Here is a 57,671-nt window from a genome sequence, read left to right as displayed (position 1 = left end):
GGAATTTCTCCCTTGGATGAGGATACCTCACGCATAGCTTCTGCGAAGGTTGTCATATCTGTCAAGATTACGAGAATGTGCATATCTTTCTCATAGGCAAGATATTCTGCAACTGTGAGGGCAACCTTTGGAGTAATCAGACGCTCTACAACAGGGTCATTTGCCATATTAAGGAACATTACAGTATGTTCCAATGCTCCTGATTCTTCAAATGATTTTTTGAAAAAATCGGCAACATCATTTTTAACACCCATCGCTGCAAAAACAATAGCAAACTTTTCATCACTGTCACCGAGAGACGATTGGTTTACTAACTGTGCGGCAAGTTGGTCATGAGGAAGTCCATTTCCTGAAAAAATAGGGAGCTTTTGTCCTCGAATCAGAGTAGTAAGTCCGTCAATGGCAGAGATACCTGTTCTGATATAGTTGCGGGGATATTCACGGCTGACCGGATTGAGCGGCATACCATTGACATCACGTTTTTCTCCGTTAATAGGAGCAAGACCATCTATCGGTTGACCGATACCATTAAATGTTCTTCCCAGTATATCCGGTGAGAGTGAAATTTCCATTGCATGCCCTGTAAGTTTTGTGTGGGTGTTGGTGAGAGACATTCCCTCAGACCCCTCAAAAACCTGTATAATTGCTTTATCCTCATATATTTCAATAATACGTCCGAGGCGTTTTTCTTCTCCATCGTTAAGTGAAAATTCTACGATTTCATCAAAAGCCGCATCTTTTACACCTTCTAATGCAATAAGCGGTCCATTGATTTCACTTAATCCTAAATATTCAATAGCCATATGGCACCTCCTTATGCATTCTCAGCCATAATTTCTGCATAGAAATTATCAATGGCAACTTTATAGTCATCAAACATACTTAATTTATTATTTGGAATATCATATTTAATAGAAATTATTTTTTCAAAAATATTGTTTTCCTTTAACACAGACATTGGCAGTCCCATGGCAATGAGTTTTGATGCTTTTTCATATAGATAAAGTATCGTTTTCATCATTAAAAGTTGTTTTTTTAATGGGACACATGTATCCTGGTCATGAAAAGCATTTTGCTGTAAAAATCCTAATCGTATGACTCTGGCAATTTCAAGTGTTAATTTTTGGTCGTCCGGCAGGACGTCGCTTCCAATCAATTTGACTATTTCCATCAATGAACTTTCCTGATTTAAAAGTGCTAAAATCTTAGCCCTGCATGACACGAAATCAGGACCAACGTTTGTATTATACCAGTTTGCCAATTCATCAACATATTCACTATAGCTTGTAAGCCAATGTATTGCAGGGAAATGTCTTGCATATGCCAGTGATTTATCAAGTCCCCAGAAACAGCGTACAAAACGTTTCGTGTTTTGAGTTACCGGCTCAGAAAAGTCACCGCCCTGTGGGGAGACAGCTCCGATAATAGAAATGGAGCCTTCGGTTCCGTTCAGATTTTCCATATACCCTGCTCTCTCATAAAACGCAGATAGTCTGCTGGCAAGATATGCAGGGAAGCCTTCTTCTGCAGGCATTTCTTCAAGACGTCCGGATAATTCGCGAAGAGCCTCGGCCCATCTCGAAGTAGAGTCGGCCATAATGGCAACATGATATCCCATATCTCTGTAATACTCTGCGAGAGTAATACCTGTATATATGCTTGCCTCACGGGCTGCAACAGGCATATTGCTTGTATTGGCAATGAGTGTTGTTCTATCCATAAGCGGGTTTCCTGATTTTGGGTCAATTAATTCTGAAAATTCTTCTAAAACCTGTGTCATCTCATTACCACGTTCACCACAGCCAATATAAATAATAATATCTGCATCAGCCCACTTTGCTATCTGGTGCTGATTCATTGTCTTTCCGGTACCAAATCCACCGGGAATTGCAGCAGTTCCGCCTTTTGCCAAAGGAAAGAGGGTATCCATAATTCTCTGTCCGGTAACAAGAGGCTGGGTTGTTCCATATCTTTTATTGGTTGGTCGCGGTTGCCTGATAGGCCATTTTTGTGTAAGAGATAGGTCAATAATAGTTCCATCTTCTTTTTTTATGGTTACAATTGTATCATTAATTGTGTATTGTCCATCTTCTGCCACATCAATAACAGTTCCCTCTATGTATGGAGGAACCATAGATTTGTGGATAATGGCACGGGTTTCCTGCGTTTCGGCTATAATCGTACCACCTGAAATATATTCGCCAACAGAGACAGTGACATGTACATCCCATTTTTTTTCGATATCAAGAGAATTAACATTGACACCTCTGGATATAAATGCACCTGATTGTTTTTCTATTTCACTTAAAGGTCTTTCAATACCATCAAAAATATTGTTGATAATGCCAGGTGCTAACGTCACGAAAATAGCGCTGTCAGTACCATAAATTAATTCTCCGGGTTTTAGACCACTCGTCTCTTCATATACTTGAATCGTAGTCATTTCTGAGGTAAGTCCAATTACTTCTCCGACTAACCTTTCAGAACTAACATAGACCATTTCGCCCATTTTAAAGTCTGTTTTTCCTTTAATATAGACGACAGGTCCGTTTATTCCATAAATTTTACCTGTCTTTTCCAATTGGCTGCCTCCTACAATGTGATTGCAAATTTTTCCTGTTCTTCTATCAATCTTGTCTTAAAAGAATGGTCAATAAGTATATTTCTCTCCGGTACAATAGTTCTCGTACCTCCAAGAAAATCTTTATCATAAATCTGGATATCACAATTAAAATATGATTTTAATTCGTCAAGCAATAGTGAATCTTCGGAATCGATATAAATTGTAATATTGTTCTCTTTATATTCATCTAATACGCTCTCAATTTGATGTTTTAAATGTGTGATATATTCAGGGGTTTTTCTATATTCTGCTATTTTTTTGCGCACAATTTCAAAAACCTTTGACTTTATTTCGGATTGTTTCTTTGTCAAATCCTTTTTTATTGCCATCTGTGCAGAAGAGAGCTGTTTTTTTGAATTTGCGCGAACCTGATTGAGCTGGGCACGCTTGGATTCTTCAGCAAGACGTGCAGAATTTTCTTTATGAACTTCCAGCTCATCATCCAATGACTTTTTATAATTGCTTAAAGACTCAGCACTCTGATTATTTGCACTTTCAAGAGAAATACTCCTGAAGTGTTCCATCTTTTCTTCTATCGTCATTTGCCTTACATCCTTTCTAAAGTTTGATTCCAATGGCTTCATTAATATAATTTGTAATGAAGTTCGGTTGTCTTCCTGAGCCGTGTCTATCAGGAATTTCCACTAAAAGAGGGCGTTTCCTGTTTAATTTAATATCGTCGATTAGTTCAGGAATTTCTAAACTTAATTTTTCAGTAAGCAGCAGTATACCAAGATGTTTGTCTTCTAAAATCTTTTCTACGGCCTGTTTTGTTTCTTTGCGTCCATGTACAACTTCGCCTTCGACACCCGCTAGGCGCATGCCTGTCAAAGTATCTACATTGTCGCTGATTAAATACATTTTCATATATGCCTCCAAGGACACGTTTATTTATGCAACGTGAGTTAAGATAAGGAATGCAACGATAAATCCCCAAAGAGCAATACCTTCTGCAAGAGCAACAAAGATAAGGGCTTTACCAAAAACGCTGGAATCTTCACTTAATGCACCAAGTGCAGCACTTGCTGAGCTGGCAACGGCATATCCACTGCCAATACAGGAAAGACCGATTGCAAGGCCGGCAGCAATTAATCCTAAGCCGCTGGATATGGTTGCATCAGCAGCAACGGCAGCATTTGCTGTTTCTGTAAATAAGAAAATTGTTGCAAAGAGAAAAATACCAAAGAAGGCAGCACAGTTTGTGAGAACTGTTCTCTTAAAACGACCTTTACTCTGTTCTCCAATAAAATAAACCAATAAAGGGAGTACAATTGTAAGTACCAAAGCAACTAAAAATAAAACATTAATTAACATAATAAAATCCTCCTAGTATTTAATTTTCTACTTTTTAAATTTTTTTCTGTATGGTATAAATTCACGTCCGCTTCCCTCATAAAAACGTCCGAAAATCTCATAGTATTCAAGACGAAGTACCTGAATGCCAACAACTAACCCTTCCATTGCCAGGACAAGAATATTTCCTATGATTACTACAAGGATATTTGGCGTACCTCCGTTTTCCGCTCCGGCAAGCGTCATAACAACCTGCATCATAGCTGCATGACTGATTGCAAATACTCCGATACGTAGAAATGATAGTGCATTGGAGAGGTAAGTCAGCAAATAGTCAAAGACTTCAAAAAATGCGGTTGCCGCAAAAATTCCGGCGGATTCCTCAATCGGTTTCTTTTTCTTTATAATATTTTTTAATGGTTCTTCAAGGAAAATCAGTATCAGTGGTATCACAAACATTACTATAAGTAAAAGTGTTCCGGGTAACGGATTTCCTGTCATATATAGAAAAATTACACCAATTATGCTTGCATAAAAAATGAAACCGGTAATGGCGTTTGGACCGAACAATGCCTTTCCAAGGTTTTTTTGTTTGATAGCATTTGCAATATTTAAAATCATTGTTGTCAATATTACAAAGGAACCAAAAAGAAAAGCGGCTACCAATACCCAATTTATCTCTCCAAGAAAAGGTAATTTTATCATAGAATGTAATGGGCTGATTAGAGAGTCAAATTCGAAACCGAAAAAACTTCCAAATATAGCGCCAAATATACATGAAAATACACCTGCGGCACATACAATGCCTGCTAAATCCATTTTCTTAACTTTATATAATATGGCTCCGCCAATCATCAGGCATAATCCCTGTCCCAAATCACCAAACATAATACCAAAAATAAAGGCATAAGTAATTGTCAGAAATAGGGTAGGGTCAAATTCATTATATGCAGGGAGCCCGTACATTCTAACAAACATTTCAAAAGGTCTGATTAGTTTAAAGTTTTTTAATTTTGTTGGCGGTTCCGTCTTATGGTCTGTGACATCTTCGCTTACAATACATACAACATTTACATCATTATCGGTTTCTTTCTGTAGTTTTTTAGCTTCTTTCGTTGTCATCCATCCACAGAGAACCTGAAAAGTTACTCCGGAGTCTCTGGTAACTGCCGCTAATTTTCTAACATCAAAATTACTATATGCAGTTTCTATTCTTCTGATAGCTGACACAAGCCGTACTTTGTTTTTTTCAATAATTTCATTAATTTGAGCTTCCAGAGATTTTATCTCTTCTTCAAGCTCAGCTTTTTTCTTTGCAATATTAATACATTCGCTGTTTGGAAAATCTTTGTATTTTTTTGGTATTGCAATATCATCAAAGTGAATATTTCTAAAATCTTTTTCAACTTCATCAAAATATTCCGTAGGTGCAAAGAATACACCATAAACGTATTCTGATTCTATTAAAGTGGATATAAAAATAGCATTCATATCAGGGTCCAGATATGATTCAAATTTGTCAAAATTTGTTCTCGGAATTTTTCCGAAACGATATTTGAAAAATTCCATATCGTAAATGCCTTTTAATGTATAGTTTAAAGTCTTAAAAGGCGCCAGTATGCTATAATCAGTATCCAAAGCCTGTATTTTTTCATTTAGTTCTGAAATATTGTCCCTCACATCAGCCAGTTCATCTTCGATTTTTTCGATAAACTTTTCTGCACTGGGAATCTTAATTTTTTCTATTTGAACCTTTTCAGGATTTTTTATAAGATTCATTAATTCATGACCTTTATTGAGAGAAACTTTAAATGGATTTTCTTCTGTAAAGGTTGTAAATTGTTCCGAAGAACTAAATTCAGTCAGGGCATTTTCTAAATGGATATCATGTTTGCTTAGATAATGAGTAACAAGATAGTCGATTTCTGTTTTTGGTCCTGCCAATGTTACAAAACTCATTTTTTCAATCATTACAATACCCCTTTCTTTTGATTTATATATTGGGTAATAACCTCTGGTGAATATCCATATCGAATACATTCCATAGCGGTTACTACTTTTGCAACTTCTAGATTCTTTAAATGAAAGTATGCATTTATGGAAGCTAAGGAATAAGGCGCATCTTTGAAATCATTCATATATATAGAATTTAGGATACCACCAAATTGAGATTCCATAGATTGTGTGTAATCAAATCCGTAATTTCTACCATAATAACAATTGTTTATTAATTCAAAAAACAAATAATCGTTTTCTGCTTCCACCAGTGCCTTAATATTTGAGCGGTCAAGGTTATAATATATTGGGATTAGAAACGAATAAATTTGTGAATCTGACACCGTGTAATATTTTTTACAACGGTATATCCATAAAATATTTAGTAAATCCACCTGAGCTCCAAATGAATTTTGGAAATATTTCTTTTCGCCCTTTGGTATAAATTTGTCCTGATTATTCCATATATAATTGAAAAAGAAAAGGTCTAATGACATTTCGTAATCAAATAGTATAGGATTTTCAAATTCATAAATCTTTTTAATTACCTTTTCGTAAACGGAACCGGACAAATTTTCAATAAACTCTTCAATGGTTAATGAATTTATAAGTTTGTCTATATTTAATTTTGAATGACGCTTAAAATGCTTATCTACTAAAACCGGTATTGTGTCGTTTCGACTGTCCATAATATTTCTCATGCATGCTTTTAATGTGGCAATTTCATATTTCATAAAATAAAACTCAAGATAACGTTTCTGTGAATTTCCTGCAAAGTGAAATATTTTGGAAAAGTCATAATAAGTAGAAAAAGTCATCTTTCCTTCAACTTCACCACGATGGGCAGAAGCAGCGTCAATATTGGCAAGAACACCTGCATATGAAGGAAACATCTGTAAATAATTAATTAAATCCGAAACGGTAGAAATGTTTGCTATTTCATTATATTGTGCTTCGGATATCAGCCGTTTCTTCATTGCTCTGATTTTGGTTGTCATGCCACTGTAAGTTGTAAGCTTCCCGTTAAGCATAGGCTCACTCCTTTATAATATTATTAAATATATGGTCAGCCCAGTCAGAACCTTTGTCCTTAAAAATAGTTTCAAGCTGTTTTATTTCTTTATTACAATCTGATTTGCATTTTTCAATTTCTAATTTACTTTTTTCATCCATCTGCTTCTGACATTCCAAAATAGCAATATCAATTTCTTTTTGTAATTTTTCATCATACTGTTGTTTTTGTTGATTGATATATTCTGCATATTTTGTTTTCTCGTTTTGAGTTTGTTGCATAATCTTTGCGGAAGCAGAATCAATTTCCGCTAATTGGTTAATGATACTGTTAATATCTTGATTCATGTGCAGCCTCCTTATAATATAGGAAAATACTAGTACCAAATTAGTATCTCAATATAACCATTTATAATACATTATTGAAAAAACGTAAAAATGTTCGTATATAGATAAAAAGCCCCGGTATTCAATCTTACCGAGACAGAAAAGCAAGGGTAAGGTTTAAAGATTTACCCTCTTTGGTACTTCATGTATTACTTTAGCACTTTTTGAAAAAAATACAATAAAAACTTGAAAAAGTTAATAAAAGAAATTAAAATTTTAAAGAACAAATAAGGGCGAAGAATTTAATATACTTATGAGAAGTATATGGCAGAATATTGAAGGAGAAAAGAGAGATATGAGATTGAGAAATGTTCCGGGTTCAAGAGAGGCAATTGCAGAGAGCGGATTGTCAATTAATGAACCACGGCAGTTAAAAGGAAAATGGAATGATGAGTTTGGAAATGATAATCCGATAAGGATAGAGATTGGAATGGGGAAAGGTAAATTTATAACTCAGTTGGCATTAGAAAATCCGAATATCAATTATGTGGGAATAGAAAAATACTCCAGTGTACTTATTCGGGCAATAGAAAAATGTGAAGAATTAGATGTGCCAAATCTTAGGCTTATAAGAATGGAAGCAGAATACATATGTGATGTGTTTGAACGGGAGGAAATCGATAGAATTTATCTTAATTTTTCTGACCCATGGCCAAAGGACAGACATGCAAAACGAAGACTGACGTCAAAACAGTTTTTCGAAAGATATGATAGCATTTTAAAAGAAGATGGAATTGTAGAGTTTAAAACGGATAATGATTTGTTATTTGAATTTTCTCTTGACCAGGTAAAGGAAGCAGGATGGACACTTGTTGCCCAAACATGGGATTTACATAATGATAAAGAACAGATGATTGGGAATGTGATGACTGAATACGAAAGCAAGTTTTCGGCAATGGGAAATCCAATACATAAATTAATCGCCAAGAGATAATAAGAAAGCAGCTACACGGTTTATAAGTGTGGCTGCTTTCTTATAGAGCGCTATTTTGTAGTTTTCTTTTTAAATTTATCTGGAGGAAATTTATATTTTTCTTTCCTGACTTTTTCGTTTTTTATTACAGGCAAATCTATGTTTTTGGCATCTAACTTTTCGTTTACATAATCTTCCATAAGACCGGTAATAACAGCTACACAAGGAACTCCAAGTAACATACCAAAAACACCGGCGAGCCATCCGCCAAGGGTAATTGCAAAAATAATCCATAAAGGTCTAAGACCTGTAGAATCTCCTAAAATTTTTGGACCAATAAGATTTCCGTCAATTTGCTGAAGAACAATTATCAGAATACCAAAAATCAATGCGCTTTTTGGAGAATAAATACATAGTAGTAACACACTAGGGATTCCTCCAAGGAAAGGACCAAAATATGGAATCATATTTGTAACTCCAACAATAATACTAACTAAAAGAGCGCAATCCGAAAATCCGGTTACTCCAAATAGGCTTATAATCATCATGCATATAAAACACAAGATTCCCATGATAAGGGAGTCAATCATTTTACCGTCAAAGAAGTTACTAAATATTTTTAGTGAACGGTTGATAATACTCCAAATTCTTTTGGCACGAGGATATTTGAAAAAAGCGAAAATAACACGCTGAATACCTCTTGCCTGTATTTTTTTATCAATAATAAGATAACATGAAACAATAATGGCTACGATAAAATTAAAAACAAAACGAATAACACTCATACCGGTTATAACAATTGTAGTAGTGATTTTTTTAATAAAATCACTGAGTGTATTCTGTAATGTAGAATCCGCATTGGTTACAGAATCTTGAATATATTTAAAATCAATATCCGGATATTTTTTTGCAAGATTATTTATGAAATCCATGATGGAATTTCCCCAATCAGGCATTTTCTCGAGTAGTTGATTGAGACTATCTATAATTTCAGGTATCAGATACATTAGCCCTACTGTTAAAATAGTGATGACTAATAAATATGAAAAGAAGATAGCAAGTATTTTATTGAGTGCATCATTTTTTATATGAAGCCATTTTTTAAAGAAAGTTTTACGCATCCATGAAACTAAAGGATTAATAAGGAATGCGATAAGGATTCCAATTAAAAATGGCGACATGGTTGAAAAAAAAGTGCTTAATGTGGCAGAAGTAGATTCCCAGAAGAAAACTGCTTTTACAATTACCGCCATAATGAAAACAGATACAATACTGTAAATGGCAATTGTAAAGTATCTGCTGTTACCTTGAAACTTATTTTTTTTGCTGTCCATGAAAAACTCCTGTCATTTATAAATTAAAAGCAATTTTTAGTAATAAATATGATTGCTTTGTATATTATAATAAGTATAAATACAATTAATTATAAGTACAAGGGAAAAATATTAAAAAGATAGAAATAAAATGAAAATAAAATGTAAAAAAGTTGTTGCAATTTTTTCCATGTCGTATTATAATAACCATTGTCGCTAAAGACAAGACATATTAATATTTGCGCCTCTAGCTCATTTGGTAGAGCACCTGACTCTTAATCAGGGTGTGCAGGGTTCGAGCCCCTGGAGGCGCACGCGGGTACCGTTTCGAGCATTAAATTGTTTGGGGTGGTACTTTTCTTTGTGCGTAAGCAATGAGCAGTGTAAAAATGGAAAGAATAAAATTGGGTGAAAGCTTGCTTTCATGCCCAATTTTATTCTTTTTATTTTATGCGGCGAATGCCGCATCAGCGAGAAAACCAGGGGTTTTCGAGCTGTGGCACTGCTCATATTGAATCATTCAACTGCGAATGCCGTGAAGTGAGAAGAAGCACAGTAGGTGCGGATTCGAACTTCGTCCTTTTCATGCAAAAGAGTTGTAGCATACGATTTTAGATTAAAAAATATCAATATTAATTTTTGTACACATATTGTATATATCAAATTTTGCACACAAATTTGTACACAAATCTGTGTGCAAGCCCTTTATCTTTGGTGTATTCAGCACCTTTTCAAATTTTCAAATTTTTCTATGCCCCTGTTTTATTGCATTCTCAAGTATACTCACAGCACGTTTTCTAGTTCGCTATATCACATGAGAATAAGTATTCAGCGTAATCTTAATAAGGGGGTCTATTATAAACACAATAGATAGATGTTATGAATGTAATGAGAAAATCAATGAATTGGAAATAAAACTGGAAGAGTATGTTTTTTTTTAGTGTCATAAATCTTTTTTAATTAATTTAAATGCTGTCGAACATTTAGACAAAGAATTTGTGTATTTTTTGGGAGATAAAAAAGCATATATTAGTGTTAGAAAATATACAGAAACGAAAAAGAGATATATTTCTGCGAACAAAAAGTTTGCATCTATGTAAAACGACGTTCATGTCGTTTTTTCAACGTTTGTGAAAAATATATTGAATAAAATAATAATATAGTATATAATCAGCGAAGTTTCAAAGCTTAAAAAAATACAAAACAGAGTAGGACAATTAAAGGAATTTTTGATGAAGAAATCAATGATTAGGATGAAGAAACAATTGATGAATTAAATAGATCAATAAATACATCTGTATATATTGATTATGTATCCGTGGATGAAGAAAAAAATGGTACTGTTACAGAAATGAAAAATGATGAAATCGATAATATAATTGAGGAAAGAATAGAAGAAGATAAAATCGATTATGAAGAAGACGAATCTCCATTCGAAGAAATTGGTAAGTCATTAGGAATTATACCTACTGATGTTGATGCTAAAGAACCTCTTTATGAGGATTGGAATCATCCTAAAACAAAGAATAAGGTAAAACAAACAATATATGCATGCCAATTTGAAAAGAAAGGTAAAATTTATGTTACAGCCAAAGCCTATTGGTTAGATGAGGCTTATTATAGAAACGTGGATGTATTTGGAGTTACAGTTAAAAATGGTAATGTAATAAGAAATACTGCTAAATGTAAACACACAGTAACATATCGTTGTCTCACTGGCTATGGTAAATATACTAAAAAAAATGAAACTCATCCAGATGCATTTAAAAACACTGTTGATGGTGTGACATGTAAAGTAAATCTTTTTGGAAATAGAAAAGATATGAATATAAAAGCAACACAATATGTTTACGAATATTATGATGATGAATATATAGAATTAAAGTTTCAATGCAGATACGAAAAAAAATATGTTATTTTTGCTACATCATATAACCATGCAATGACTAATAAAAGTATCTCGCCTAGTATCTCTATTGGCTCAGAAGGAATATCTGTTGGAGTTTCTGGCTCATCTACAAATTATTATAGTGATTTATCGTATAATGCATATTTAGATTATAAACATATTTAATATTTGTAATAAGGAGACTAACATGAAAAAAAAGATAGTGATTGCTTTAATTACAATAATACTTTTACTTTTTGCATCAAATATAATCACATATGCTTATTTAAATAAAAGTATATTTCAGTTTTTCTTTTCAAATAATGAAGAACAGGAAAGTATTGTTAAAAACATATTAACACAAGAAAATCAGAAAATAGAAATTGATAATTATATTATTTCTTTAGAAGAAAGCTTATGTGAAAAGAATACACAATTTGGATATTTAGTATTCTCAATTTGCGATAAAAATGGTAACAAAGTTGAATCTGATATAGATAACTATAATAAAACCATAAAATCATTTGGAAAAGATGGACGATTTATATTTGAATATGAAGCATCGGGAACTTTTAATAAATATGCAGAATATGCGAATAATAAATTATTTGTTTATGCATCATTTGACATCAGCACAAATGATTTAGAAAATATAGACTTAAATAATTGTATTAAAATGATTGATACAGAAGAAAAAGTTAATAACGAATATAAACAATATACTTTCGATTTAAAATTTAGTGATAATTGTAGAAAATTTAAATATAATGATAATATTCTATATGTTTCGCCATTAGGATTAAGACTTCTAACAAACAATGAAATGAATGATTTGAATATTGTTATAAAGGGCGAAAATAGTAATCTTATTAAAAACCTTAGCAATAGTGATAATACGTTTAGTGAATCCGGTTGTAAATTAAATGGTACAACTAAAGTTCAATACACTAACCAATTTGACGATTTGTTAGATTTAAATATAATAAGAAATGTTTATATTAATGAACAACAACTTTTAGAAATTGAATAAGTTTATTACAAGAAGGAGGGGTGATATGTATCCAGAATGTTGGATACATATTAAGAACTTGGCTAAACACATGGATGCTATCCTTAATTTAACAGGTGGCATCCATTTTGTTTTTGCCTGAGTTCTATTATTATGTATATTCTTCTACTGCGCTACTAAACTATTCAAAGGAATAATAATCCTTTTCATTTCCATAATACAGTTGCCATAATCGTTTCCGTTTCTTCACATAAGGTGTTGTCTTAAATTAATTATGAACTATAATCGGTATAGATTTGAAGAATAAAAAACTAGACTTCTTAAAAATAAGATTCGAATGAATAATAGAATAAGGATTAGATTTAATAAGATGTAGATAAAACCCAAAATCCTTCCCACAAATTCTCGAACTTTTTACATATTATTACTAATTCTTAAAAAGTTTCATATTTAGAGCGAGGCTAAAACTAACCTGAAATATAAAAAACAAAAGAATAGAATAAAAATAAAATTATTTTATTACCTCTTATTTTATAGTACAATAATGTTACTGATAACATGTCTTAGTAAAATAAAAAGGAGAGGTGCAAAGAATGAACAGAAAGAAAACAAAACTATTGGGAATTTTGTTATGTATCGTATTGTTAGCATGTCTGGTTATACCAAAAAGTGAGCTATCTAATACGACAGCAAAAGCAGCAGGCAGAACAAAGATAAAAAAATATACTATCAGCAACAGAGAATTAAAAAAAATTGCGACTGTTGCAAAAAAAAGCGGTAGTAGGGCAGCAGATGAAGTCAATGAATTAAAGGGAAATGATTTCAAGGCAGCAGTGAATAAAGTTCTAACAACATATTATGAAAATAATGAGAAGGAGCAATTGAAAGACTTTGAAAATAGTGTAAACAAAGAAGCGGACTCTATATTAAATGATTATAAAGAGGCAGCAAAAGAAAGAGAGAACGCCGACGAGCTATCTTATGAGGCCGGATATTCCCTTGTAAGTTTTGGTGCGGATGTCACAGAGGAAGAAATTAAGGCAATTGTAAAGGACCAATACGGTGAGTGTGAGTATATACATAAAAACTCGGATGGAACCTATTTGGTGAAAGTGAAAAATTCATTAGGTTTTACAGTGGAAAAAGCAGTTAAGGCCTATGGAACTTATAATGAAACAATTCATACAGCTAAGAATGACCGGGTGGAACAGCTTACAGAAGCTCAGGAACTGGTAAATGACCCGTTTGCAGCAGATCAATATTATCTGAGAAACATGAATGTAGTAGATACATGGAAATATATTAGAACGGTGAATCATTCAAAAGTTAAGGTGGCAGTTATTGATGGTGGAGCGGATATGAACTGTGTTGACTTGAGAGCCAGTTCCGGTTTGTCTGCGGAAATATTGAGTGATGGAAGTTCGATTCCGTTAAGTCAAAGTACACAACAATATATTAACATGCATGGTATTAATGTAGCGGGTGTAATTGGAGCGACAGCAAACAATGGCTCGCAGATAGCAGGTGTTGCAAGCTGTATCAATAATGATGTTGTTGATTTAATTAATATTAAAATTGAGATGTATGTGGATAAAATTGCAGTTGGTCTTGATTATGCATTGAGATGTAATGCGAAAGTCGTCAATCTCAGTTTGGCCCATGAGGGGGCAAATGATGTAGAAAAAGCAGCGATTGACAGATTTGTTGCGGCAGGGGGAACGGTTGTGAGTGGCGCCGGAAATAATGGAAGTGATGTAGAATGTTATCCTTCTGATTATGCAAATACAATCTCCGTGATATCTGTGGATGCTAATTATACAATAGCCGGAACAAGCAATCGTGGCTGGAAAAAGGATATATGTGCACCGGGTGTAAATATTTATGCACCGGGTCCGGGCGATACTACATATATTACGGGAGGTACATCTCTTGCAAGCCCTATGGTAGCAGGTGTCGTGACAATGATGTATAGTGTAAATCCAGGTTTAAATAGTGATACTGTAAGAAAAATTCTTATCGACACAGCCAGAGACATAGGAGAGACAGGTAGGGATTATACATATGCTTATGGATTTGTGAATGCATACAGTGCAGTTTTATCAGCGGCAGGACAAAAGCCGGAAGAGACAACAACTGTAAATACAATGCCTGGGTATGTAGCAGCAGCTGCCAACTGGACAGAGCTTTCCTACTGGTCTGTATATTTTGCATCAGGCTGGGCAAATGAACCAACAGGAAGATACAAGGATGGAAAATCATATAATGATTTCGGTGTATATATAGATAAGGCAAGTGGAGTTGATTGGGGAATCCAGTTAAAGACGAAACAGTTGGATGCAGTTGCCGGTAATAAATATACATGCAAAATAAAAGTAAATTCTAATATGGCAACATCAAAACAGATACGCTTCAAGGAGGAAAATTCAGAAGCCGAGAAGTTATATATATTAAATTCCGGAGCAAACGAGCTGGAACTTACTTTTACATCAAAAGAAAATATTCAGTTATTTTTAGATTTGGGTCAGGCGCCACAGGGATTAAAATTTGATATTACATCATTTGAATTGGTAAAAAATACTGCTGTGGAGACAACAACGCCAGAGCCTACTACAAGAACTTTTGATGCATATGATATTATTGAGGCAGAGCATTTTACAGCAAATGAGGGTGGTGTAATAGATACTAATTCCAATGCAAGTGGCGGACATAATATTGGTGGTATTAATAACGGAGTAATCATGGAATATGACAATGTTACTTTTGGTAAAAATGCTGGAGGAATATGTATTTGTTATTCCAGTCCGAAATCTGTTGCAAATGGAAAGGCAGAAATATATGTTGACAGCATGGATAATAAGGTAGGAACAGTTGAGCTCCCTAATAATGCGGCATCTTGGGCGGATTACGGAGAAGTCAAAGGAAAATTAGATAGGGAGATAACCGCAGGAAAACATAAGGTTTACATAAAGTATGTCACTACATCGACAGAACATTATGTAGCAAATATTGATTATTGTAAATTTATTCCGGCAAGTGAATACATTAAAACAATTGATGGAGGAATAGAAATTAATGGGTTCCAAATCAATTCAAGTGTGAATGGAATGAGAACAGTTTATTCTGTGGATTCCCAAATCAATGGTGTTGATGTCGTAAGCTCCGGAGTTGTGTACTCATTATCAGATTTCACCAAAGAATCAGACACCTATGTGAAAAGCATCGAGAGTACAGAAGCAAAAGGAATGATGCCAATAGTTTGCTCGGAATCAGATATAGCAAAGAGTTATGCTATGACAATGCAGTTTGTCAATCAATCTACATTAGAATGGACGACAACATGGAAAATTAAGGCTTATGCAGAACTATCAGATGGAACATATGTATATACAGATGCTGTGACATATAAGATTTACGATATTGCGGATGAACTATACAAAAAATGTTCCTCGAATAACGAGACAGCACATAGAAAGTTATTTGAAAATATTTTATTTAAGGTAGATAAAACTTATACTGAAATAGAGTTTAAATCAGATATTGTAAAATAATATTGAATTGTTGTATAATAAAAAATAGTGTAAAATGACCTATGAAAAATGAGTTAAAAGAAAGAGAAAGATATGTTAGGATTTAATTTTGGACTATTTGAGTTAATGTTTTTTATAGTTTTTTTTCTTGTAATTGGTGTTTTTATTGTTAACATAGCGAGAAGTGTTGGCAGATGGAATCAAAATAATAATTCACCAAGGCTGACGGTAGACGCGTCTGTAGTATCAAAGAGAACGGATGTATCATATCACCATCATGCGAATGCGGGAGAGATGGCAGGAAATTATGGATATCATACCACAATGTATTATGTTACGTTTCAGGTAGATAGCGGAGATAGAATAGAATTGAACTTGAATGGTAATGAATATGGAATGCTAATAGAAGGAGATAAAGGGAAACTTTCGTTTCAGGGAACCAGATATCTTGGATTTATGAGGGAGTAATATTACTCCCTCTTTTCTTTTTTCTTTAATTTTTTCTATAATATAAACTTACGCTGCTATCCTGATAATATACAGTCAATGTAACTGTTTTTGTTTTCCACCAGCTTTCCTTATTGCCATTAGAGTAGGTTCTGGAGTAAGTGGAATCTCCATATTGTCCGCTAATATTTGATATAATGGAATTATAGGCATTTTCTCCAATGGAACCATATTGTAAACGAATCTCTGATAGACTGTCATTATAAAACACATATTGCAATAGCGCATTAATATCTGCGGCAGCTACATTTGTTCCAAAAAATGTAGGCGCATTCTGAGGGTCAAATTGATATGTCAGGTATGAATATCCATCAGAAGCCTCAGAGTAATTTCCATCCAATGTGTCTTTTTGCTTTTTTTCGTAATTTTCAATGTCTTTATGTGACTTTGAAAATTTAACTTTTCGGGCATTTGGAATCTTAGAGTTCACGGTGGCATCCTGGGCTCCGGATTCAGAAACAATAGAAATGGAACCGGCAGTAGCTGCCTGTGTAACGCCATTATTCGCAGAGTCATTAGAGGAATTTTCTGTTCCCGGTCTTAAAATAACTGCAATAATAATAGCTGCTATAATCAATAAAGAAAAAATAATGATATATAATAAGTTATTATCTTTTTTTCCGCTGGCATTCTTGTTATTTGTTGTAGAATTTAAATTGCTCATTAGAATTATCCTCCAAAAGTTATGTTTATTAGACAATATTATCATAAAAACTAATATAGTGAAAGGCAAAATACACAAAAGAATATTGAATAATAATAAATATTTGTTATAATAAAAAAGTAGTACCTAATACTTAAATCTCAGACAGGGCAGAAAAGTCTGTCGGAGATGAGTCTCTCCTAAGACTCATAAGTATACTAACATATTTTTCAGTCCGGAACGGTTAATGGCAAGGGGGCCTTAACCGTTCTTTGCTGTTAAAAAACAAGAAATATTTGGAGGTATATAATGAAAACAGGATGGCTGGTAGTAAATGGATATTTAAAAAGTAAAAAGTTTGACGAGATATATGACTGGCTGGTTGCGGCAGCAAAAGAGAAAGAGTGTGAGTTGAGGGTTATACCAAATGACCAGCTTGCATCGATACTGCCGGTCAGTCCACAAAAGATTGATTGGAGAGCCAGACCTGATTTTATTATATTTTGGGATAAAGATATTAAATTGGCAAAGATGTTAGAGGCAGAGGGATTTCAGGTTTTTAATTCTGCAAAGGTAATAGAAATTTGTGATGATAAATCACTTACCTTTTTAAAATTAAAAAATACAGATATTAAAATGCCAAAAACTTTTTGTGCACCTATGACTTTTGATAAGGAATATAAAGATTTCACTTTTATATTGCAGGTAGAGGGGAGCCTTGGCTATCCGATGATTATAAAAGAAAATAAAGGTTCTTTTGGAGAACAGGTGTATATGGTACATAATTATTATGAAGCAGTGGAACAAATAAAGGCAATTGGTCATTGTGATTTTATTATGCAGGAATACATTGAAAGCTCTAGGGGAAAAGATGTGAGAATACACGTTGTGGGAAATCGTGTAGTGACAGCTATGAAACGTATCAACAAAGAAGACTTTCGTGCTAATATTACCAACGGTGGTGTGATGGAAAAATATGAGCCTGCGAAAGAACAGATAGAAATGGCATTAAAGGTTTGCAGAGAACTGGGATTGGATTTTGCAGGAGTTGACATTATGTTTGGAAAAGTGGGAGAGCCAATTCTTTGTGAGGTTAATTCTAATGCACATTTTAAAAATATATATGATTGCACAGGAGTGAACGTGGCAGAAAAAATTATAGAGTATATTTTGACACAAGTTGAATAAAAATTGAAGGATATTGGAAACAGAATGACAGGATGGGTTATATATTATAGAGAAGATTATTTGAAAAACAAAAAATTTGTGCAGTTTATCAGAGAAGGATTTGCAGAATATAATATAGATATACGGGTAATTGTGTTGGAAGAGCAGGATGTTGAAGAGCTTTTAAATAAAAATAAACCGGGTTTCGTGATAAACAGGAGCAGAGATGCCAAGATAGCAAAACATCTTTATCAGATTGGTATAAGAGTGTTTAATCATTATAAAATAACTGAGATTGCGAATGATAAAGAAAGAACATATAAGTATTTGACAGGCATTGTGCCATATATGCCGCTCCTATCGAAAGACAGCGAGATAACAGACGAATCATATATTATCAAAAGTTGTAATGGCCATGGAGGACATCAGGTATTTTTAGTAAGAAATGATAAAGAGAAAAAAGCAGCCATTCAGGCTATGAATGGGGAAAAATATGTGATACAAAAATGTAGTTCAGATTTGGGAAAAGATGTGCGGGTATATATTATAGGCAACAAAGTTGTTCAGGCAATGCTGCGCATATCCACAGAAAGTTTCAAAAGTAATTATAGTTTGGGTGGAGCGGCGACGCCGTATGTTTTGAATCAAAGAGAGATTAAAATGGTGGAGAGCATTCTTGAGAGACTTCCGTTAGACTATGGTGGCATTGATTTTATTTTTCATCATGGTAAAGCAGTTTTTAATGAGATTGAGGATGCGGTTGGTGCAAGAATGATTTATGAAAATACAGACATACATATTATCAAGTTATTTGTAGATTACATTGTAAATGAATTAAAGGCGAACAAATGACAATATGCAATAAAGTAATGTGGAGGATAAAATGAACTTTTGGAAAAGATTGTTTGGACATTTTTCAACAATAACCAGACATAGACATAAGGTAATCGCACATTGTGCAAAAGCCGGAATATTATGGCAGGGTTTGAGGCATGATTTATCAAAATATACGCCCACAGAATTTATTCCAGGTGTAAAATATTATACAGGAAAACGCAGTCCCAATGAGGGAGAGCGGGAGAAATTTGGTTATTCTAAAGCATGGATGCATCATAAGGGAAGAAATAAACATCATTATGAGTATTGGGTTGACTATAATTTGGAGACAAAAAGAAATGAGCCTGTGGTCATGCCATATAATTATGTAGCAGAGATGTTTTGTGACAGATTGGCTGCCAGTAAAATATATAATGGAAGTAAATATACGGACAGGTCGCCATTAGAATATTTTGAACACAGAAAACCTCATAGAAGTATTCATCTGAAAACAAGGGATGAAATAGAAAATCTTCTTGTGATGAATGCAGAGCAGGGAGAGAAAGCTACTTTTGAATATATAAGACATCGAATTTTAGAAGAAAAGAAAAATTATAACAAATAGATTGCCGTATAAGTTAAGCCCAATATGTCTCGCATCAGGCGAAAGATATTGGGCTTAAAAATTATTCTTCAGTTTTTTTGTCATCCTTAAATATAAGTAATTTGCTAAATACATAATTTAAAATAACTACGATTACACTGACTATAATCTTTGTTAACATACCTTGAATACCAAGTATAGGGTAATCAAATCCATATGCAACAAGTGCAGGAACTCCAACCATTTCTAAAAGTCCGGTGACAAATCTTGACGATACAAATAGAAAAAGTTCTTTTATTACAAATTTTGGTGACCAGCTGTAGCTTTCAAACACAAATATTTTATTTGTAACGTAGGCAAATAACACAGAAACAATCCATGCCACAACGTTTGAAAGTGAAACAGGGGTGCTAAAGGTTTTGACCAGTACAGCATATGTTACCCAGTTTACGGCAGTTGTGAGTCCGCCCATAATAAGATACATAATAATTTCTTTATACTTGAGGTATAGTGATTTTATACTATTCATAAATTCCTCCGATTGTAGTATTAAGTTACTGTATTACTTCGTTGAATATTTTTTCGGCAGAATTTGCACATTCATAAGGAATAAATTTTTGTCTAAATGCCTGTCTGAATTTATAATATTCTTTTTCTGTTTCTTCAATATCGACAATTGCTTTCAGAACATCCCTCGATGTATAAAGGATAGGTCCCGGCTTGTCTGCCTCGATATCGATATAAAAACCACGAAGCTTGTCTCTGTATTCTTCCATATCATAAGTAAATAGAATAATAGGTCTATTCAATATTGAATAGTCGAACATAACAGAGGAATAATCAGTAATTAAAATATCTGATACTAAATATAATTCTTCTACAGAATCATACATAGATAAATCATACACGAAATCATCTTGCTCCGGCTGGGTCCATCCGGCAACAGAAAAATGGTGTAGTCTTAATATTAAAATATATTCATCAGAGAGTGCAGCTTTAAATGCATCAAGGTTTAACATCAATTCAAAACTATTTTTAATACGCCATGTCGGGGCATACAAAATAATTTTCTTGTCTAAAGGAAGCCCCATTTTTTTCTTTAAATTTTGAATATCAGAGTTATTATTCTTTGTGTACAAAATGTCTGTTCTAGGATATCCCACTTTTAGAAAGTCTTTCTGGAATAAAAAGCATTGTTTTGAAATATCAGCCACAAATTCGCTTTGTACAGTGAGATAATCCCAACGGTTGCACTTTTTAATATAATCCTCTTCACGCTTTTTGGTAGGAAAATCTCCGGGAACATCCAACCCCAGGGTCTTAAGAGGTGTACCATGCATAGTTTGGATTTCTACCTGACCTTTACGTTTTACATAATGGTCATGGAAATTTACATTATTGACAAAGTATTTACATGTTGCCAGATAATAGTAGTATTTCAAAGAAAATCTTCTCACTCTTTTTCCGTTTCCCTTGATAGGGATGTGCTCGTCCTTTAAGGACCAAATACACTCATAATCCGGATGGTGTTCATTAATATATTCATACAGATAACGTGGATTACAGCTATATTTGCTACCCCACATGGATTCAAACATAATACGCTTTTTCTTAATTGGTAAATGTCTGTACCATTTATATTTTGTATCAGCTAAGGCAAGGCGCTTAGCGAAAGTATCTTCATTTTTACTCCATTTCATTTTGGATTGTACACGCAGAGTTCCATATTTGCTACGGTACACTCTGTAATCATATAGTTTTGCCTGATAAGAATAGTCATAATTTGTATCAATATATAATGATGTGGTTATTGTTTTATCACCAAAATCATAATCTACATAAAAATCATGTGCATTCTGGAATAAATTTTTTGTGATTTCTTCATCAGCCAGCGTGAATTTAAAATCTGTATAAATTCCGTCAGATGTCTGTTTGCATACTGAACGACAAACCGGCTCCGGTGTTTCGCTCACTGCATTTTTAAAATATAAAACGGATGAAAGTGGCACTTTATTGTCAAGTTCCGTAGTAAATAACTTCACTTTTAAATAGACGGAATCGTTTTTATCACTGATATCTGAAACAAAAGAGAGAGTGTCTTTTCTGCGAATATCAAAGTGATAATCTCTTAATGCATTTATAAGACACTGACCATGTTTGGATTCAAAGCATAAGAATTTTTTCCATTTATATACAGCAGGAGTTCCGTCCTCGTATTGGATTTGTCCCTGCCCGGCTTTCAGTGATGCCACATCAATTTCGTAATCCTTCGTATCATTATTATAGGTTAAATCCAAGTTTACTTCTTCGTTAATAGAATCCTTTTCATAATGAACATAAAGTTTTCCAAGGTTAGATTCGCTGTGCAGACAAAGAAGATTGTTTTTAATTTGTACTGTGTCAAATCTGTGCTTTACAGAATATATATTTATGATAATTTCGTTGCTATAGTCATAAGCAATAGAAAAGTAGTTATTCCCACGCATTTTAGCTTTTTGGTCGCTGGCAATACGGACGTCCCTTTTTGCGCGGCCGGCATAAAAACTATGAATAATACCATCCTGTTCAAAGGTAACCATAATACGGTTTTCACCATGAAAATCTGAATTGTCTAATAAATCAGAATAAGGGATTGCAATTTTATATCCTGCGGCATCATATGAAAAACTATCTCCGTAAGGAATAGAAAATGTTTTCATGTTATCAATTGTCACATTCTTATAGGTCAGTGGCAAAGTCTTTCTCGTATTGGTATTTATTAAATAAAATGAAACCTTTCGTTGTTTTGCACTATCCAGTTTTACTCCCGGAATCAAAGTAAAACCGGTGACACTGATTTGTTTTTTTTCCAGCTGTACATTTTGAATATATCGAATTGCTTTGCCCTCACGAATAAACTTGTCAACGGCAATAGAATCTGTTCCAAACACATCTTTGTCACAGGCCATATGAATGGTTCCGTTTATAAGGGACAATTTTGATTTTTTCACCTGTTCGTACTCAAAATTCATAATATCTAATAATTGATTAAAATTTCCTGCGAGTAAGTTTTGGTATTTTAAATTTTCAAATTCGTTTAATTTATCAAAAGTAGAAGGGGAAATGTTTTTGTTGATATAAGAACATAAGGTTTTTATAAGGTCAGTAGATTCCTCTTCCGTCATACTCTTTAACTTGTTTACAAAAATCATAAGGTCAATTTTAAGCCATTTTGTATCTTTTATTTCAAAGAGTTTTCTGTCTGTCACATTATTTTTAAAGAAATCATCTACCATACCCATAACAGCCAGCCTGTCATCTAAGTTCTTTAAATCGTTTGTTGTCTGGGTAATGGACTTCGAGATTCCTTCACGAACCCTCCATAAATAGCATACTTCTCTTACAATAGAAACATTGTTAGCGAGAAAATGCATTGGAATGGTTACCGGAATATCTTCATATAATATTCCCTCAGGAAATTGGAAATTATGAGCCTCCCAAAAAGAACGTTTAATAAGTTTATTCCAGGACGTTGTATCATAAAATAAGTTGTAATTTTTCGTTATATGAGAAACAAGGTCAGTGCCTGAAAAAGCAATATCATGTATATTAGAAGCCCAGCATCCCTTAGAGTTAAATCTCTGAACGGCGCCGATGGTCATGTCACTGTCATTGCGGACAGCGGCAGCATACATTAATTGATAAGCATTTGGAGGAACTACATCGTCAGAGTCAAGGAAAATAATATAATCGCCCTCGGCAAACTCGTAGCCGTAATTTCTGGCATGTCCTAATCCCTGATTTTCTTCATATCTGTATTCAACATTTTCATACTGTCTGGCATATTTTTTTGCAATCACGGCACTGTCGTCGGTAGAACCGTCATCTACAAGAATTATCTGTAAATTTCTTTCGTAACCGTCACTGAGAGGCAGTGTATTGATTGTCTGGTTGATAACCGAGTCCACACATTCCTCAAGAAATTCCTGAACATTATAAGTAGGAATAATTACACTAATTTTGGTTTTCATTTTGTTTTCTCCTCAAATTCTAATCATTATAATTAACAAAAAATAGACATACTATTATTAATGATACCATATTATGTTATTTTAATCCATATTACCTCAAATGAAAAAATTATATCATTCACAAAGCATATGAATTATGTTAGGATACAATATATTAGGAGGATAACATGAAGTTTTCAAAAGAAGATACGCAAAAGGTAAAAGGCGTGGCAATTATATTTATGCTCATACATCATTGTTTTTTGAGTCCTGACAGATATAAGGGTAAAGTGGTTGATTTTCAGCCGTTTCAGGAATGGATAGTAAATGATGTGGCTTTGGCAATGAAGATATGCGTGGCAATGTTTGTGTTTTTAAGTGCATATGGAATTGCATTGTCATTGAAAAGAGTCAATAGTGAATTTATGCTGTCAAAAAAAGAAATATCAAATGCTGTCATAAAAAGATATGTGAAACTGATTACAGGATTTATCTTTGTATTTTTACTGTTACAAATATATTCTATAATTACGGGACAGGGATGGTACACTCATGTGTATGGTAAGGAGACCATCGGTGTTTTATATTTTTTTATTGATATGCTTGGGCTGGCACAATTTTTTCAGACACCGACCTTTATATCGACTTTCTGGTATATGTCATTGGCACAGATTATCATCTGGGTGGTGCCGGTTATGATATGGTTATATAAAAAATTTGGAGGCATGGTCGCGCTGGGAATTTCCGCCACATTTTCTATGCTGTTTCCAATAAAGACGGCGAATACTGCCGCATCGAAAACATATGTATTTTTCCCGATATATATTGTGTGTATTGTAGTGGGAATTATTGCGGCAGATAAAGATTTGATAGTAAAAATGAAAAAATATAATCCTATAAAACGGATTCCGGCGTTAGGAAAACTTTTAAAGTGTATTGCTTATTTAATTGCAATTATAATTATATTATATTTCAGACATAAAACCAGATTGACTACGCTGTTACCGATATGGGAGGGGATTGTAACTTTACTTGTTATAGCATTTATTTTTGAATATATGAATGGAATACCGGGAATTAAAAATATTTTGAGCCTGCTAGGCAAACATTCTATGAATATCTTTCTGATTCACAGTTTTATAAGAATGGCATGGTATTATGATTTTATTTATAGTTTTAAAAATGCATATTTAATTGTTGCAGTTTTATTAACAACGTCTCTTTGTGCTTCTTTTATCATAGAATTTATCAGAAAGGTTATTGGCTTTGATAAAGGGGTAAGTTGGCTGATGCATAAAATGAGAATAGATTGATTCTTCAGAAGGGAGTATTATTTTTATGGAAAGTTATTCTTATGGTGAAAATGGAATTAGGATAAAAAGAAATCTTCCTTATGTAACCATTGTTGTTATCATTGTTAATGTTTTGATATTTTTGGGAATGGAAATTATAGGAAGTACAGAAGATACCATGTTTTTATATTCTCATGGCGCTATGTATTGGCCGGGAGTTTTTGAAGATGGTGAGTGGTACAGGCTGATTACGCATATGTTTATCCATTCGGGTCCGGAGCATATTTTGAATAATATGTTTATGCTTGGTATTTTAGGGTACCAGTTAGAGAGAGAATATGGTCCCATAAAATATTTTATTACATATATGGTTTGTGGCGTAGGCGGTGCGCTGTTATCTGCATTTGTTGAAATGCGAATGAATGAAGCGCCTGTCAGCATTGGTGCGTCTGGAGCAGTCTTTGGAATATTCGGCGTATTGCTGGTAATGATTTTTGTGAATAGGAGAAATCAGGGACAGGTATCTGCGCCAAGACTAATCATATTGTTTGTGTTGATGGTCTTTGGTAATATGGAAGAAGGTGTGGATTGGATGGCACACCTTGGTGGAGCGCTGATTGGCGTTATTATGGCATTTATATTATACAGACCCCAAAAGAGAGATTACATAGGAGGTTATTATGGATAATTGTATTTTTTGTAAAATTGCAGCAGGAGAAATTCCGGCTCTGACATTGTTTGAGGATGAAGATGTTAAAGTGATATTTGATGCAGGCCCGGCAACAAAGGGACATGCACTCGTTATTCCAAAGGCGCATGCAGCGAATGTTTTTGAGATTTCAGATGAACTTTTGGCAAAAGCTCATGTTGTTGCAAAAAAAGTGGCAATAGCGTTAAAGGAGGCAACAGAGTGTGAGGGGGTAAATATTTTGCAAAATAATGGTGAGATGGCTGGACAGTCTGTATTCCATCTGCATATTCATGTGATTCCGAGATATGAAGGAGATACGGCAAATATCAAATGGATTCCGGGTGAACAGGATGTGGAATATTTAAATGGATTGATACGGAAAGTTACAAATATCTTAAAATAAAAAATGGAGCTATGCTCCATTTTTTATTTTAAGATATTATGAATCAAATCTGTTATTTTTTCTACGCCACCTGTACCGGAGGCAGTTTCCATCGCATGAATATATTTAGCTTTATTATCAAATACTTTATGTACAGTTAAAATAAGGTCATCTTTGGTTGCGATATCTTCGTCTAATACTTCACTAAAACCCTGTTTCTTATAAGATTTCGCATTTAAAATCTGGTCTCCACGGCTTACTTTAGCAGATAATGGAATTAAGATATTTGGTTTCTTTAGTGCTGAAATTTCACAAATAGAATTGGCGCCGGCTCTTGATATAATTAAATCTGCCATAGCAAAAAAGTCTTTCATTTCTTCACTAATATATTCAAATTGTGCATATCCCTGTAGATTCAGAAGAGATTCATCAATTTTTCCTTTTCCGCATAAATGTGCAATCTGAAAATCTCTAAGTAATTCAGGTAATGCTTCTCTTACCAGGCGGTTTACATTTTCGGCTCCCAGACTACCGCCGGTAACCATAATAACAGGCTTATTTGCTGAGAAATTACATTTGTCAAGAGCAGTGATTTTATTTCCGGCAAACAATTCAGCACGAATTGGCGAACCGGTATGTACTGCTTTCTCACCTAAATGAGCTGCGGTTTCCGGAAAATTATGACAGACTTTGGTTGCTTTTTTGATGGCGAGTCTGTTTGCAAGACCGGGAGTCATATCAGACTCATGAATAATTACTGGGATTTTATATTTGTGAGCTGCAAAAACTACCGGAACGGATACAAATCCACCTTTTGAAAACACAACATCAGGTTGAAACTTCCTGATAATTTTTTTTGCCTGAAAGTATCCTTTTAAGACTCTAAATGGGTCGGAAAAGTTTTTCCAGCTAAAATATCTTCTAAGTTTACCGGAAGCTATGCCGACATAGTCAAGACCGGCATCCTCCACTAATTTTTGTTCCATTCCACCCTCAGAGCCAATATATTTTATTTGAAATCCTAAGTTTTTAAGGGAGGGAATCAATGCAATATTTGGTGTTACATGACCGGCGGTACCCCCGCCGGTTAAAATAATTTTTTTCATGATAATCTCCTCATCACTATTTGAATCTAAATTTCTATATTCCAAAGTTACTGTTTGTATTCCTTGATTTTTTTCTTGATTGCAGAGGCAGCGTCGCCTTTTAATGTCATATTAATTAATTCTGTAGCATGGCTGATAGATTCCTCATCCTGCATAACAACGGACTTCGAAGTTCCGGTGTATGTTAATATTTGTCGTGAAGGTGTACCTACTACACTGTATGACATAATATTCCATCCTTCATAATCCCTCTTGGTGGAGAGCGCCATCTGTAAGTTTGCCATAGAGGAAATATCTAAATCTGTAGTAAAGCTGTTTTGAATGGCATCTAAAACTTTGTTGTAGTTTAAAAGTGTTGTGCCGCTTAATATTTTGTTCTCCATAGCTTTTAAGACTTTTACCTGATTCTTGTTTCTCTGCATGTCTCCATTGGCAAAGGAGTGACGCTCACGGGCATAGGTAAGCGCTGTATTTCCGTCCATTTTCATTTTGCCTTTTGTATAAGTATATGTCTTACGCTCCTTATTTTCCTCGCCATATGTGGCATAGGTTCTGGTGGAGAATGGCTGGTCTACGTTGACTGTAACGCCACCTAAAGCATCAATCAAATCCGCAAATCCTGTAAAGTTTAGTTTTACATAATGATAATCGCTTTCTTTTACATCGAATTTGTATAAATGTTGAAGTGTATCCATAAGTGCATCTACACCGTGGTGCCATTGAACCTCATAGCCCCATTGCCAGTCACTGGCAGTTAGGTCCTGATTACCATTATAAGCAATTCCATTTCCATATAGACCAATATGAGTCAATTTGTCATAGGATTCCGGCGCTACACTTTTTGCCTGTATCGGAACATAATAATCTCTCGGTGTTGAAACCATCAATATGGAGTATGTTTTTGGATTAATAACAGCTAAAATGTTTGTATCGGAACGGGTAAGGGTCTTTTCACCAAACTCACCGAACGTATCGGCAGCGGAAACAAATACAACAAACGGGTCATCAGATACTTTCTTTCCTGACATTCTAGGCAGGGGAGCCACTAAATAAATAAGCAGCGAAAGTATAATGATTACAATAATCGAAATGACTTTGCCACCGGTTTGCGCATTTTGGGATTTTTGTAATAGAAAAAGAACCAGTGCTAACAATATAATAAGAACAGCAATCAGTCCTGCTAAAATAGGTGCAGTAACAAAGGCTAGTCTCTTATATAGAACAAGACCGATAAATACAATAGAGAGAATAAGCTGTAGGATGACTAAAATTACACCAATTGCTTTTTTGTCTCCGGATTTACCGCGTTTGGAATTTCCTTTTGATACGTTTCTTGTCTCAGAGCTATAGCCATAGTAACCGGTTTTTGCTTCTGAAATTTTTTGTTTTTTGTTCATAAAAACCTCCAAGTCTTTTGTTATCAGATTTCCCATATGAATGAAATTTATGTTTCATCTATTAAACGTAATTAAAACATAAATTATTGAACAAACTAAGAATAAATTGTATACATCAGCGCTTAGGAAGATACAATCTAAATAAAATCGCAGAGTTGTCCCTCAATAAGCGTGTGCTAATTATACTACATAATTTTGAAAAAACAAATAGCAACATATTTGGCAGTGGCGGAAATAACGCGTTTAATTGACAAATAGTACCTGCTTTGGTAAAATTATGATAAATTGTGAGCTGGTGTTGTATTCAGAAATATGGTACAAACCGGCTTATTAGTTATTAAGAGAAATTTTTCGTCTTGTATTTCAGAAAAAAGAGGGAATACAGGCATGTCTGATTAACACATCAGGAGGCAGAAATGAGAAAATCAAGAGCGTTTAGAAGAATCATGTTTTTGTTGCTTCTCGCATTAGTTATTATCGCCCAGACAATGATATTCTGGTATTTCTGGAATCATTATTATAGTCAGGGGATGTCGAGGGAGTTCTTCTTCAAAGGACATATTGTGCTGCTTTTTGTTTATGCACTTATGTTTACCATATTTAGTAATGTGTATGGTGCATTTAAATTAGGCAGTCTTCAATATTCAAATCTGGTATTTTCCCAGATTCTTGCACTGTTTTTTACGAATTTGATTATGTATTTGCAGATATCAATGCTCACATTGGAGCTGGTAAACCCGGCGCCGATAATAGGTATGAGTTTTGATAACTTACTCTGTTGTTTGATTTGGTGTGGTCTGGCTATGGGCACATATAAATGGATGTACCCGCCAAAAGATATGCTTTTAATATATAGCGACAGGGACCCTGATAATCTGGTAAACAAAATTGAGACTAGAAAAGATAAATATATTATTAAAGATTCCATTCATTGTGATGAAGATTCAGAAAAATTGCAGGAAGCTATTTTGAATCATCAGGCCGTTTTATTGTGTGATATTCCAAGTGGACAGAGAAATCAGATTGTAAAAGACTGCTACATGCATGACAAGAGAGCATATATTACACCGAAACTGTCTGATATTATTATTACCGGTGCAAATCAAAATACATTGTTTGACTCACCGTTGCTGGTGACAAAAAATAAAGGTCTTAAATGGGAACAGGCTTTTGTTAAGCGGTTTATGGATATTATCATTGCGCTGATATTATGCATTCCTACGATTGTTGTTACATTGCTTGTTGCTATAGGTAATTTAATATGGGATAGAGGTCCTATATTTTATACACAGCCGAGATTGACCAAAGATGGAAAAGTCTTTAAAATATTAAAATTTCGGAGCATGAAGGTAAATTCAGAGAAAGATGGCGCAAGGCTTGCCGCAAAAAATGATAACCGCATTACTAAAGTCGGAAGAGTTCTAAGAGCTACACACCTGGACGAGCTTCCTCAGGTTTTTAATATTTTAGTTGGACAGATGTCCGTTGTAGGTCCGAGACCGGAGAGACCTGAGATTGCGGCAGAGTATGAGCAGGAAATTCCAGAGTTTAGGTTTAGGCTCAAAGTCAAAGCCGGACTTACGGGATACGCGCAGGTTTATGGAAAATATAATACAACACCATATGATAAATTAAAATTGGATATGTATTATATACAGCATTATAAAATGTGGACAGATGTTCAGTTGATTCTTATGACCTTTAAAATAATGTTTATGAAGGACAATACAGAAGGCGTGAATGCGGACCAGAAAACTGCGATTATTGAAAAGAAATAGGTGAACGACATGACAGAAAACTATTCAGTATTAATGTCAGTTTATTATAAAGAAAAACCGGAATATTTAAAAGCCGCCATAGACAGTATATTAAATCAGACTGTAAAAACAAATGATTTTGTACTGGTCTGTGACGGTGCATTGAACGAAGGCCTGAATAAAGTGATTGCAAGATATGCAGCAGATTATTCAGGCCTATTCAACGTTTATAGGTTAAATCACAATATGGGACTGGCAAAGGCATTAAATAATGGAATTTTACAATGTAAGAATGAGTATATAGCACGAATGGACAGTGATGACATTAGTGCACCGGACAGAATGGAAAAACAGTTACGCATTATCAGAAAAAAAGATGTTCACATTGTGGGTTCGAACATTGTTGAATTTACAGGGGACATTTCAAATACAAAAACCAGCAGAATTGTTCCTGAAAATAATAAAGATATTATAAGTTTTGCGAAAAAGAGGAGTCCATTTAATCATCCATCAGTCATGTATAAAAAATCTGCAGTGGTGGATGCAGGTTTTTATGATGACTATCGGTTTTTTGAAGATTATAATTTATGGGTAACCATGCTTCACAAAGGATATCAGGGATATAATATTCAGGAGATACTTTTATATATGAGAGGCGGAGAGGATATGTATCAAAGAAGAGGCGGTCTCTCCTATGTAAAGTGCATTATAAGATTTAAGAGACATTTAAGAAAAATAGGCTTTATAGGAATGGGAAGTTTTTTGTTTAGCACAGTGGCTCATTCAGTGGTAAGTATTGTTCCAAATGATGTTAGAACGTTTATTTATTCAAAACTTTTAAGAAAAGGAAATAAATAATGAAGAAAAGCATATTAAAAATATTTTTTAAGCCCTTGTCGCTGGTGAATAAAATGATAAAAAAGGATAAAAATTTAATATTTTTTTATTCCAATCTGGGATTTAGAGATAATGTAAGAGCTTTTTATGATTATCTGATTCAAAATGGGTATAACAGGGATTATAAAATTGTTGTAAGTATCAATGATTATAAGGATTATGTAAACCATGAACCCGAAAACGTTTTATTTCTAGATAATAAGAGTGGTATCAAGTATTTTATCAAGGCAAAATATGCATTTTATTGTTTTGGTAAATATCCTATTAAACCATCCAAAAGACAGATGGTTATAAATCTCTGGCATGGTATGCCTTTGAAAAGAGTAGGAAATATGGAACAGGGCTTAGAACATATTGATTATAATTATTTCACAAAAATCATATCTACTGCTGAAATATTTAACCCTATTCTTATGAAATGTTTTAATTGTGACAGTAAACAGGTTATTATTACAGGACAACCTAGAAATGACGAGATGTTTCGCATAAATCCGATTTTAGACAATTCTGTGAGGCGTGGGGCAGAAAAGGTTATTTTATGGCTTCCTACATTTAGAGAGGAGCAAAAAAAATTTCCGGTTTCTATTTTAGATGAAAGTCAGGCGGACATATTAAATGAAATATTAAAAGAACATAACACCAGGTTAATAATTAAAATACATCCATTACAGCAAATTTCAGGAGAATTAAAAAAATATTCTTATATTGAATTTATAAATCAGGAACAGTTAAACAGAGCGCAGATTACTGTATACGGATTGCTTCGGGCAAGTGATGCTCTGATTACAGACTATTCTTCTGTTTATTTTGATTATATGATGCTAAACAGACCGATAGCGTTTACTGTGGATGATATAGAACAATATAGGTGTGAGAGAGGATTTACTTTTGACAATCCATATGAGTATATGCCGGGAGCAAAATTAAAGACCAATGAGGAATTAGAAACGTTTATTTTAAATGTGATAAATGGCGTGGACGAGTTTAAAAAGGATAGGGAGAATCTGAATTACAGGATTCATAAATATAATGATGGAAACAGTGCAGAACGTATCGCAGAATTTGTTTTCGGGAGACAGGATAAATGAAGAAAATAAAAGATTTTTTGAGAGCCTTAATGTTGTTATATAAGAGGCTACTCTATTTTGTCGCAAGGATTACGAGTAAAATAGATGAAAAGACCGTTGTCTTTGAGGCGTTTCAGGGCAGGAGCGTGGCGTGCAGCCCCAAGGCATTATATGAAGAAATGTTAAGAAATCCCCATTATAGTGAGTTTACGTTAATATGGTCACTGCGCGATACGGATAGAGAAGATATGTCTCAGGCACAGAAGGTTCAGCTTGTAAAGTTTGAGAGCTATCGTTATTATAAAGCTTTGGCAACAGCGAAATATTGGATTTTCAATTCGAATCCGAGACCATTTTTGAAACCGGGTAGAAAGAGAATTTTCGTTCAGACATGGCATGGAACTCCGTTAAAAAAGATTGGATGCGATGTTACCAAGTCGGGAAATGCTATGACAAAGGTTTCTGATATTCAGAAGATTTATATAACAGAGGCAAAAAAGATTACATTTATGATATCGCCTTCGGAGTATTGTACCGAAAAGTTTATTTCGGCGTTTCATTTGAAAGAAGAGAAAAAAGAAAACTGTGTGTTGACGACGGGATATCCTAGAAATGACTATTTATATAGAGTTACAGATAAAGAGATAGAAAATCTGAAAGAAGAGTTTGGTATCAAAAAGGATAAGAAGGTAGTTTTGTACGCACCTACGTTTCGGGATAATAAATATAGTGCCAAGGAAGGGTTCCGATTAGAAAATCATTTGAATTTTGATAAGGCAAGAGAGACATTGGGAGATGATTATGTAATATTATTTCGAGCACATTACTTTATTTCACAAAAAATGGATTTCAGCAATTACCGTGGGTTCGTAATTGATGTATCTAAGGTGGAGGATGTGAACCAATTATATGTTATCAGTGATGTTCTAATAACGGATTACTCTTCCGTATTCTTTGATTACGCAAACTTAAAACGTCCGATTATCTTTTTTATGAGTGATTATGAGGAATATAAAAATCAGTTGAGGGATTTCTATTTAGATATAAAGGAATTGCCGGGAAAAGTGACGAGAGAGCAGGAAGAGGTATTTGAGGCAATAAAAGAAGTCTCAGATACTTTTGTGCCTGATGAAAAATATAGGGAATTTAATTCTAAGTTTAACTATTTAGATGGTCCGGATACAAGTAGAAAAGTTTTGGAGAGAATAATTGAAAATGCTGTGGTGGGAGAGTAAAACAATCACTCTCCCACCACAGCATTTGCAAATCCGGCCCAATATTCAGTTACTTTTCCAATAAACTTTACTTCATCAAATTCGGATTCACCGAGAGTCCGTCTTACTTCTCTCTGATAAAAATTCTCTGTGCGCTTGGTCACAAAGGGTAACTCATACCAGACAAGAATCCTTATCTGCTTTGGAAGATGATTGAAAAACTCCTTATAAGATTCGTCTTTAAACGCAGTTGCTAAAACAGTTATGTCTGTGGAAAAGTAATTTACATTATCAAGATACTCTTTCAATTCTTCAAGTACATTATGACTGTTGGCGTTTGTATTCACACAGATGAGTGTCTGCGTTTTATAATTTTTTAAGGTGTTAAATGCGATAGGCATGTCTTGTTTTTTAAAAATTGTATCTACAATACGCTCACAGGAATGTCCATCCTCTTTTTCGAGGCACCAGTCTTGCATTTCAATATATCGTTCGCTGTAGAACTCCAGGTATTGTTCAGGGTTTTGACAGATTGCCGTTAGAGATGTGGCTATCATTTCAACATCTGCTGTCACATATCCCGGTAGTTTTTTTATGGGAACATAAAGTCCCCGGTTTTTCTTATAATCTTTCAGGTCTGGCACATAAAATAGAATTGGACGTCCGGTTACTAAAAAATCAAAGAAAATGCTGGAATAATCTGAAATTAAAATATCTACAACAGATAAAAGTTCGTTCGTATCAATCGTAAAAGGAATCAGAATATCTTTAAAATCCGGGTCATCTTTTAATATTTTATACAAGAAGTAATGAACGCGAATATAAATTTTGTATTGATTTTGGTCGATACCGGCAGACATCTTATGAATTGTTTCTTTTAATTCTTCTACACTGTAATCCAGATTGTTATAGAGGGTTCCTTTCCATGTAGGGGCATACAGGATTATCTTCTTATTCGTATCCATGCCCAGAGCCTCTAAACGCTTATAGGTGACTGTTTTGCCGGCGGTTAAAACAGTATCAATTCTAGGGTATCCTAACTCTAATATTTTCCCCTGAAATAATCCGTCAAGCATATATGCGCGTTTGTACATGATATCTGTCATAAAACGGTTGGCGGATAATATATAGTCTGCCATAAGGAAATTTCTGGCAGGACCTCTGGCATTTTCCACGCACTCAATCGTATGCTCATATCCCATATATTTAGTAGGAACTCCATGCCAGGTATTTATGTAAACCTGTTCTTTGCGTTTCTCAAAATAGTAACCAAATGTAGAATTGGAAATAAGATACTGGCATGTGGCAAGATATTTATAATAGTCAGCAGATTCTCTCTCGACAATTATCACATTTTTATATTCAGAATATTCCTTTAAGTTATCAGAAGCGCTTTCTATATTTTCAATGGACCAGACATGAGTATAATGATGAGTGTCCGGATTATCTAAAAGAAAATTAAAAAGTGCTCTTGGATTATCTAAAATGCCAAGCCCTGAGAATGCTTCATAAAAAATAAAGTTTTCTTTTATAGGAAGAGAGAGATAATTGTAATATAGTTTTTTCCCCTTATCTTTTGGATTCATATGAACGGTCTGAACAATTTTTTTTGCAGTTCTTTTTAATTTTATTTTTGCACTATCTTTTATAGTGGGAGTGAATTTGTTCATAAAACACCTCTTAAATAATTTCTTCAAATTGTTTCATTGTTAAGTTATTGTAATCCCTGTAATCAAAAGAGCATGTAGGCACCTGACCTGCCAAAAAGGCTTCCATTCCCCGTTGAATTTCAGTTATTGAATTTCCTATAACAAGTTGTCCCTCGTGAATGAGAGAAGATGAAGCAGAATTAAAATTTGACATAATAATAGGAAGTTTTAGCAGTCTTGCCTCCAAAATAGATACAGGTTGCCCCTCATAGAGTGACGGAAGGATAAAACAATCACATTCTTTCATTAACATAAAAGGATTGTCCATATTTCCCGTCAGAATTACTTTGCCCTGCAGCTCTAATGTGGTAATGAGGGAATCTAATTCTTCTCTTAATGCTCCTTCCCCAATGATATATAAGCGTATATTGGGGTGTTTCTGATATACAAGGGAAAAAGCCTGAATCAGTGCAGCTTGATTTTTTTCCGGTGATAAACGTCCCATATTTACAAAAGAGATAAGCGATGAATCCAGTAACTCAGGAAAACCGCAGTCTTTAGCCGAGATTTCATTAAAAGATTCCTCAGCGCCCTCAATAACTCTGGCAAAGTTGGCTGCGTTTCTGACAAAGCAGCACTTTCTTTTTAAATCATTATAACCGATTTTTTCCAGATTAATATTCATAATATCTTCGGAACATCCAACAATTTTATCGTAAAACGGATAAGTAGAGAATACGACACGAAGTTCTCTTTTATGTGGTTTTTTAAATCTCCCAATGCGTTTTTGCCTGTCACTGGCTAAATCATTATGCTGCCAAATCAATTTTTTTGCATTTTTAGCACTTAAAAGCAATATGGAATAAAATGAGCCATAACCGGAATAGTCCACAACACTGTCAAACCGACTAATGCCGAAGCAGCGGACAAACTCCCGCTCATACATTTTCTTTGGATAAACATATTTCATCAGTGGAAAATTAAATCCAAAAATTCTGAGCAGATTACTTCTGAGTTTCTCTAAGCGTGTAGCAGGCACTTTTGATATGCTTGCAAAAACTCTGGCATTTGGATGAAAAGTACAAATCATTTCGCGACTGTCCCGGTGCCGGATACGACCGCCGAATACGGTCACGTCAAATTTATCGTAATCAATCAAATCTACCATAGTGCGGAGTGCGGTTGAAATACCATTCATTCTAAGACCGCCTCCAAAGAATAAAACTTTTTTCTTAATCGAATTATCACAAGAAATAATATGATAAGGTCTGCCGTTGGCGTTTGTTGTATGACCTTTCCATATAATATCTACAATACGTTCCGACACATTTCCATCGTCATAAGGACAGGAGAAGTTTTTTGCCTGTTTATAAACCTCTTCATATTTGTTAATAACTTTATCAATATTGTTAATAACTTCTGCAACCTTATTAACAGAAGTTAGTGCAGGTCCCGGAAGCTGCTTCGGTTCCAAGTAAAGTCCGCGATAGTCTTTGTATTTTTCCAAATCCGGAATGTAAAATATAATAGGTTTTCCGCTGGCAAGAAAGTCATAAAAAATACTTGAGTAGTCGGAAATCAGGATATCTGTCACACATAGAAGTTCGTTTGTGTCAATAAATGCAGGTATCAGCGTATCACTCAATGCTTCTGAATTTTTAAGAGCTTTATAAACTGCCTGATGAGGTTTTAGTAGAACCTGATAAGATTCAGTATCAATTTGAGACTCTAAGGTTCTTTTGAACTCGATATATTCATTTACATCAATTTCAGGGTGATAATAATCATTTCCCTTCCAGGTAGGTGCATATAAAATAATCTGTTTTTTTGTATCAAAGTCAATACCATATTTTTTTAGTAAATCAAATACGGATTTCTTATCCGTGTTTCTTAGACAATCATTTCGGGGATAGCCCTCTTCAATGATTTTTCCCTGATATAATCCCTGTAATTTATATTTTTCCAAATAAACGGAAGTAAGAAATGGGTTGGCAGAAAGAATATAATCTGCGGATAAAAAATTGCGAATTACATTGGAAATGGTGGCAGGGGAGTCGGGAATATCATATCCGAGACTTTTTATAGGGGTTCCATGCCATGTGTTTATATATATCTGTCCGGGTTTTTTGCAGTAATATTGTGGGAGTGAAACATTTGTCACAACATAGCCGGCGCTGGCAAGATATTTCAAATGGTCTGTGCTGTGCCTTCTCACAAAAAGTATATTTTTATTATTAAAATACTTTTCCGTAACCGGTTCGTTTTCAACGCGTTCTTCTAAAACCCAGACATGGATAAAATCGGAAAAATCTTTGTCGGTTATGAGTTGACGAAAAATTGCATAAGGGTTGCATAATAGTCCCCGGCCAAAATAAGAATCATATAAAATAACATTTTTTTCAATTTCCAGTTGAATATAATATTTAGCATATTTAGTGCGGCGGTTTTCTTCAACAATGCTGCCTGCAGCCTTTTTCAATCTTTTTATTATGCTCATAGGAACCTCCGTAATTAAGATAATTGAATTATAGTATAATGTGTTCTGATTTTCAAATATATATGTAGAGTTCATAGGAAGAATTAAAAAATCGTAAAAAGTTATTTAGAAAAGTTACAATATGTAAAAAATAATATAAAAACGTTTTTTTGACATTGAAATTGTTTGATGCATTTTCACGAAAAAATTAATAAGAATAGTAATAAAATGTCATATTTTTTATTCATATTGCCCAATTTTGCATAAAACTTTTTTTTGACTTGTGGCTAAAAAAAGTCAAATCTATAATTAAAGTAAGAAATAGATTTCGGAGGAAAACATATGCGTAAATTTATTAAAAAAGTATGCGGAATCGTTATGAGTATAGCTATGGTGGTTACAGTTTGCCCACAAGGACAGATTTTTTCCACAAGCGTATCAGCAGATACGATTCAGGAGGAACCATATAATTTATCTTATGGAAGACCGGTTTATGCCAGCTCTCAGAATGGAAACGACGGAGCAGAGCTTGCAGTGGACGGATTAGAGAATACCCGTTGGCAGGCAAAGAGTGAAGATACGAATGAATGGCTTTATGTGGATTTGGGAAAAGAAGCAGACATTGCTCATTTGTATATTCATTGGGAAGCTGCTTACGCAAAAGCTTATGAGATTCAGTTTTCTAATGATGAAGAAAACTGGAAGACCGTTTATACAAAAGGAAAGGCAACAAAGCCGGGAGAGGCAACAGGGCTTAAGATATCATACACAATCCAGAAAGTGGAAGATGGATATGCAACAATACAGGCAAATTGGGATTCTGTAGATGATGCAGTATATAAAGTGTGTGTGGATAGTGAAAATAATATTGCTCAGGCGCCGGACGGATATAAATTTTCAGGTCATGGTCCAAGTCAGGGGCAGATAAAACTTCCTGTAGGCAAACATAAATTAATTGTCTATGCATTGGATAAGACTACAAAGGAAGTTGTCGGACAGGGAACATTGGAAGGTGAATTTACTGAGGATGCCACAGAAAAACCGGAGACAACAGAGGAAGTGACTACAAAGCAGCGCGAAGACAATATTACTTTTGACAATCTTTCAGAGGCACAGAAAAAGGCTAGATATGTGAGAATTGTTGTAACTGAAAGAGCAATGAGTGCATATGGATGCTCTATGTATGAATTTCAGGTATATGGAGATAATGGTGTGAGAAAGCGTCCGGCAAATTATGGAACAAATCTTGCATTAAATAAAGAGGTTACCTGTTCAGGCATAAGAGATGAATGGTGGATGAAGGATGAAAATGGAAATATCATGGAAAGTGCGTATAATAATGTAAAGGCAGAAAACGCAGTAGACGGTAATGCCAGCACTTCATTTACTTCTTATCAGGGAGATGACCAGTGGATTTATGTAGATTTAGGTCAGGAATATACAATTGGACGTGTTATTATAAATTGGAATGCAGATGCAGGAAAGATATATGATGTTTTAGTTTCCAGCGATGCAAAAAATTGGACAACAGTTCACCGTGTTCAAAAAGGTTATGCTTATAAGCAGGATAATTTTACATTATATCAACAGAATGTAAGATATGTAAAAGTGCTTGGATATACGAAAGTAGAGAGTGGAAGCGGTATCGGAATATATGAACTTTCTGTTTATGAATATAAGGAGGGAGACAGCAAAGAAAATGAGACAATTTCTGACCTTCCACAACAGGAAATTATAAAGAGTGCAAACGGAAAAGGTTCGTATGTCAGTGGAGAAATTTATAACGAAAAAAATAAACTTCCAACATTTGTGAATGAGGAAAACATAAAAGCACCGGTGGATTCTAACAGTTGGTGGTCATCTGTAATGGTTCAGAAGTATAGTAATCTTTTATGCGCGACACCATTGAAAGCTGGATTTTCCACAAAGGGTCTGGGTGTACTTCTTGCCACATCAGGCTGGGTAGGAACAAGAACGGAAAATGACCTTGGAACAGACCAGAGCTCAGAAACCGGAAGAGATTTTTATATTGCACCTGAAAAATTCGATGCGGATTCGGGATATGACAGGGCGGAGAAACATGGGGATTATTCTGTTCAGATTGGTCTTATGGACGAGGATGCGCTTCAGATGAAATCCACAATCGTAAAAGGTTCTCCATACATATTTAATGAGTTTTGTGACAATACAGTTGCTTTTATAAGCGGTCAGAGTATTACAGATATTTACGATGGAAACGGAAATAAGATTTTAGAGAGTAAGGGGGATACAATTACTACAGACCATATTGCCTTTAAGTCAGTTGATGAAGAAAATACAAAGGCAGGAAATGATGGCTCTTACTTTGAAGTGAATGTCCCTCAGGGAACTACATTTAAAGTTATGATTGGAAAGTCCAATTATAAAATTAAGGTTTCTTTCCCATCAGCAAAAGAAAATTATATGTCTGTGGCAGCAATGAGAGATTTAAAAGATATCGATAATTACTATAAACATGGATATGCTTTTGTTACAGATACACATGTTGATTATTCGTATAATCATGATAATTCAAAGATTATTACAAAATATGTGGCGACGACAGAAGTAAAGAGAGAAGGATTTTCTGATATTACTATGCATTGTTTGTTCCCGCATCAGTGGAAGCATAGTGCAGCAGCAGATACGCCGGCAGTTACTTATACATCTATCCGGGGAAATATGAAGTCTATCTGGGCAAATTCTTATGAGACAATACAACAGTTTTCCGGATTACTTCCTACTTTTGCAAAGCCGGAAAGCAGCATGATGAATACAGACGAGATGATTGATTACCTAAATCAGGTTGTCGCATCAAAAGAAAATACAAATCCGGTATCCGACGCATATTGGGAAGGAAAAAATGTTCATCCAATTGCTATCAGTGCATTGATGGCTGACCAATTAGGTGAAACAGAAATTAAGGATAAGTTATTAAAGAAATTAAAGAGCATTATGGTAGACTGGTTCAATTATGATGGAGGAGATGACAGATGTTATCTTATCTATAATAAGGACTGGGGAACAATTTATTATCCGGACAGCGCCTATGGTGCAAATGCCGCAATCTGTGACCACCATTTTACTTATGGTTATTTTATGTTTGGTGCAGCAGTGTTGGCAACATACGATAAAGAATTTTACAATGATTACAAAGATATGATTGAGCTTTTGGTTCGGGATTACGCAAATCCGATGGAACCGGAAGATGATGGAAATATGTTCTGTAAATTCAGAGCTTTTGACCAATATTCAGGACATTCTTGGGCAGGAGGATATGCAGACAGCGATTCCGGTAATAATCAGGAATCTGCATCCGAAGCGTTATTCAGCTGGGTAGGAATGTATCTCTGGGGAGAAGCTACAGAGAATGATACATATATTGATGCAGGAGCATACGGTTTTACGACCGAGATGGATGCAATAGAGCAGTATTGGTTTGATTATGATGAAGACAACTGGCTGGATGCATATCCGTTCCAGGCAGCAGGACAGATTTATGGCGCTTCCATGGGATATGGAACATATTTTGGAGGACAGCCGGTATATGTATATGGAATACAGTGGCTCCCAATCTCAGAATATTTGACAAATTACGGTATGAACCAGGAGAAATGCGCAAAGATATATCAGGGATTAGAAGATGATACACAATATGCCATTAATATAGAGACAAGACTTTTCCAGATTGACTTAGAAAATGGGGTTGACCCAGAAGAATCATGGCATAATCCGGAAAAATATGTGACACCGGACAATGGATGGCAGCATATCACATGGCCATTCCTTTCACAGACGGATTCCAAACGTGCATACGACAAGTTTAAGGAAAATGTATCCAAGGTTCAGGTGGAGGATAGAGCAAATACATTGTGGTTTATTGCGGCAATGGATGAGATTGGTCATAGGTCAAATGATTATATGATTGTTGGAAATATTCAGGGTTCTGTCTATGAAAAAGATGGAGTGTATACGGCAGAGGTATGGAATCCTACGAGCAAGGCACAGACAGTCACAATTAAAAAAGCAGATGGAACGACAGTTGGAACTGCAAGCATCGGTTCTAAGGCAACAGTTTCATTTAAGATTGATACTGAAAATACATTTAAGATTGCACAGGTAGAAACACCACAAATTAAGGCAACTTCATTAAAGGATGGTGTAATTACAGAAAATGTAACAGGGACAAAGAGTTTTGATGATACACAGTTTGTGGAACTTTTATCAGAAGAAGGGGCGACTATCTACTATACAACAGATGGCACGGTTCCGACTACAGATTCTAATAAATATGAAGGCAAAATTTTAGTATCCAGTGATACAGTAATCAAGGCTATTGCTGTTAAGGATGAAGCCATTAATTCTGCCTATGCATCCGCAGCAATGAAAATCGATGGAGATATAGTACAGAGCAGCGAAAACCTGGCATTAGGTAAAGATGCGACAGCCTCTTCTGTGGAGGGAGACCAGAAGGCAGAAAATGCCGTAGATGGAAGCAGCTCCAGCAGATGGCAGGCAAAATCAGCAGATGATGAGTATCTTCAGGTTGATTTAGGAAGTGTTAGAAATGTAAACACAGTAAAACTTATCTGGGAAGCCGCTTATGCAGAAAAATATGAGATACAGGTATCTGTAGATGGAGAAAACTGGACTACAGTTGCGGTTGAGAACGGCAGAGTAGGTGAGATTACATCAAGTTTTGCAGCAGTACAGGCTCAATATGTGAGAATGCAGGGCGTTAAGAGAGGTACACAGTATGGATATTCGATTTACGAGATGGAAGTCTATGGTGCACTAAAAGCAGAGGCTCCGGTTGTCTCACCGATGAGTGGAATCTATACGGAATCGCAGACGGTTACAATGTCTACAACGGTAAAGGGAGCTGAAGTAAAATATACATTAGATGGTTCCGTACCGACAGAAAATTCAGCTACGTTTATTGAACCGATTAAATTAGATAAATCTACAATTGTTAGAGCTGCAACTTATAGAAAAGGAATGATTTTATCAGATGTAACAGAGTCTGAGATAATAATTTCAGGAACGATTGCATTAAATGTAACATCCGCAAAACTTGCCATAGACAGAACAGTTCAGTTGGCAGCGTTGACTGACAGTACAGTAACATGGGAGAGCAGTGATAATGATGTTGCAATTGTAGACGAAAACGGACTGGTAACAGGAAAGAAACCGGGAAATGCTACGATAACTGCAAAAACAGCAGAAGGAAAGACGGCTGCGTGCAGCATTACGGTTACAGAACCGGTACATATTTCTTCGATTAGTATTCCAGAGACGCTTACGATGAGAAATAAAACGTCAGAGACGTTAAAACTTGAAATTAATCCGAAAGATACAACAGATGATACAACTGCTGTATGGAGTACAAGTGATGAACATGTTGCCATTGTAAATGAGGCAGGAACCGTTTCGGCAAAAGGCGAAGGTGAAGTGGATATTACCGTAAAGGTAGGAAAGCATATAGCAACATGCCATGTTATTGTAGGACCGGCGGCTACAAATGAAGAGATGGTTTCCAATATAAAATATAATTTGGCATTAAATAAGAGTTTTGTAGTAAGTCCGGGTGTTGCTGAAGGTGAGGAAAAATGTATTACAGATGGTAAACTCACAGCAGGCGGAACACACTGTGCTTTATCTACCGGATGGGGATATACAGGAGAAAGTTATGTAGTAATTGATTTAGGCGATAAATATGATGCGTCTACAATTGATGAGATTTTGGTACAGTATAAAGATAAAAATGATAACGATACGGTTGTTGGAAAGAATTATAGCATTGCTTATTCCGCAGACGGAGAAAACTTTAATACTGTATATGAGTCGGGAACAGTATCAGAAAATGATATGGATAAGGATAATTGTATCGCAACAGACGTTTCCGGAAATACAGGTGCGGTGAGATATGTCAAAGTATATTATCCTACAACTCCTACATATGGAATACAGATATGTGAAATTGCGGTACTCAGTACAGAGCAGAATGCTAAGTTGTATGAAGAAAATATTGTTGTCAGTGATTCCCTTGAAATTCTTGGCTATCAGATAAGCCATAGAGCATTTGATGGAGAAGGCGGAATTAGAGTGTTGGCAGCTGTTGAGCCGACAATTAATGACAAGAAGGTTACTGAATGGGGATTTGTGTATGGTGTTTCCAGTGTCGGTAACAAGGATATGGGCATTAAAGACAGCGATATGCTTGTAGGCGTAAATAACAAATATATTGCAACATACAAATCCACTGAATTGGGAACTTTATCTTCTAATCTGGGTGGCTCAGAGACCTGCAAAAACTATGTGCGCACAATGTCATTTGGCAACACAAACAGTTTGGCAATGAGTGCAGAATATAAAGTAAGAGCTTATGCCGTATTGGAAGATGGAAGTTATGTGTATAGTACAATTGATGAATACTCAGTCTATGAAGTGGCAGATTATATTTATCAAAATAAACTTGTTAATTTGACGGAAGCATATGATTTCTTATATGATAAAATTCTCACAGTAGTAAATAAAGATTATAAAAAGTTAGAATTTGACAAGAATAATCATGTATTAGTAAAATAATAATATTCTGTCAGAGAAGAAATCCCTTTGATAGCAATTAATGACATTGTTATCAAAGGGATTTCTATTTGAAAATATTTGTTATTAAATTTTTCATGGTTTGACCATTATGACAATTTACATTATAATGAAAGTTAATGAAAAAATAGTCATGGGAAAAACTTCCATAGACGAAAAAGGAGATTAAAGTGAAGAGAGTTATAACGTATGGAACGTTTGATATGCTTCATTATGGGCATATTAATTTATTAAGAAGAGCAAAAGAATTAGGTGATTATCTTGTAGTCGTTTTATCTACAGATGAGTTTAATTGGAATTCTAAACAGAAAAAATGTTATTTTACTTATGAGGAAAGAAAAAAAGTATTAGAAGCTATCAGATATGTGGACTTGGTCGTGCCGGAAGAAAATTGGGACCAGAAAGTTACAGATGTTCAGGATTATAAAATTGATACGTTTGTAATGGGAAATGACTGGGAAGGAAAGTTCGATTTCTTAAAAGATTATTGTGAAGTTGTTTACCTTCCAAGAACAGAAGGAATTTCTACAACACAGATTAAGACGGATTTAAATAACAAAGATATGAATTCTAAATAAGATTAAAATCAGGAGAAAGAAACTCATGGTAAGCATTATAGTAACGCATAAAAAAGATGTTTTATATTTAAAAGATTGTCTTGAAAGTATTGCATTGCAGCAGTTTAAGGAATATGAAACAATACTTGTTATAGACCATTCAGAGGACAAGCTTGACGATTTGATTGATTCCTACAAAGATAGGATTCATCTCAGCGTGTTTTACTTAGAGGAAAAGACCGGTGTATCAGCAGCAAGAAATCTCGGGCTTGAAAAGGCGCAGGGAGAATATATTTACTTTTTGGATAATGACGATTATCTTTATGGAGAGTCTATAAAGCAGCTTCTGGATGTAATGGATAAAGATTCCGATATGGCATATGGGGTTGTAAAACATACATGGTTTCAGAGACTGGCATTTCATGAAAGCCAGGGAGAAGAAAAAGAAGAGGAAGAAAATGAGTTCCTTCTTCAATTTGATTTTAATGACCCGATACAGTACAGATTTGAGCGTTATAGAAAGCTGGATAAACTGACAGTGCTTGGCGCACTTTATAAAAAATCATTGTTTACAGATAATGGGATTCGATTTAATGAGGAGCAGCATTTTTATTCAGATGCATTTGTCATCACCTCTTTGTTAAAGAATGCAAAGAATATAAAATGTAATGAAAAAGCGCTGTATGTAAAGCGGCATCATAATGATAAACAGAACAATCCGGCAATATGCCAGTACCCAAAGGATGAGACTATGCCGGATTATTTTGTGGCTTATAAAAACGCCCTGAAAGCAGCCGGGGATAATAAAAAATTGAGAAACCATCTCTATGTGATTCTTGGAAAGTTTATAGTAAAAGAATATATAAAAAAAATCAGATGGTCTGAGGATGAGAGATGGAAAAGTGAATATTACAAAGGTATCTATGAACTGGTTAAGGATATAGATAAAAAAGCATTGCGCAGTGAAGACTTTACCCGTGCAGAGAAGAGAATGATATATGCATTTATGGAAAATGATTTCGAGAAAATGCAGAAAAGGTCGTTAAATGTTTTAGCGAGAAGAAAGTTAAAGAAAATGTTGAGCAACAAGAGAGTCTTTAATAAGACTGTCACCATTTATATTTTTAGCAAGCTGAAACTAAAAGAAAACTGGATTGTATTTGAGAGTTTTATGGGAAGAAATTGCTCAGGGCAGCCGAAATACATCTATAAATATATTTTAGAAAATTACGGTGATAAATATAAATGCATATGGGTAGTTGACAGAAAAGGTGTAGAAATTCAGGGAAAACATAGGACCTGTAAACGCTTTAGCCTAAAGTATTATTATTATATGAATCGTAGTAAATATTGGGTAAATAATATGAGACAGCCACTGAGTGTTCCCAGAAGAGAAGAGACAGTTATGCTTGCCACATGGCATGGGACACCATTAAAAAGGTTGGTGTTTGATATGGATGATGTACATTCAGCAACACCACAATATAAGGATATTGTATTTAGACAGACCAGAGCGTGGGACTATCTGCTGTCGGATAACCCGTTTTCTACAGAAAAATTTCAAAGTTGTTTTCTTTTTGAAAAAGAAAAAATTTTGGAGTATGGCTATCCTGCAAACGATCCGATGTATGCATCGGATAGAGAAGAGCAGGCTCAGAAGATTAAGAAAAAGATGGGGATTCCGGAAAACAAAAAAGTTATTTTATATGCACCGACCTGGAGAGATGATAATTTTTACGAGGCCGGGCAGTATGGTTTTGATTTAGATTTGGATGTAAACAGATTAAAGGAAGAGTTTGGTGATGAATATGTATTATTGCTCAGACTTCATTATTTTGTAGTTGACCAGTTGGATTTATCCCAATATGGAGATTTTACGGTTGATGGAAGCAGCTATGATGATATTACAGATTTATATCTCATTTCGGATATTCTTATTACAGATTACTCATCGGTGTTCTTTGATTTTGCAAACTTAAAGAGACCAATTTTGTATTACACATATGATTTAGAAAAGTATAGAGATGTGCTTCGCGGTTTTTATTTAGATATGGAAAAAGATTTGCCGGGACCATTGCTTTTGACAAATGATGAAGTAATTGATGCGATTAAAAATATAGATGAGATTACTGAAAAATATAAGGATAAATACGAAGAATTTTACGATAGATTCTGCTGTGTAGATGATGGAAATGCAGCAAAGAGAGTATGCGAGAAAGTTTTTCAATAAGAGTAAATATAAATGGTTAATTGAAACAGTAATGAGCGCAGGTTCGACTTGCGCTCGTTGTGATTGTATGCACCCTGTGGTTATCAAAACATTAGGAGACAAATTATGTTAAGTATTATCATTCCTTTTCATAAAGGCAGGAATTATTTAGAAGATTGTTTAGAGAGTATTGTTGAACAGGAATATGGTGAGATAGAGACCGTTTTGGTTCAGGATGTTATCGACATGAATGGGAAACAGTATGAAAATGTAGATGATATTATACTGAGATATAAAGAGAAAATAAATTTAAAAACTTATCGGTTAGAACAAAATCAGGGGGTAGCGAAAGCCAGGAATAAAGGGCTATCAGAAGCAAGTGGTGAATTTGTTTTATTTTTAGATAGCGACGATTATTTAGCTCAGGGATTTTTGCCAAAAATAATGTGTCAGACGGATTCTCAAAAAGATGTGGTTTATGGCAATGTTATCAGGACATGGTTTAAGAGGGCGGCTTTCCATGTGGAGCAGGGGGATGTTCCGGAAAAAAATGAGGAAATAAAATCTATAGAGGAAAGACAGCAGGAGTTTAAAAATATTGAAAAAAATATGATATTCCGTCATGAAAAAATTGAGGGAATTACATGTCTTGGAATTGTATTCAGAAAAGAGTTTTTGGATAAAAATCATATAAGGTTTAGGGCAGAGCAAAAGTATTATGCAGACTGCGAATTTATGGTGAGAGTGCTAAAAGAGAAACCGAGTTATGGATTTGAATTTGAATGTTTCTATGTTAAGAGATATCACAATGATAAAATTAATCTCCCATCATTGTCACAGATAGAAAGTGACGGGAAAGAAGAATCGATAATATGTGCGTATGAGGATTCAGTGGGTGTACTTGGGAGTGAGAATTTATTGACTGAGCATTTTAGAAAAATGTTTTGCAGATATTATATAGATGTTTTCAGCCGAAGATTTCATGATAATCCACAGAGCCAGCCAAGTCAAAAAGAGATTGACCGGTATAAAAAGGCTCTAAAATATTTAAAAGCGGAGAATACGAAGGGACTGGGGATTTTAGAGAAAAGAATTATAAAAGCAGGTATCGCAGGCGATATTCAAGGGGTAAAAAAACGTGCAAATATCAGGCTTGCAAAAAATAAGCTTTTGTTAATGTTTACAGATAAAGTGCATATTATCAGAACCATAAACTTATATGTATTTCACAAAATGAAAATAAAAAATAATTATATTGTGTTTGAAAGCTTTGTTGGGAGAAATTATTCAGGGCAGCCTAAGTATATTTATCAGTATTTACAAAAAAACTATGGCAAGAAATACAAGTATATATGGTCGGTCAATGACAAAAAAATAAAAATAGATGGAAAATGTAAAAAGGTAAAGAGATATGGTCTTATGTATTACTATTATATGACCCGGTCGAAGTATTGGGTTTTAAATACAAGACAGCCTCAGATACTCAGAAAAAGAAAAGGTCAGGTAATGCTTGAAACTTGGCATGGAACACCTCTGAAAAAATTGTTTTTTGATATGGATGAGGTGCATTCGGCAGACCCGGATTACAAACAAAGGGTATATAAGCAATCCAGAGAATGGGATTATTTGATTTCAGACAATCCTTTTTCTACAGAAAAATTCCAGAGTTGTTTTTTATATGAAAGAGAAAAAATATTGGAAGTGGGGTATCCCGCCAATGACCCATTGTATGATGTCCATCTAAAAAAGAGAGCGGTAGAACTAAAGAAAAAAATGGGGATTCCATTAGATAAGAAAGTATTGCTTTATGCACCGACCTGGCGTGATGACGACAGATATGCTGCGGGAGAGTATCGATTCAGGCTGGAACTGGATTTAAAACGTCTAAAACAGGAATTTGGAGACGAATACGTTGTGCTTTTAAGAATGCATTACTGGGTTGTAGACCGGTTAGATTTGAGTGGGCTGGAGGATTTCGTAGTAAATGTGAGTGATTATAATGACATTACAGATATTTATATTGTGTCGGATATCTGTATGACCGATTATTCCTCTGTTTTTTTTGATTTTGCAAATTTGAAACGGCCAATTTTATTTTTTATGTATGACCTAGAAAAATATAGAGATGTGTTAAGAGGGTTTTACCTGGATATAGAGAAGGACTTGCCGGGGCCTATATTGCTGAACAATGACCAGGTGGTCAGGGCAATTAGAAAAATAGATGATGTTTTAGTGGAATACGGCAATAAATATAATGAGTTTTATGACAAATTCTGCGGCATAGATGATGGACAGGCGGCGAAAAGAGTGTGCGAAAAAGTATTCGGTTTATAGTATAAATAGAAATGTACTATAAAGTGTTTTTTTGGTATACTAACATGGGTAAAAGTTAAAATTTGACAATAAAACAGAATAATATATAATTAATGCGAGTATTACTAATTATAAATCGGAGGTAATATGAAGAAATATTTAAATAATTTTATGCGCTATAGATTTCTTCTGAAAGAATTAGTCATAAAAGGAATTAAACTGAAATATAGAAGGTCATATTTAGGACTGGTCTGGACGTTGCTGGAACCGTTGCTTACAACAATGGTATTAGCTTTCGTATTTGGCAATATGCTTGGAAGAAAGGCGGCATTTTATCCGGTTTATATCTTATGTGGACGTTTGATATATAGCTGTTTTTCCAGTACCAGCAAGATTGCCATGCGCTCTATCAGAGCAAACCAGGCAATGATAAAAAAGGTATACGTCCCCAAATATCTATATCCGTTATCGAGTATTATATATAATTACATTTTGTTTTTATTATCGCTGATTGTATTGGTAGTTGTGGCTTTGGTGATGAAAGTGCCGTTTACATGGCATGTGATTGAGGCATTTATACCGATGACAATATTGTTTATCTTATGTGTGGCAGTCGGTCTTATATTGTCTACCGTATGTGTGTTTTTCAGAGATTTAGAGTATTTATGGGACGTTGTAATTATGTTGATTATGTACTGCTCAGCCATTTTTTATTATGTGGATGCCATAGGAGCCCAGGCAGCGGCAGTATTGAAATTTAACCCATTATATTGCATCATAAGTAATTTCAGATGTGTTTTTATTGAACAGGGTTCTATATTTACATCCATAAGTTATGGTTTTTCAAATTTAAGTATGATGCTCTATTCGCTTGTATTTAGTCTGGCAGCTCTTGTTGCCGGTATTATAATGTTTATGAAAAATCAGGATAAGTTTATCTTGCACATATAGGAGGAGCGATGGGAAAGATTGCACTAAAAGTTGATGATATTAGTATTCGCTTTAATTTAAGTAAGGAAAAAGTGGATAATCTGAAAGAGTTGCTGATTAAAAAAATTAAGGGGCAGAAAATTCGTTTTAATGAATTTTGGGCATTAAAAAATGTAAGCTTTGAATTAAAAAAAGGTGACAGGTTAGGTATTTTAGGTTTAAACGGAGCTGGAAAAAGTACGCTTCTTAAGGTAATTGCAGGAGTTTATAAGCCGACATCGGGAACAGTAACAAGACATGGTCATATTGCACCGATGATTGAGCTTGGAGCCGGATTTGACCCTAATTATACCGGGAGAGAAAATATTTTTTTATATGGCTCTGTTCTGGGGTTTTCCAGAAGCTTTTTAGAAGAAAAATATAATGAAATTTTAGAGTTTTCAGAATTGGGTGAGTTTATAGATGTACCAATCAAGAATTATTCTTCGGGTATGAAGTCAAGGCTTGGATTTTCCATTGCCACAGTAGTGGAGCCGGAGATATTGATACTGGATGAAGTGTTATCTGTGGGTGATGCAAAATTTAGAAAAAAGTGTGAGAAAAAAATGCAGGGAATGTTTGACCATGGTGTGACCGTGTTGTTTGTCTCTCACAGTCTGGCACAGGTAAAAAGATTATGTAATAAGGCAATATTGCTTGAACACGGACAATTGATTGCGCAAGGAGATATTGAGGATGTGGCAGCAATATATGAAAAAAAATTAGAGGAGTAAATATAATGAAGTATACGACGAGAGGGACATGTTCAAGATTTATAGATTTTGACGTTGTAGATGGCAAGGTAACAAATGTAAAGTTTACAATGGGGTGTCATGGAAATACACAGGGTGTTGCAAAATTGGTGGAAGGAATGGACATCCATGAAGTGATAGAGAAACTGAAAGGAATCGATTGTAACGGGAGAGGGACATCATGTCCGGACCAGCTTGCAATCGCTTTAGAGACATATTTGGAGCAGAGTAAATGTTAGGAATTATCGGAGCAATGGATATTGAGGTGGACAGCCTCAAAAATGAAATGGAGCATCCACAGATTGTTAAAGCGGCAGGAATAGATTTTTATCAGGGAAAAATCCATGACCGGGAAGTGGTTGTTGCCAAATGTGGAATAGGAAAAGTGAATGCGGCAATGTGTGCACAGTTACTTGTGGATAATTTTCGGATAGATGCCATCATTAATACAGGTGTTGCCGGTTCCTTAAATAATGATATTGATATTTGTGATATCGTCGTTTCAAAAACTGCGCAGGAGCATGACATGGATGTCACACCTCTTGGTTACGAAAAGGGAATTATTCCGGATATGGAAAGTTCTGTTTTTGTGGCAGATGCGTCGCTGATAGGTTTGGCAAAAGAGAGCGCTGTGTTGGCGAAACTTAACGTGAAGGTTTTTGAGGGCAAAGTAGTTTCGGGGGATAAATTTATTGGAACGCAAGAAGCTAAGATGAGGTTAAGAACTGATTTTATTGGAGATTGTGCTGAAATGGAGGGAGCAGCGATTGGACATGTTGCCACATTGAACAATGTTCCGTTCTTAATTATCAGAGCAATTTCGGATAAGGCGGATGGCGGTGCTGAGATGGATTATCCTACATTCGAAAAAAAGGCAGCAGCAAACTCAATTGCGCTTTTAAATGAAATAATAAAAAATTATAAAGCCGAGTAAAAAAATAAAAGAATTTGACGAACGATTATCAGTGAATCTCTCTATACAATGTGATAAAATATAGTGAAAATAAGTACAAGTCCGTAAGGAGTTGATACTATATAAAAAATACAAATTGGGGGGAGAGCTATGTTTAAATATTACATAACTGAATTTAAGAATTGGCTGGATAATACAATACCGGCTGTTATTGATGAAAAGAACTTCCTATGGTTAATGGGAAGTCTTTTTTTGTTAGGGGTTGTCACAAAATGGCTGGTTTTGCATAATTATGGGAAACTGATAAGAAGAGCGGAAAATATGCAGCATACCAAAAGTGCGGCAATCAGGCAGATAAAAAATAAATATGAGAGCATGAAGCAGGTAAATGGCACAGTTGCAAATCCTATGTTATTTGTACAAAGACATCTGAATCGATGTAAAATCGGGTATATTTCTCTTAATAAAGTGAATAATATTATTAATTATTGTGTAATTCTAATTATTGGATTATCGGGAATTATAGGATTAGAGTTGTATATCAATGATGGTCAAAAGACAATAGCAATGTCATATATTTTAATTGGATGGTTTTTTGGATTTACATTGGAAATGATTGATAGAAGTGTAAAAGTGGATGAGAGAAAAATGGAATTAACATATATAATTGCAGATTATTTAACAAACGGTTATCAAATGCGTGAGGAGAGAGCCAGTGAAAGTATAAGTACACAGAACGATGAATCCGGTAATTATTCGGAAAGTGTATCAATGAATGAAGGTTTGGAAAATAGAAAAGTCAGCAGAGCAGATGTAGAAAAAGTAAAAGAAAAAGTACGGGAAGAACAAATATTAAATCAGGTCATTGGAGAATTTTTACAATAAAATTATATTTATTCGATTAGGTCTTGATAAAAATGTTTTCTAAGCCTATAATAAAGGATGATTTTGAAAAAACGGAGGAAGAAATATGTCTAAAGTAACACTTGATTGTTCAAAAGTGAAGTCGTTTATCTCAGATGATGAGATGGCAAACATCAAAGAGATTGCAGAAAATGCGAAGAAGGTATTAGTCGAGAAGACCGGGGCAGGTAATGATTTTCTTGGATGGATTGATTTACCAATAGATTATGATAAAGATGAATTTGATAGGATTAAAAAAGCAGCAGCAAAAATCCAGAATGATTCAGAGGTTCTTATCGTTATTGGTATCGGTGGCTCTTATCTAGGTGCCAGAGCGGCAATAGAATTTTTAAGACATGGTTTCTACAATAATATTTCAAAGGAAATCAGAAAAACTCCAGAAATTTATTATGCGGGAAACAGTATTAGTCCTGCATATCTGAAAGGATTGCTTGATGTTGTAGGCGACAGAGATTTTTCGGTAAATATTATCTCTAAGTCTGGCACAACTACAGAACCGGCAATCGCTTTTAGAGTTTTTAAAGAAAAGCTTGAAAAGAAATATGGAAAAGAAGAGGCAGCAAAGAGAATATATGCCACAACAGATAAAGCAAAGGGAGCTTTAAAAGGTTTGGCCACGGAAGAGGGATATGAAAGTTTTGTAGTTCCTGATGATGTTGGCGGACGTTTTTCAGTGCTTACAGCTGTAGGACTTCTTCCTATTGCAGTTAGCGGTGCTGATATTGACCAATTGATGGCAGGTGCAGCGAGCGGAAGAGAAAAAGCTTTAAATAATGCATTTGAAGAAAATGATGCTGTAAAGTATGCAGCAATTAGAAATATTTTATTGAGAAAAGGTAAGCTGATAGAGATAGTAGCAAATTATGAGCCGAGTCTTCATTATTTTGGTGAATGGTGGAAACAGCTTTACGGTGAGAGCGAAGGAAAAGACCAGAGGGGGATTTATCCGTCAGCAGTCGACCTCACAACGGACCTTCATTCTATGGGACAGTTTATTCAGGATGGCTCAAGAATTATGTTTGAGACAGTTGTCAATATTGAAAATACAGACGCTAAGATAGAAATTGGTGAGGATCCGGATGATTTAGACGGACTCAACTATTTAGCAGGAAAAGATATGGACTTTGTAAATAAAAGTGCTATGAATGGTACAATTCTTGCACATACAGATGGAAATGTTCCAAATCTTGTAGTAAATGTTCCAGAGCAGAACGAATTTTATCTTGGAGAATTATTCTATATGTTCGAGTTTGCAGTTGGTGTGAGTGGCTACATTTTAGGTGTAAATCCATTTAACCAGCCGGGAGTAGAAAGCTATAAGAGAAATATGTTTGCTCTCCTTGGTAAGCCGGGATATGAAGAGTTAACAGCGGAGCTCAAAAAGAGATTATAAAAGAGTTTTTTAGATAATCGATTTATAAAAGGACAGCCATATTTTGAGATATCTTCAAAATATGGCTGTTTTCTAATCTTCTTCAATAACGTAGAAATCCAGATAGTCAAAATCTATTTGTTCTACAAAGCTGTCAGAATAAAATCGTGTTCTGGCAATGCGTTTAAACTCGTTAATATTTGTGTCAAGCCAGATTGGGTTGCTCAAATCAAATTCTTCACATATTTGTTCTAATGCCATAAATACTTTATGGGTTCTGGTTTCTTCGGGTATATTTAACTGAATTGTTGTACTTTGCAGCATTTTATTGTTTTTAAATGTTCTGCCCCATACTCTAAACATAATCTATTCTCCATTCACATTTTTTACATCATCATTGTAAAGGAAAAAAATATAAATGTAAATTAAAAAAGTTAATTGTAATTGAAAAAAGACCTGTTATAGCGGTCTAAAGGCAGGAAAAAACTTGACTTTCTTTATTTTCAGAATAATGGTATACTAAACAGTATTGAGTGGGGCGGTAAGAGTATGAATTTGCATTTGTGCAATGAATACCGTTGAATAAGCGGGATGGAGTGTTGTATGGGTAAAAATAAAAATGAAAAGAAGAATAGCAAAATAAAGCTTAAGGGGCAGATAAATCAGTATTTAAAATGGCCTGTTTATTTGAATATTTTCTGGGTCATGATTTTGATTATTGTTTTTTTTATTGATGTAAGAGCAGGTGTCTTTCTGGCATTTGCAGAATTTATATACATAATTATTATTGCGGTGCTTTATCTTGGATTTAAGCCTAATATAACAAAGATGCTTGTGGATTTTGGTGCGGATTACAGTCAGGTTCAGCGGCATATGCTTCATGAAATGGAACTCCCTTATAGTTTGCTTGAAATGGATGGAAACATACTGTGGACAAACGCAGAGATGGATAATCTTTTTCAGGGAAAAAATATAAGAAACAAGCTGATAACTTCTCTGTTTAAGGAATTTAAGCCTGAATATCTTGAATTTGACGACAATGGTAGAAATGAGTTTGACGTAGAAACTGAGAGCGGCGAGTATAAAGTTATCTTGAAATTATTTGCCATGAGGAATAGTGATGCCGAGGGTTCATTTGCTATGCTGGCCGAGAATAGTGGAAGCCTTATCTCTATGTATATGATTGACGAGACAAACGTCAGACGGCTTACGAGAGAAAACAGGGATGAACGTCTTGTAACAGGACATATTTATATTGATAATTATGATGAGGTTCTTCAAAGTATTGAAGCCACGAGAAGGACTTTGTTAGTAGCCCTGATTGATAGAAAGATTAATAAATATTTCGCTCAATATGACGGTATTGTAAGAAAGCTTGAAAATGATAAATATTTTGTAATCTTTAAGACGAAATATATTAGCAAGATGCAGACAAATAAGTTTTCTGTTTTAGATGAAGTAAAAACTGTAAATATAGGAAATGGGCTGCCTATCACAATTAGTATTGGTGTGGGAATGGGCGGTAACGGTCTTGTGGAAAATTATGATTTGGCAGGAACTGCTATTGACATGGCGCTGGGACGCGGTGGCGACCAGGCAGTGCTAAAGGATGGAAATAAAGTATATTACTATGGAGGAAAAACAAAATCCGTAGAAAAAAATACAAAAGTTAAATCAAGAGTCAAGGCAACGGCTTTTCGTGATTTAATTGAGACGAAGGAGACAATTTACGTCATGGGGCATCATATTGGTGATAATGATTCATTTGGTGCTGCCATAGGATTTTATAGAATTGCAAAAACGATAGGAAAAGATGTTCACATTGTGCTTGGTGAGGTCAGCAGCAGTGTGGTACCGCTTGTGGATGCATTTAAGGAGATGGAGATATATGATGAGGATATGTTTATCTCAGGGCAGGAGGCTACTTCTAAGATAACAAAAAATGATGCGTTAATTATTGTTGATTGCAGCAGAGCAAATTATACAGAATATCCGGAACTGGTTAGGCGTGCACAATGCCTTCTTGTATTTGACCATCACAGACAGAGTACAGATGTAATTGATAATGCCCAGCTGTCTTATATTGAATTATCATCCTCATCTACATGTGAGATGGTCGTAGAAATCATGCAGTATATTAATGAGACTGTAAAATTAACGAAGTTAGAAGCTGAGGCAATTTACGGTGGAATTATGATTGATACAAATAATTTCACAAATAGAACCGGTGTCAGAACTTTTGAGGCAGCAGCATATTTGAAGAAGAATGGCGCAGATATCACAAAGGTTCGCAGGATGTTCAGAGATGATATCAGTGATTATAAAGCAAAAGCCATGGCAATTCAGAATACAGAGATTTTCATGGATGAATATGCTATTTCTGTATGCACGGCCGGAAATGTGTCATCCCCTACTGTTGTGGGAGCACAGGCGGCAAATGAATTGTTAAACGTCAAAAACGTGAAAGCCTCTTTTGTATGTACTCCGTATTTAGAGCAAATATATATTAGTGCAAGGTCGATTGACAAAGTAAATGTTCAAATAATTATGGAAGAGTTTGGCGGTGGTGGCCATATGAATCTGGCAGGAGCTCAGGTGAGAGATAAATCTTTGGGAGAAGTTATTAGAATATTAAAGCAGATTATAGAAAGAAAACTTGAGGAAGGAGACATTTAATGAAGGTTATTTTATTGGAAGATGTGAAGACTCTTGGAAAAAAGGGGGAAGTTGTTGAGGTAAACGATGGATACGCCAGAAACTTTATTTTTAAGAAAAAGCTTGGAATAGAAGCAAATGGAAAGAATTTGAATGATTTAAAGCTTCAGAGACAGAATGAGGTGAAATTAGCAAAAGAGAAATTAGAGGCTGCACAGGCATTAGCAAAAGACTTAGAGGGAAAATCCATTACTGTAAGAATACAGGCGGGTGTGGAAGGAAAGGTTTTTGGTTCTATTTCCAGCAAAGAGATTGCACTTGAGGCAAAAAAGCAGCTGAATATGGAAATTGATAAAAAGAAGATTGTAATTCCTGATGCAATAAAGTCATTAGGAACATATAATGTAAACATAAAACTTCATAAAGATGTAATAGGAGTTTTAGCAGTAAAAGTAGTAGCAAAATAAAGGATTGATTTCCTTAAAGGTGTTTTTATGGAAGAAGCAGTAGTTAAGAGAATAATGCCCCACAGCAATGAGGCAGAGCAGGCGGTAATCGGTTCAATGATTATGGATGCTGAGGCGATACCTATTGCTATGGAAAAACTTTCAGATGCAGATTTTTATAATAAGCAGTTTGGCTCGCTGTTTAAGGCGATGGTTGAGATTTTCAATGAGGGAAAAGAATGTGACCTCGTAACGATTAAGAATAAGCTAGAGAGATCGGAAGAGCACACGTCAGAACTCCAGTCACATACGCAGATCTCGTAT

At 34.8% G+C, this 57,671-nt stretch carries 44 protein-coding genes, 1 tRNA gene and 1 pseudogene (1 of these 46 running past the window's edge); 29 read left to right on the top strand and 17 right to left on the bottom strand.

From position 1 onward, the window contains the following. The 8 genes in view from Q5O86_RS06805 to Q5O86_RS06770 are tightly spaced (at most 27 nt apart) and all read right to left on the bottom strand, a layout consistent with a single transcriptional unit that may run on beyond the window. Positions 1-803: the 5' portion of a V-type ATP synthase subunit B gene (locus Q5O86_RS06805; RefSeq protein WP_302626391.1), read on the bottom strand. 580 nt of this gene lie to the left of the window's left edge; the window shows 803 of its 1,383 coding nt (coding positions 1-803); the start codon lies at positions 801-803; its stop codon lies beyond the left edge, outside the window. Positions 804-814: 11 nt separating this feature from the next. After that, complete coding sequence (locus Q5O86_RS06800; RefSeq protein ID WP_302626390.1) at positions 815-2,581, bottom strand: V-type ATP synthase subunit A; 1,767 nt, start codon at positions 2,579-2,581, stop codon at positions 815-817. Between the two features lie 11 nt (positions 2,582-2,592). Continuing rightward, positions 2,593-3,165: a V-type ATP synthase subunit E gene (locus Q5O86_RS06795; protein WP_302626389.1), complete on the bottom strand. Its 573-nt coding sequence runs from the start codon at positions 3,163-3,165 to the stop codon at positions 2,593-2,595. A gap of 16 nt (positions 3,166-3,181) precedes the next feature. Next, positions 3,182-3,490, bottom strand: coding sequence for a V-type ATP synthase subunit F (locus Q5O86_RS06790; RefSeq protein WP_302626388.1), 309 nt, complete (start codon positions 3,488-3,490; stop codon positions 3,182-3,184). Between the two features lie 24 nt (positions 3,491-3,514). Next, on the bottom strand, positions 3,515-3,937 hold the full coding sequence (locus Q5O86_RS06785) for an ATP synthase subunit C (RefSeq protein ID WP_302626387.1): 423 nt from the start codon (positions 3,935-3,937) through the stop codon (positions 3,515-3,517). A 27-nt stretch (positions 3,938-3,964) separates the two neighbouring features. Further along, positions 3,965-5,887, bottom strand: a complete 1,923-nt coding sequence (locus Q5O86_RS06780) for a V-type ATP synthase subunit I (RefSeq protein WP_302626386.1) — start codon at positions 5,885-5,887, stop codon at positions 3,965-3,967. After that, positions 5,887-6,942, bottom strand: coding sequence for a V-type ATPase subunit (locus tag Q5O86_RS06775; RefSeq protein ID WP_302626385.1), 1,056 nt, complete (start codon positions 6,940-6,942; stop codon positions 5,887-5,889). Before Q5O86_RS06775 ends, Q5O86_RS06780 begins: the two co-directional genes overlap by 1 nt. Positions 6,943-6,946: 4 nt before the next feature. Next, positions 6,947-7,270: a hypothetical protein gene (locus Q5O86_RS06770; RefSeq protein ID WP_302626384.1), complete on the bottom strand. Its 324-nt coding sequence runs from the start codon at positions 7,268-7,270 to the stop codon at positions 6,947-6,949. A gap of 334 nt (positions 7,271-7,604) precedes the next feature. Here Q5O86_RS06770 and trmB point away from each other — a divergent pair, with 334 nt between their 5' ends. Continuing rightward, positions 7,605-8,243, top strand: a complete 639-nt coding sequence (trmB, locus tag Q5O86_RS06765; RefSeq protein WP_302626383.1) for a tRNA (guanosine(46)-N7)-methyltransferase TrmB — start codon at positions 7,605-7,607, stop codon at positions 8,241-8,243. Positions 8,244-8,293: 50 nt separating this feature from the next. On the opposite strand, the gene Q5O86_RS06760 is transcribed toward trmB, so the two are convergent. Continuing rightward, positions 8,294-9,556, bottom strand: coding sequence for an AI-2E family transporter (locus Q5O86_RS06760; RefSeq protein ID WP_302626382.1), 1,263 nt, complete (start codon positions 9,554-9,556; stop codon positions 8,294-8,296). A gap of 220 nt (positions 9,557-9,776) precedes the next feature. Here Q5O86_RS06760 and Q5O86_RS06755 point away from each other — a divergent pair. The 6 genes and pseudogenes from Q5O86_RS06755 to Q5O86_RS06735 all read left to right on the top strand — a co-directional run bounded on the left by Q5O86_RS06755 (position 9,777) and on the right by Q5O86_RS06735 (position 16,427). Then, a tRNA-Lys gene (locus tag Q5O86_RS06755) sits at positions 9,777-9,849 on the top strand. A 639-nt stretch (positions 9,850-10,488) separates the two neighbouring features. Beyond that, a pseudogene (locus Q5O86_RS10920) lies at positions 10,489-10,635 on the top strand (hypothetical protein); the annotation flags it as partial. 218 nt (positions 10,636-10,853) lie between these two features. After that, complete coding sequence (locus Q5O86_RS06750) at positions 10,854-11,609, top strand: hypothetical protein (protein ID WP_302626381.1); 756 nt, start codon at positions 10,854-10,856, stop codon at positions 11,607-11,609. A 22-nt stretch (positions 11,610-11,631) separates the two neighbouring features. After that, a complete protein-coding gene (locus Q5O86_RS06745; protein ID WP_302626380.1) occupies positions 11,632-12,453 on the top strand; it encodes a hypothetical protein in 822 nt (273 codons plus the stop codon). A gap of 572 nt (positions 12,454-13,025) precedes the next feature. Then, positions 13,026-15,980, top strand: a complete 2,955-nt coding sequence (locus tag Q5O86_RS06740) for a S8 family serine peptidase (RefSeq protein ID WP_302626379.1) — start codon at positions 13,026-13,028, stop codon at positions 15,978-15,980. Between the two features lie 72 nt (positions 15,981-16,052). Next, positions 16,053-16,427 carry a DUF2500 domain-containing protein gene (locus Q5O86_RS06735; RefSeq protein ID WP_302626378.1) on the top strand — a complete coding sequence of 125 codons (375 nt, stop codon included), beginning with the start codon at positions 16,053-16,055 and terminating at the stop codon, positions 16,425-16,427. A gap of 25 nt (positions 16,428-16,452) precedes the next feature. Here the strand turns inward: Q5O86_RS06735 and Q5O86_RS06730 are convergent, their stop codons facing one another. Beyond that, the gene (locus tag Q5O86_RS06730; protein WP_302626377.1) at positions 16,453-17,130 is read right to left on the bottom strand and encodes a hypothetical protein; all 678 of its coding nucleotides are present in this window, start codon (positions 17,128-17,130) and stop codon (positions 16,453-16,455) included. A 288-nt stretch (positions 17,131-17,418) separates the two neighbouring features. Here Q5O86_RS06730 and Q5O86_RS06725 point away from each other — a divergent pair, with 288 nt between their 5' ends. From Q5O86_RS06725 to Q5O86_RS06715, 3 genes are read left to right on the top strand one after another with little or no spacing between them, the layout of a single operon-like run. Continuing rightward, positions 17,419-18,297 (top strand): RimK family alpha-L-glutamate ligase, encoded by an 879-nt coding sequence (locus tag Q5O86_RS06725; protein ID WP_302626376.1) that lies wholly within the window; start codon positions 17,419-17,421, stop codon positions 18,295-18,297. Between the two features lie 24 nt (positions 18,298-18,321). Next, entirely contained in the window at positions 18,322-19,128 is an 807-nt protein-coding gene (locus Q5O86_RS06720) for a RimK family alpha-L-glutamate ligase (RefSeq protein WP_302626375.1), read from the top strand. A 31-nt stretch (positions 19,129-19,159) separates the two neighbouring features. After that, positions 19,160-19,717, top strand: coding sequence for a DUF5662 family protein (locus Q5O86_RS06715; protein WP_302626374.1), 558 nt, complete (start codon positions 19,160-19,162; stop codon positions 19,715-19,717). A gap of 61 nt (positions 19,718-19,778) precedes the next feature. Here the strand turns inward: Q5O86_RS06715 and Q5O86_RS06710 are convergent, their stop codons facing one another. Together Q5O86_RS06710 and Q5O86_RS06705 are read right to left on the bottom strand one after the other, a co-directional pair. Continuing rightward, a complete protein-coding gene (locus Q5O86_RS06710; RefSeq protein ID WP_302626373.1) occupies positions 19,779-20,225 on the bottom strand; it encodes a GtrA family protein in 447 nt (148 codons plus the stop codon). Positions 20,226-20,250: 25 nt separating this feature from the next. After that, positions 20,251-23,706, bottom strand: coding sequence for a CDP-glycerol:glycerophosphate glycerophosphotransferase (locus Q5O86_RS06705; protein WP_302626372.1), 3,456 nt, complete (start codon positions 23,704-23,706; stop codon positions 20,251-20,253). Positions 23,707-23,873: 167 nt separating this feature from the next. On the opposite strand from Q5O86_RS06705, the gene Q5O86_RS06700 reads away from it, so the two are divergent. From Q5O86_RS06700 to Q5O86_RS06690, 3 genes are read left to right on the top strand one after another with little or no spacing between them, the layout of a single operon-like run. After that, the gene (locus Q5O86_RS06700; protein ID WP_302626371.1) at positions 23,874-24,998 is read left to right on the top strand and encodes an acyltransferase; all 1,125 of its coding nucleotides are present in this window, start codon (positions 23,874-23,876) and stop codon (positions 24,996-24,998) included. Positions 24,999-25,023: 25 nt separating this feature from the next. Further along, positions 25,024-25,665 carry a rhomboid family intramembrane serine protease gene (locus Q5O86_RS06695; protein WP_302626370.1) on the top strand — a complete coding sequence of 214 codons (642 nt, stop codon included), beginning with the start codon at positions 25,024-25,026 and terminating at the stop codon, positions 25,663-25,665. Continuing rightward, entirely contained in the window at positions 25,658-26,071 is a 414-nt protein-coding gene (locus Q5O86_RS06690) for an HIT family protein (protein WP_302626369.1), read from the top strand. Before Q5O86_RS06695 ends, Q5O86_RS06690 begins: the two co-directional genes overlap by 8 nt. Before the next feature lie 23 nt (positions 26,072-26,094). Here the strand turns inward: Q5O86_RS06690 and Q5O86_RS06685 are convergent, their stop codons facing one another. Beyond that, positions 26,095-27,156 carry an undecaprenyldiphospho-muramoylpentapeptide beta-N-acetylglucosaminyltransferase gene (locus Q5O86_RS06685; protein ID WP_302626368.1) on the bottom strand — a complete coding sequence of 354 codons (1,062 nt, stop codon included), beginning with the start codon at positions 27,154-27,156 and terminating at the stop codon, positions 26,095-26,097. A 47-nt stretch (positions 27,157-27,203) separates the two neighbouring features. Continuing rightward, entirely contained in the window at positions 27,204-28,553 is a 1,350-nt protein-coding gene (locus tag Q5O86_RS06680) for an LCP family protein (protein WP_302626367.1), read from the bottom strand. A 416-nt stretch (positions 28,554-28,969) separates the two neighbouring features. Between Q5O86_RS06680 and Q5O86_RS06675 the strand changes: the two genes are divergently transcribed. From Q5O86_RS06675 to Q5O86_RS06660, 4 genes are read left to right on the top strand one after another with little or no spacing between them, the layout of a single operon-like run. Next, positions 28,970-30,331 (top strand): exopolysaccharide biosynthesis polyprenyl glycosylphosphotransferase, encoded by a 1,362-nt coding sequence (locus Q5O86_RS06675; protein WP_302626366.1) that lies wholly within the window; start codon positions 28,970-28,972, stop codon positions 30,329-30,331. 9 nt (positions 30,332-30,340) lie between these two features. Continuing rightward, entirely contained in the window at positions 30,341-31,168 is an 828-nt protein-coding gene (locus tag Q5O86_RS06670; protein ID WP_302626365.1) for a glycosyltransferase, read from the top strand. Between the two features lie 53 nt (positions 31,169-31,221). Next, positions 31,222-32,295: a CDP-glycerol glycerophosphotransferase family protein gene (locus tag Q5O86_RS06665; protein WP_302626364.1), complete on the top strand. Its 1,074-nt coding sequence runs from the start codon at positions 31,222-31,224 to the stop codon at positions 32,293-32,295. After that, entirely contained in the window at positions 32,292-33,509 is a 1,218-nt protein-coding gene (locus Q5O86_RS06660; protein WP_302626363.1) for a CDP-glycerol glycerophosphotransferase family protein, read from the top strand. Before Q5O86_RS06665 ends, Q5O86_RS06660 begins: the two co-directional genes overlap by 4 nt. Positions 33,510-33,514: 5 nt before the next feature. Here the strand turns inward: Q5O86_RS06660 and Q5O86_RS06655 are convergent, their stop codons facing one another. Beyond that, positions 33,515-35,158: a CDP-glycerol glycerophosphotransferase family protein gene (locus Q5O86_RS06655; protein ID WP_302626362.1), complete on the bottom strand. Its 1,644-nt coding sequence runs from the start codon at positions 35,156-35,158 to the stop codon at positions 33,515-33,517. 10 nt (positions 35,159-35,168) lie between these two features. Beyond that, a complete protein-coding gene (locus Q5O86_RS06650) occupies positions 35,169-37,634 on the bottom strand; it encodes a glycosyltransferase (protein ID WP_302626361.1) in 2,466 nt (821 codons plus the stop codon). 321 nt (positions 37,635-37,955) lie between these two features. Between Q5O86_RS06650 and Q5O86_RS06645 the strand changes: the two genes are divergently transcribed. The 10 genes from Q5O86_RS06645 to Q5O86_RS06600 all read left to right on the top strand — a co-directional run bounded on the left by Q5O86_RS06645 (position 37,956) and on the right by Q5O86_RS06600 (position 54,267). Further along, positions 37,956-44,219 carry a discoidin domain-containing protein gene (locus tag Q5O86_RS06645; RefSeq protein WP_302626360.1) on the top strand — a complete coding sequence of 2,088 codons (6,264 nt, stop codon included), beginning with the start codon at positions 37,956-37,958 and terminating at the stop codon, positions 44,217-44,219. A 188-nt stretch (positions 44,220-44,407) separates the two neighbouring features. Continuing rightward, positions 44,408-44,815 (top strand): glycerol-3-phosphate cytidylyltransferase, encoded by a 408-nt coding sequence (gene tagD / locus Q5O86_RS06640; RefSeq protein WP_302626359.1) that lies wholly within the window; start codon positions 44,408-44,410, stop codon positions 44,813-44,815. A gap of 25 nt (positions 44,816-44,840) precedes the next feature. Further along, positions 44,841-47,024, top strand: coding sequence for a CDP-glycerol:glycerophosphate glycerophosphotransferase (locus Q5O86_RS06635; RefSeq protein WP_302626358.1), 2,184 nt, complete (start codon positions 44,841-44,843; stop codon positions 47,022-47,024). Between the two features lie 105 nt (positions 47,025-47,129). Next, positions 47,130-49,337, top strand: a complete 2,208-nt coding sequence (locus Q5O86_RS06630; protein ID WP_302626357.1) for a CDP-glycerol:glycerophosphate glycerophosphotransferase — start codon at positions 47,130-47,132, stop codon at positions 49,335-49,337. Between the two features lie 126 nt (positions 49,338-49,463). Then, positions 49,464-50,267, top strand: coding sequence for an ABC transporter permease (locus tag Q5O86_RS06625; protein WP_302626356.1), 804 nt, complete (start codon positions 49,464-49,466; stop codon positions 50,265-50,267). Between the two features lie 8 nt (positions 50,268-50,275). Then, the gene (locus Q5O86_RS06620; protein ID WP_302626355.1) at positions 50,276-51,019 is read left to right on the top strand and encodes an ABC transporter ATP-binding protein; all 744 of its coding nucleotides are present in this window, start codon (positions 50,276-50,278) and stop codon (positions 51,017-51,019) included. A gap of 5 nt (positions 51,020-51,024) precedes the next feature. After that, positions 51,025-51,276, top strand: coding sequence for a TIGR03905 family TSCPD domain-containing protein (locus tag Q5O86_RS06615; RefSeq protein ID WP_302626354.1), 252 nt, complete (start codon positions 51,025-51,027; stop codon positions 51,274-51,276). Then, complete coding sequence (locus Q5O86_RS06610; RefSeq protein WP_302626353.1) at positions 51,270-51,971, top strand: 5'-methylthioadenosine/adenosylhomocysteine nucleosidase; 702 nt, start codon at positions 51,270-51,272, stop codon at positions 51,969-51,971. The genes Q5O86_RS06615 and Q5O86_RS06610 overlap by 7 nt, the downstream gene beginning before the upstream one ends. Before the next feature lie 129 nt (positions 51,972-52,100). Further along, a complete protein-coding gene (locus tag Q5O86_RS06605) occupies positions 52,101-52,835 on the top strand; it encodes a hypothetical protein (RefSeq protein WP_302626352.1) in 735 nt (244 codons plus the stop codon). Positions 52,836-52,920: 85 nt separating this feature from the next. Then, complete coding sequence (locus tag Q5O86_RS06600) at positions 52,921-54,267, top strand: glucose-6-phosphate isomerase (RefSeq protein WP_302626351.1); 1,347 nt, start codon at positions 52,921-52,923, stop codon at positions 54,265-54,267. A 72-nt stretch (positions 54,268-54,339) separates the two neighbouring features. Here Q5O86_RS06600 and Q5O86_RS06595 read toward each other — a convergent pair whose 3' ends face one another. After that, positions 54,340-54,609 carry a hypothetical protein gene (locus Q5O86_RS06595; RefSeq protein WP_302626350.1) on the bottom strand — a complete coding sequence of 90 codons (270 nt, stop codon included), beginning with the start codon at positions 54,607-54,609 and terminating at the stop codon, positions 54,340-54,342. Positions 54,610-54,849: 240 nt separating this feature from the next. Between Q5O86_RS06595 and Q5O86_RS06590 the strand changes: the two genes are divergently transcribed. Together Q5O86_RS06590 and rplI are read left to right on the top strand one after the other, a co-directional pair. Continuing rightward, on the top strand, positions 54,850-56,922 hold the full coding sequence (locus tag Q5O86_RS06590; RefSeq protein WP_302626349.1) for a DHH family phosphoesterase: 2,073 nt from the start codon (positions 54,850-54,852) through the stop codon (positions 56,920-56,922). Further along, a complete protein-coding gene (gene rplI, locus Q5O86_RS06585) occupies positions 56,922-57,368 on the top strand; it encodes a 50S ribosomal protein L9 (protein ID WP_302626348.1) in 447 nt (148 codons plus the stop codon). The genes Q5O86_RS06590 and rplI overlap by 1 nt, the downstream gene beginning before the upstream one ends. The last annotated feature ends 303 nt before the right edge of the window (positions 57,369-57,671 follow it).

Source organism: uncultured Eubacterium sp. (assembly GCF_937958975.1).
In the GTDB taxonomy this organism is placed as follows: domain Bacteria; phylum Bacillota; class Clostridia; order Lachnospirales; family Lachnospiraceae; genus Eubacterium_G.
This window is presented reverse-complemented; position numbering and strand designations above follow the sequence as displayed.

Bases quoted from the DNA above. Each gene is read 5' to 3' on its own strand.
- Q5O86_RS06665 (WP_302626364.1), top strand. From the start codon at position 31,222: ATGATAAAAAAGGATAAAAATTTAATATTTTTTTATTCCAATCTGGGA.
- Q5O86_RS06690 (WP_302626369.1), top strand. From the start codon at position 25,658: ATGGATAATTGTATTTTTTGTAAAATTGCAGCAGGAGAAATTCCGGCT.
- Q5O86_RS06705 (WP_302626372.1), bottom strand. From the start codon at position 23,706: ATGAAAACCAAAATTAGTGTAATTATTCCTACTTATAATGTTCAGGAA.
- Q5O86_RS06630 (WP_302626357.1), top strand. From the start codon at position 47,130: ATGTTAAGTATTATCATTCCTTTTCATAAAGGCAGGAATTATTTAGAA.
- Q5O86_RS06625 (WP_302626356.1), top strand. From the start codon at position 49,464: ATGAAGAAATATTTAAATAATTTTATGCGCTATAGATTTCTTCTGAAA.
- Q5O86_RS06655 (WP_302626362.1), bottom strand. From the start codon at position 35,158: ATGAACAAATTCACTCCCACTATAAAAGATAGTGCAAAAATAAAATTA.
- Q5O86_RS06695 (WP_302626370.1), top strand. From the start codon at position 25,024: ATGGAAAGTTATTCTTATGGTGAAAATGGAATTAGGATAAAAAGAAAT.
- Q5O86_RS06770 (WP_302626384.1), bottom strand. From the start codon at position 7,270: ATGAATCAAGATATTAACAGTATCATTAACCAATTAGCGGAAATTGAT.
- Q5O86_RS06635 (WP_302626358.1), top strand. From the start codon at position 44,841: ATGGTAAGCATTATAGTAACGCATAAAAAAGATGTTTTATATTTAAAA.
- Q5O86_RS06650 (WP_302626361.1), bottom strand. From the start codon at position 37,634: ATGAGCATAATAAAAAGATTGAAAAAGGCTGCAGGCAGCATTGTTGAA.
- Q5O86_RS06710 (WP_302626373.1), bottom strand. From the start codon at position 20,225: ATGAATAGTATAAAATCACTATACCTCAAGTATAAAGAAATTATTATG.
- Q5O86_RS06790 (WP_302626388.1), bottom strand. From the start codon at position 3,490: ATGAAAATGTATTTAATCAGCGACAATGTAGATACTTTGACAGGCATG.
- Q5O86_RS06610 (WP_302626353.1), top strand. From the start codon at position 51,270: ATGTTAGGAATTATCGGAGCAATGGATATTGAGGTGGACAGCCTCAAA.
- Q5O86_RS06615 (WP_302626354.1), top strand. From the start codon at position 51,025: ATGAAGTATACGACGAGAGGGACATGTTCAAGATTTATAGATTTTGAC.
- Q5O86_RS06700 (WP_302626371.1), top strand. From the start codon at position 23,874: ATGAAGTTTTCAAAAGAAGATACGCAAAAGGTAAAAGGCGTGGCAATT.
- Q5O86_RS06740 (WP_302626379.1), top strand. From the start codon at position 13,026: ATGAACAGAAAGAAAACAAAACTATTGGGAATTTTGTTATGTATCGTA.
- Q5O86_RS06590 (WP_302626349.1), top strand. From the start codon at position 54,850: ATGGGTAAAAATAAAAATGAAAAGAAGAATAGCAAAATAAAGCTTAAG.
- Q5O86_RS06680 (WP_302626367.1), bottom strand. From the start codon at position 28,553: ATGAACAAAAAACAAAAAATTTCAGAAGCAAAAACCGGTTACTATGGC.
- rplI (WP_302626348.1), top strand. From the start codon at position 56,922: ATGAAGGTTATTTTATTGGAAGATGTGAAGACTCTTGGAAAAAAGGGG.
- Q5O86_RS06715 (WP_302626374.1), top strand. From the start codon at position 19,160: ATGAACTTTTGGAAAAGATTGTTTGGACATTTTTCAACAATAACCAGA.
- Q5O86_RS06760 (WP_302626382.1), bottom strand. From the start codon at position 9,556: ATGGACAGCAAAAAAAATAAGTTTCAAGGTAACAGCAGATACTTTACA.
- Q5O86_RS06725 (WP_302626376.1), top strand. From the start codon at position 17,419: ATGAAAACAGGATGGCTGGTAGTAAATGGATATTTAAAAAGTAAAAAG.
- Q5O86_RS06600 (WP_302626351.1), top strand. From the start codon at position 52,921: ATGTCTAAAGTAACACTTGATTGTTCAAAAGTGAAGTCGTTTATCTCA.
- Q5O86_RS06605 (WP_302626352.1), top strand. From the start codon at position 52,101: ATGTTTAAATATTACATAACTGAATTTAAGAATTGGCTGGATAATACA.
- Q5O86_RS06645 (WP_302626360.1), top strand. From the start codon at position 37,956: ATGCGTAAATTTATTAAAAAAGTATGCGGAATCGTTATGAGTATAGCT.
- Q5O86_RS06675 (WP_302626366.1), top strand. From the start codon at position 28,970: ATGAGAAAATCAAGAGCGTTTAGAAGAATCATGTTTTTGTTGCTTCTC.
- Q5O86_RS06745 (WP_302626380.1), top strand. From the start codon at position 11,632: ATGAAAAAAAAGATAGTGATTGCTTTAATTACAATAATACTTTTACTT.
- Q5O86_RS06620 (WP_302626355.1), top strand. From the start codon at position 50,276: ATGGGAAAGATTGCACTAAAAGTTGATGATATTAGTATTCGCTTTAAT.
- Q5O86_RS06775 (WP_302626385.1), bottom strand. From the start codon at position 6,942: ATGCTTAACGGGAAGCTTACAACTTACAGTGGCATGACAACCAAAATC.
- Q5O86_RS06660 (WP_302626363.1), top strand. From the start codon at position 32,292: ATGAAGAAAATAAAAGATTTTTTGAGAGCCTTAATGTTGTTATATAAG.
- Q5O86_RS06730 (WP_302626377.1), bottom strand. From the start codon at position 17,130: ATGAGCAATTTAAATTCTACAACAAATAACAAGAATGCCAGCGGAAAA.
- trmB (WP_302626383.1), top strand. From the start codon at position 7,605: ATGAGATTGAGAAATGTTCCGGGTTCAAGAGAGGCAATTGCAGAGAGC.
- Q5O86_RS06780 (WP_302626386.1), bottom strand. From the start codon at position 5,887: ATGATTGAAAAAATGAGTTTTGTAACATTGGCAGGACCAAAAACAGAA.
- Q5O86_RS06720 (WP_302626375.1), top strand. From the start codon at position 18,322: ATGACAGGATGGGTTATATATTATAGAGAAGATTATTTGAAAAACAAA.
- Q5O86_RS06735 (WP_302626378.1), top strand. From the start codon at position 16,053: ATGTTAGGATTTAATTTTGGACTATTTGAGTTAATGTTTTTTATAGTT.
- Q5O86_RS06795 (WP_302626389.1), bottom strand. From the start codon at position 3,165: ATGACGATAGAAGAAAAGATGGAACACTTCAGGAGTATTTCTCTTGAA.
- Q5O86_RS06685 (WP_302626368.1), bottom strand. From the start codon at position 27,156: ATGAAAAAAATTATTTTAACCGGCGGGGGTACCGCCGGTCATGTAACA.
- Q5O86_RS06785 (WP_302626387.1), bottom strand. From the start codon at position 3,937: ATGTTAATTAATGTTTTATTTTTAGTTGCTTTGGTACTTACAATTGTA.
- Q5O86_RS06670 (WP_302626365.1), top strand. From the start codon at position 30,341: ATGACAGAAAACTATTCAGTATTAATGTCAGTTTATTATAAAGAAAAA.
- Q5O86_RS06595 (WP_302626350.1), bottom strand. From the start codon at position 54,609: ATGTTTAGAGTATGGGGCAGAACATTTAAAAACAATAAAATGCTGCAA.